65 protein-coding genes and 2 tRNA genes (1 of these 67 running past the window's edge) are annotated in these 57,275 nt (G+C 29.3%); 29 read left to right on the forward strand and 38 right to left on the reverse strand.

What is annotated here, in order from left to right; translation table 11 throughout:
* Positions 1-59 precede the first annotated feature (59 nt).
* From PKV21_00005 to xerC, 18 genes are all read left to right on the forward strand, one after another.
* Positions 60-824, forward strand: a complete 765-nt coding sequence (locus PKV21_00005) for a DUF4198 domain-containing protein (protein ID HOM25877.1) — start codon at positions 60-62, stop codon at positions 822-824.
* Position 825: 1 nt separating this feature from the next.
* On the forward strand, positions 826-1,413 hold the full coding sequence (cbiM, locus tag PKV21_00010; protein ID HOM25878.1) for a cobalt transporter CbiM: 588 nt from the start codon (positions 826-828) through the stop codon (positions 1,411-1,413).
* Positions 1,414-1,971 carry a hypothetical protein gene (locus PKV21_00015; GenBank protein HOM25879.1) on the forward strand — a complete coding sequence of 186 codons (558 nt, stop codon included), beginning with the start codon at positions 1,414-1,416 and terminating at the stop codon, positions 1,969-1,971.
* Positions 1,959-2,669, forward strand: a complete 711-nt coding sequence (cbiQ, locus tag PKV21_00020; GenBank protein HOM25880.1) for a cobalt ECF transporter T component CbiQ — start codon at positions 1,959-1,961, stop codon at positions 2,667-2,669. The genes PKV21_00015 and cbiQ overlap by 13 nt, the downstream gene beginning before the upstream one ends.
* A complete protein-coding gene (locus tag PKV21_00025; GenBank protein HOM25881.1) occupies positions 2,642-3,313 on the forward strand; it encodes an ABC transporter ATP-binding protein in 672 nt (223 codons plus the stop codon). The genes cbiQ and PKV21_00025 overlap by 28 nt, the downstream gene beginning before the upstream one ends.
* A gap of 21 nt (positions 3,314-3,334) precedes the next feature.
* Positions 3,335-3,985, forward strand: coding sequence for a ribulose-phosphate 3-epimerase (gene rpe / locus PKV21_00030; GenBank protein HOM25882.1), 651 nt, complete (start codon positions 3,335-3,337; stop codon positions 3,983-3,985).
* Positions 3,973-5,163 (forward strand): histidinol dehydrogenase, encoded by a 1,191-nt coding sequence (gene hisD, locus PKV21_00035; protein HOM25883.1) that lies wholly within the window; start codon positions 3,973-3,975, stop codon positions 5,161-5,163. The genes rpe (PKV21_00030) and hisD overlap by 13 nt, the downstream gene beginning before the upstream one ends.
* Before the next feature lie 83 nt (positions 5,164-5,246).
* Positions 5,247-5,924, forward strand: a complete 678-nt coding sequence (gene rpe, locus PKV21_00040; protein HOM25884.1) for a ribulose-phosphate 3-epimerase — start codon at positions 5,247-5,249, stop codon at positions 5,922-5,924.
* Positions 5,921-6,844, forward strand: a complete 924-nt coding sequence (gene rbsK, locus PKV21_00045; GenBank protein HOM25885.1) for a ribokinase — start codon at positions 5,921-5,923, stop codon at positions 6,842-6,844. Before rpe (PKV21_00040) ends, rbsK begins: the two co-directional genes overlap by 4 nt.
* Before the next feature lie 67 nt (positions 6,845-6,911).
* A complete protein-coding gene (locus tag PKV21_00050) occupies positions 6,912-7,574 on the forward strand; it encodes a prepilin-type N-terminal cleavage/methylation domain-containing protein (GenBank protein HOM25886.1) in 663 nt (220 codons plus the stop codon).
* A 20-nt stretch (positions 7,575-7,594) separates the two neighbouring features.
* A complete protein-coding gene (gene hisB / locus PKV21_00055) occupies positions 7,595-8,179 on the forward strand; it encodes an imidazoleglycerol-phosphate dehydratase HisB (GenBank protein HOM25887.1) in 585 nt (194 codons plus the stop codon).
* A 259-nt stretch (positions 8,180-8,438) separates the two neighbouring features.
* A complete protein-coding gene (locus PKV21_00060; protein HOM25888.1) occupies positions 8,439-8,879 on the forward strand; it encodes a BsaWI family type II restriction enzyme in 441 nt (146 codons plus the stop codon).
* Positions 8,866-9,645, forward strand: coding sequence for a DNA methyltransferase (locus tag PKV21_00065; protein ID HOM25889.1), 780 nt, complete (start codon positions 8,866-8,868; stop codon positions 9,643-9,645). The genes PKV21_00060 and PKV21_00065 overlap by 14 nt, the downstream gene beginning before the upstream one ends.
* A 16-nt stretch (positions 9,646-9,661) precedes the next feature.
* Positions 9,662-10,318 (forward strand): DUF2157 domain-containing protein, encoded by a 657-nt coding sequence (locus tag PKV21_00070; GenBank protein ID HOM25890.1) that lies wholly within the window; start codon positions 9,662-9,664, stop codon positions 10,316-10,318.
* A gap of 2 nt (positions 10,319-10,320) precedes the next feature.
* Positions 10,321-11,274, forward strand: a complete 954-nt coding sequence (locus tag PKV21_00075; protein HOM25891.1) for a hypothetical protein — start codon at positions 10,321-10,323, stop codon at positions 11,272-11,274.
* A 120-nt stretch (positions 11,275-11,394) separates the two neighbouring features.
* The gene (locus PKV21_00080; protein ID HOM25892.1) at positions 11,395-11,904 is read left to right on the forward strand and encodes a GDYXXLXY domain-containing protein; all 510 of its coding nucleotides are present in this window, start codon (positions 11,395-11,397) and stop codon (positions 11,902-11,904) included.
* Between the two features lie 17 nt (positions 11,905-11,921).
* Positions 11,922-12,248 carry a hypothetical protein gene (locus PKV21_00085; GenBank protein HOM25893.1) on the forward strand — a complete coding sequence of 109 codons (327 nt, stop codon included), beginning with the start codon at positions 11,922-11,924 and terminating at the stop codon, positions 12,246-12,248.
* Positions 12,229-13,107 carry a tyrosine recombinase XerC gene (xerC, locus tag PKV21_00090; GenBank protein HOM25894.1) on the forward strand — a complete coding sequence of 293 codons (879 nt, stop codon included), beginning with the start codon at positions 12,229-12,231 and terminating at the stop codon, positions 13,105-13,107. Before PKV21_00085 ends, xerC begins: the two co-directional genes overlap by 20 nt.
* Here xerC and PKV21_00095 read toward each other — a convergent pair.
* The 23 genes from PKV21_00095 to pyrR all read right to left on the reverse strand — a co-directional run bounded on the left by PKV21_00095 (position 13,089) and on the right by pyrR (position 34,489).
* Positions 13,089-13,961 carry a hypothetical protein gene (locus tag PKV21_00095; GenBank protein ID HOM25895.1) on the reverse strand — a complete coding sequence of 291 codons (873 nt, stop codon included), beginning with the start codon at positions 13,959-13,961 and terminating at the stop codon, positions 13,089-13,091. The two genes, xerC and PKV21_00095, sit on opposite strands and share 19 nt — an antisense overlap.
* 13 nt (positions 13,962-13,974) lie before the next feature.
* On the reverse strand, positions 13,975-14,856 hold the full coding sequence (locus tag PKV21_00100; protein HOM25896.1) for an amidohydrolase family protein: 882 nt from the start codon (positions 14,854-14,856) through the stop codon (positions 13,975-13,977).
* Between the two features lies 1 nt (position 14,857).
* Positions 14,858-15,376, reverse strand: a complete 519-nt coding sequence (locus tag PKV21_00105) for an acyloxyacyl hydrolase (GenBank protein ID HOM25897.1) — start codon at positions 15,374-15,376, stop codon at positions 14,858-14,860.
* 94 nt (positions 15,377-15,470) lie between these two features.
* On the reverse strand, positions 15,471-15,683 hold the full coding sequence (locus PKV21_00110) for a hypothetical protein (GenBank protein HOM25898.1): 213 nt from the start codon (positions 15,681-15,683) through the stop codon (positions 15,471-15,473).
* A complete protein-coding gene (locus PKV21_00115) occupies positions 15,680-18,757 on the reverse strand; it encodes an efflux RND transporter permease subunit (protein ID HOM25899.1) in 3,078 nt (1,025 codons plus the stop codon). Before PKV21_00115 ends, PKV21_00110 begins: the two co-directional genes overlap by 4 nt.
* A complete protein-coding gene (locus PKV21_00120; GenBank protein HOM25900.1) occupies positions 18,754-19,866 on the reverse strand; it encodes an efflux RND transporter periplasmic adaptor subunit in 1,113 nt (370 codons plus the stop codon). The genes PKV21_00115 and PKV21_00120 overlap by 4 nt, the downstream gene beginning before the upstream one ends.
* Positions 19,867-19,874: 8 nt before the next feature.
* The gene (locus tag PKV21_00125; protein HOM25901.1) at positions 19,875-21,152 is read right to left on the reverse strand and encodes a TolC family protein; all 1,278 of its coding nucleotides are present in this window, start codon (positions 21,150-21,152) and stop codon (positions 19,875-19,877) included.
* A 2-nt stretch (positions 21,153-21,154) separates the two neighbouring features.
* A complete protein-coding gene (locus tag PKV21_00130; protein ID HOM25902.1) occupies positions 21,155-21,727 on the reverse strand; it encodes a TetR/AcrR family transcriptional regulator in 573 nt (190 codons plus the stop codon).
* A gap of 335 nt (positions 21,728-22,062) precedes the next feature.
* Positions 22,063-22,992, reverse strand: coding sequence for a ribose-phosphate pyrophosphokinase (locus PKV21_00135; protein ID HOM25903.1), 930 nt, complete (start codon positions 22,990-22,992; stop codon positions 22,063-22,065).
* 1 nt (position 22,993) lies between these two features.
* The gene (locus PKV21_00140) at positions 22,994-23,743 is read right to left on the reverse strand and encodes a sugar phosphate nucleotidyltransferase (GenBank protein ID HOM25904.1); all 750 of its coding nucleotides are present in this window, start codon (positions 23,741-23,743) and stop codon (positions 22,994-22,996) included.
* An 11-nt stretch (positions 23,744-23,754) separates the two neighbouring features.
* A tRNA-Gln gene (locus PKV21_00145) sits at positions 23,755-23,825 on the reverse strand.
* Positions 23,826-23,871: 46 nt separating this feature from the next.
* A complete protein-coding gene (locus PKV21_00150; protein ID HOM25905.1) occupies positions 23,872-24,261 on the reverse strand; it encodes a SpoVG family protein in 390 nt (129 codons plus the stop codon).
* Positions 24,248-25,123, reverse strand: coding sequence for a 4-(cytidine 5'-diphospho)-2-C-methyl-D-erythritol kinase (ispE, locus tag PKV21_00155; GenBank protein ID HOM25906.1), 876 nt, complete (start codon positions 25,121-25,123; stop codon positions 24,248-24,250). Before ispE ends, PKV21_00150 begins: the two co-directional genes overlap by 14 nt.
* Positions 25,092-25,664: a nucleotide exchange factor GrpE gene (locus tag PKV21_00160; GenBank protein HOM25907.1), complete on the reverse strand. Its 573-nt coding sequence runs from the start codon at positions 25,662-25,664 to the stop codon at positions 25,092-25,094. Before PKV21_00160 ends, ispE begins: the two co-directional genes overlap by 32 nt.
* Positions 25,661-26,203 (reverse strand): signal peptidase I, encoded by a 543-nt coding sequence (lepB, locus tag PKV21_00165; GenBank protein ID HOM25908.1) that lies wholly within the window; start codon positions 26,201-26,203, stop codon positions 25,661-25,663. Before lepB ends, PKV21_00160 begins: the two co-directional genes overlap by 4 nt.
* Positions 26,204-26,250: 47 nt before the next feature.
* Complete coding sequence (locus PKV21_00170) at positions 26,251-27,324, reverse strand: glycosyltransferase (GenBank protein ID HOM25909.1); 1,074 nt, start codon at positions 27,322-27,324, stop codon at positions 26,251-26,253.
* Positions 27,314-27,925, reverse strand: coding sequence for a tRNA (adenosine(37)-N6)-threonylcarbamoyltransferase complex dimerization subunit type 1 TsaB (tsaB, locus tag PKV21_00175; protein ID HOM25910.1), 612 nt, complete (start codon positions 27,923-27,925; stop codon positions 27,314-27,316). The genes PKV21_00170 and tsaB overlap by 11 nt, the downstream gene beginning before the upstream one ends.
* Before the next feature lie 9 nt (positions 27,926-27,934).
* The gene (locus tag PKV21_00180; protein HOM25911.1) at positions 27,935-28,993 is read right to left on the reverse strand and encodes a uroporphyrinogen decarboxylase family protein; all 1,059 of its coding nucleotides are present in this window, start codon (positions 28,991-28,993) and stop codon (positions 27,935-27,937) included.
* Positions 28,980-29,828, reverse strand: a complete 849-nt coding sequence (locus PKV21_00185; protein ID HOM25912.1) for a sugar phosphate isomerase/epimerase family protein — start codon at positions 29,826-29,828, stop codon at positions 28,980-28,982. The genes PKV21_00180 and PKV21_00185 overlap by 14 nt, the downstream gene beginning before the upstream one ends.
* 41 nt (positions 29,829-29,869) lie before the next feature.
* Positions 29,870-31,150: an SLC13 family permease gene (locus PKV21_00190; GenBank protein ID HOM25913.1), complete on the reverse strand. Its 1,281-nt coding sequence runs from the start codon at positions 31,148-31,150 to the stop codon at positions 29,870-29,872.
* A complete protein-coding gene (locus PKV21_00195) occupies positions 31,150-33,057 on the reverse strand; it encodes an ATP-dependent helicase (GenBank protein ID HOM25914.1) in 1,908 nt (635 codons plus the stop codon). The genes PKV21_00190 and PKV21_00195 overlap by 1 nt, the downstream gene beginning before the upstream one ends.
* On the reverse strand, positions 33,054-33,977 hold the full coding sequence (locus PKV21_00200; GenBank protein HOM25915.1) for an aspartate carbamoyltransferase catalytic subunit: 924 nt from the start codon (positions 33,975-33,977) through the stop codon (positions 33,054-33,056). Before PKV21_00200 ends, PKV21_00195 begins: the two co-directional genes overlap by 4 nt.
* Positions 33,950-34,489 carry a bifunctional pyr operon transcriptional regulator/uracil phosphoribosyltransferase PyrR gene (pyrR, locus tag PKV21_00205; GenBank protein HOM25916.1) on the reverse strand — a complete coding sequence of 180 codons (540 nt, stop codon included), beginning with the start codon at positions 34,487-34,489 and terminating at the stop codon, positions 33,950-33,952. Before pyrR ends, PKV21_00200 begins: the two co-directional genes overlap by 28 nt.
* Before the next feature lie 92 nt (positions 34,490-34,581).
* Between pyrR and PKV21_00210 the strand changes: the two genes are divergently transcribed.
* Positions 34,582-36,681, forward strand: a complete 2,100-nt coding sequence (locus PKV21_00210; protein ID HOM25917.1) for a beta-galactosidase — start codon at positions 34,582-34,584, stop codon at positions 36,679-36,681.
* Between the two features lie 7 nt (positions 36,682-36,688).
* On the opposite strand, the gene cysS is transcribed toward PKV21_00210, so the two are convergent.
* The gene (cysS, locus tag PKV21_00215) at positions 36,689-38,086 is read right to left on the reverse strand and encodes a cysteine--tRNA ligase (GenBank protein ID HOM25918.1); all 1,398 of its coding nucleotides are present in this window, start codon (positions 38,084-38,086) and stop codon (positions 36,689-36,691) included.
* A gap of 102 nt (positions 38,087-38,188) precedes the next feature.
* Here cysS and serA point away from each other — a divergent pair, with 102 nt between their 5' ends.
* The 3 genes from serA to PKV21_00230 all read left to right on the forward strand — a co-directional run bounded on the left by serA (position 38,189) and on the right by PKV21_00230 (position 42,138).
* Entirely contained in the window at positions 38,189-39,763 is a 1,575-nt protein-coding gene (gene serA, locus PKV21_00220; protein HOM25919.1) for a phosphoglycerate dehydrogenase, read from the forward strand.
* A gap of 135 nt (positions 39,764-39,898) precedes the next feature.
* Entirely contained in the window at positions 39,899-41,476 is a 1,578-nt protein-coding gene (gene rny, locus PKV21_00225; protein HOM25920.1) for a ribonuclease Y, read from the forward strand.
* Positions 41,476-42,138 (forward strand): endonuclease V, encoded by a 663-nt coding sequence (locus tag PKV21_00230; GenBank protein HOM25921.1) that lies wholly within the window; start codon positions 41,476-41,478, stop codon positions 42,136-42,138. The genes rny and PKV21_00230 overlap by 1 nt, the downstream gene beginning before the upstream one ends.
* On the opposite strand, the gene PKV21_00235 is transcribed toward PKV21_00230, so the two are convergent.
* A complete protein-coding gene (locus PKV21_00235) occupies positions 42,093-43,649 on the reverse strand; it encodes a radical SAM protein (GenBank protein ID HOM25922.1) in 1,557 nt (518 codons plus the stop codon). The two genes, PKV21_00230 and PKV21_00235, sit on opposite strands and share 46 nt — an antisense overlap.
* A 12-nt stretch (positions 43,650-43,661) precedes the next feature.
* On the reverse strand, positions 43,662-44,126 hold the full coding sequence (locus PKV21_00240) for a helix-turn-helix domain-containing protein (protein ID HOM25923.1): 465 nt from the start codon (positions 44,124-44,126) through the stop codon (positions 43,662-43,664).
* A gap of 77 nt (positions 44,127-44,203) precedes the next feature.
* On the opposite strand from PKV21_00240, the gene PKV21_00245 reads away from it, so the two are divergent.
* From PKV21_00245 to trxB, 4 genes are all read left to right on the forward strand, one after another.
* The gene (locus PKV21_00245; GenBank protein ID HOM25924.1) at positions 44,204-44,779 is read left to right on the forward strand and encodes a sigma-70 family RNA polymerase sigma factor; all 576 of its coding nucleotides are present in this window, start codon (positions 44,204-44,206) and stop codon (positions 44,777-44,779) included.
* A 1-nt stretch (position 44,780) separates the two neighbouring features.
* Positions 44,781-45,014, forward strand: coding sequence for a zf-HC2 domain-containing protein (locus PKV21_00250; protein HOM25925.1), 234 nt, complete (start codon positions 44,781-44,783; stop codon positions 45,012-45,014).
* A 60-nt stretch (positions 45,015-45,074) separates the two neighbouring features.
* Complete coding sequence (locus PKV21_00255; GenBank protein HOM25926.1) at positions 45,075-45,515, forward strand: Hsp20/alpha crystallin family protein; 441 nt, start codon at positions 45,075-45,077, stop codon at positions 45,513-45,515.
* A gap of 110 nt (positions 45,516-45,625) precedes the next feature.
* Positions 45,626-46,540 (forward strand): thioredoxin-disulfide reductase, encoded by a 915-nt coding sequence (gene trxB, locus PKV21_00260; protein HOM25927.1) that lies wholly within the window; start codon positions 45,626-45,628, stop codon positions 46,538-46,540.
* Here trxB and PKV21_00265 read toward each other — a convergent pair.
* The 10 genes from PKV21_00265 to PKV21_00310 form a co-directional block, all read right to left on the reverse strand.
* Positions 46,535-47,500, reverse strand: coding sequence for a radical SAM protein (locus PKV21_00265; protein HOM25928.1), 966 nt, complete (start codon positions 47,498-47,500; stop codon positions 46,535-46,537). The two genes, trxB and PKV21_00265, sit on opposite strands and share 6 nt — an antisense overlap.
* Positions 47,497-48,060, reverse strand: coding sequence for an aminodeoxychorismate/anthranilate synthase component II (locus tag PKV21_00270; protein HOM25929.1), 564 nt, complete (start codon positions 48,058-48,060; stop codon positions 47,497-47,499). Before PKV21_00270 ends, PKV21_00265 begins: the two co-directional genes overlap by 4 nt.
* Positions 48,061-48,062: 2 nt before the next feature.
* On the reverse strand, positions 48,063-49,541 hold the full coding sequence (gene trpE, locus PKV21_00275) for an anthranilate synthase component I (GenBank protein ID HOM25930.1): 1,479 nt from the start codon (positions 49,539-49,541) through the stop codon (positions 48,063-48,065).
* 3 nt (positions 49,542-49,544) lie between these two features.
* Positions 49,545-51,107, reverse strand: a complete 1,563-nt coding sequence (locus PKV21_00280; protein HOM25931.1) for a L,D-transpeptidase family protein — start codon at positions 51,105-51,107, stop codon at positions 49,545-49,547.
* 11 nt (positions 51,108-51,118) lie between these two features.
* Complete coding sequence (locus PKV21_00285; protein ID HOM25932.1) at positions 51,119-51,304, reverse strand: ferredoxin; 186 nt, start codon at positions 51,302-51,304, stop codon at positions 51,119-51,121.
* Between the two features lie 63 nt (positions 51,305-51,367).
* Positions 51,368-51,439 (reverse strand) — tRNA-Gln (locus PKV21_00290).
* A 15-nt stretch (positions 51,440-51,454) separates the two neighbouring features.
* A complete protein-coding gene (locus PKV21_00295; GenBank protein HOM25933.1) occupies positions 51,455-51,661 on the reverse strand; it encodes a winged helix-turn-helix domain-containing protein in 207 nt (68 codons plus the stop codon).
* Between the two features lie 26 nt (positions 51,662-51,687).
* Positions 51,688-51,912, reverse strand: coding sequence for a hypothetical protein (locus tag PKV21_00300; protein HOM25934.1), 225 nt, complete (start codon positions 51,910-51,912; stop codon positions 51,688-51,690).
* Complete coding sequence (locus PKV21_00305) at positions 51,909-52,586, reverse strand: energy transducer TonB (GenBank protein HOM25935.1); 678 nt, start codon at positions 52,584-52,586, stop codon at positions 51,909-51,911. The genes PKV21_00300 and PKV21_00305 overlap by 4 nt, the downstream gene beginning before the upstream one ends.
* 1 nt (position 52,587) lies before the next feature.
* Complete coding sequence (locus PKV21_00310) at positions 52,588-52,995, reverse strand: biopolymer transporter ExbD (protein HOM25936.1); 408 nt, start codon at positions 52,993-52,995, stop codon at positions 52,588-52,590.
* Positions 52,996-53,067: 72 nt separating this feature from the next.
* Between PKV21_00310 and PKV21_00315 the strand changes: the two genes are divergently transcribed.
* Genes PKV21_00315 through PKV21_00325 form a run of 3 tightly spaced genes read left to right on the forward strand, consistent with a single transcriptional unit; the run spans position 53,068 to position 55,374 of the window.
* On the forward strand, positions 53,068-53,922 hold the full coding sequence (locus PKV21_00315; protein ID HOM25937.1) for a hypothetical protein: 855 nt from the start codon (positions 53,068-53,070) through the stop codon (positions 53,920-53,922).
* 46 nt (positions 53,923-53,968) lie between these two features.
* Positions 53,969-54,658 (forward strand): hypothetical protein, encoded by a 690-nt coding sequence (locus PKV21_00320; protein ID HOM25938.1) that lies wholly within the window; start codon positions 53,969-53,971, stop codon positions 54,656-54,658.
* Positions 54,655-55,374 (forward strand): type II secretion system protein, encoded by a 720-nt coding sequence (locus PKV21_00325; protein HOM25939.1) that lies wholly within the window; start codon positions 54,655-54,657, stop codon positions 55,372-55,374. Before PKV21_00320 ends, PKV21_00325 begins: the two co-directional genes overlap by 4 nt.
* Before the next feature lie 5 nt (positions 55,375-55,379).
* On the opposite strand, the gene PKV21_00330 is transcribed toward PKV21_00325, so the two are convergent.
* Together PKV21_00330 and PKV21_00335 are read right to left on the reverse strand one after the other, a co-directional pair.
* A complete protein-coding gene (locus PKV21_00330) occupies positions 55,380-56,306 on the reverse strand; it encodes an NAD-dependent epimerase/dehydratase family protein (GenBank protein ID HOM25940.1) in 927 nt (308 codons plus the stop codon).
* Positions 56,307-56,308: 2 nt separating this feature from the next.
* Positions 56,309-57,275, reverse strand: the 3' portion of a protein-coding gene (locus PKV21_00335) for a GDP-mannose 4,6-dehydratase (GenBank protein ID HOM25941.1). It continues 5 nt past the right edge of the window; the window shows 967 of its 972 coding nt (coding positions 6-972); its start codon lies off the right edge, out of view; the stop codon is at positions 56,309-56,311.

Raw genomic sequence — 57,275 nt, forward strand, 5'->3', positions numbered from 1 at the left:
TACACCTGACTGGAGAATAACAACAGGAATAACTTTAAACTGGTAAAAGGGAGGAAATTATGAATAAGAAATTAGTTTTATATCTTTTTCTTTCAATTTTTTTAAATTCTTTTGCTCACTTTGGAATGATTATACCTTCTCCTGACATTGTTGAGGAGAAAGAAAAAGCAAATATAAATTTAAAGATTTTATTTGCACATCCTTTTGAAGGAAAAACAATGGATATGGAAAAACCATCTGATTTTGGAGTATTTTTCAGAGGAGAAAAGATTTCATTGTTAAATGAGATTAAAGAAACAAGTTATAAATTTTACTCTGATGAAAAGATACACAGAGGTTGGAGTTTAAGTTATACTTTGAAAAGACCCGGAGATTATATTTTTTACTGTATTCCTTCGCCTTACTGGGAACCTGCTGAAGAAAAATATATAATTCACTATACAAAAGTTATTGTTAATGGATTTGGAATGGAAGATAGTTGGGATAAGGAAATAGGACTAAAAGTTGAAATAGTACCTCTTGTCAGACCTTATGGAATTTATGCTGGTAATACCTTTTATGGAATTGTTAAATTTAATGGAAAACCCGTTCCTTTCTGTGATGTAGAAATTGAGTATTTTAATGAAAAGGGAAATATAAAAGCACCATATTCACCATTTATAACTCAAGTTGTTAAAACAGACCAAAATGGCGTATTCTATTATTCTTTTCCTAAAAGTGGATGGTATGGATTTTCAGCAATTTGTACAGATGAAAAAAAGATAAATGATAAAGAAGTTGAAGTTGCAGGAGTACTGTGGATTAAAGTTTATGAAATGAAATAAAATGCATATATCAGAAGGGGTTTTGTCCGGACCTATTCTTGGAATAGGCGCTGTAATAACTTTGGCAGGGACATATAAAGGACTTAAAGATTTAGAATATAAGGATTATCCAAAGGTCTCTTTATTAACAAGTGCTTTTTTTGTTGCATCACTGGTACATGTTCCTGTGGGTCCTTCAAGTTCTCATCTTGTTTTAAATGGCCTTTGCGGAATAATTCTTGGCTGGAAAAGTTTTCCTTGTATCTTACTTGCTTTATTCTTACAGGCATTATTATTTCAATTTGGAGGTCTTACAACACTTGGAATAAATACGGCAAATATGGCGATTCCTGCGGTAATTTCTTATTATATTTTCAAACCATTTTTAAAGAAAAATTATTTTTTAACAGGTTTTCTTTCAGGCTTTTTTTCAATTATTCTATCATGTGTTTTTGTATTTTTCTCTCTTTATTTTACAGGTAGTTTTTTTGAAAATGTTGGAAAAACTATTTTTGTAGTTCATCTACCAATTGCAGTTATTGAAGGTTTTATAACCGGCTTTATTCTTTCTTTTTTAAGTAAAACAAAAAAGGAATTACTGGAGGTATAAATGAAAAAATTAATTTTTATATTTTTTATTTTTTCAGTCATTACTTTTGCTCACAAAATAAATATTTTTACTTATAAGGAAGGAAATAAAATTTTTGTTGAGGGATATTTTCAGGATGGTTCTCCATGTAAAAATTCACCTGTTGAGGTATATAACGAAAAAAGTGAAAAAATTCTTGATGGAAAAACTGATGAAAAAGGCATTTTCTCTTTTGATATTCCGGATGCAGAAAAAATTAAAATTGTTCTTACCGCTGATATGGGTCATAAAGTAGAAACAGAAATGGAATTGAAGAAAAAAACTGAAATTAAAAAAGAAGAAAAAAAGGTAGAGAAAAAGGAAGAAAAAACTGAAATACAAAAAGGAATTGATGAAGAAAAAATAAAAGAGATAGTAGAAGAAAGTGTTGAAAAAGCAATAAACCCCCTTATAAAAGAAATAGAAAAAGAAAAACAGAAAATAAAATTGACAGATATAATTGGAGGGATTGGTTATATTTTTGGCATATTAGGGATTTACCTTTATTTCCGAGGACGGTCCTCAGAATGGAAAAAATAGACCCTAGATTACGACTTTTAACTTCTTTTGTTTACTCTATATTTGTTGCTCTTGAAAGAAATTTTGAAATTTTTAAATTTTACCTTATTCTGCCAGTAATTTTATTTTTTTTTATCACAGATTTTAAAAAATTTTTTAAAGGGCTTATTTCTGTAAATCTTTTTATATTTCTATGCTGGCTTTTTCTACCTTTAAGTATTCCTGGAAAAGAAGTTTTCCGCTTTTTGAAATTTTCGGTGACCTATGAAGGAATAAGATATACTCTTTTAATTACAATTAAGGCAAATCTAATCTTTTTAACAAATTTTGTTTTAATTTTTTCAACCCATCCCATAAGAATTATTCATGCCTTGCATCATCTTCATTTACCCAAAAAACTTATTAATATCTTCTTTCTTTCAACGAGATATATTCCTGTGATAGAGAAAGAAAAAAATAGAATTCAAAAAGCAATGAAAATAAGATGTTTTGTCCCTAAAAATAATATCCACACATATAAAACAATAGGAAATTTTGTAGGAATTTTACTTTTAAGGTCATATGAAAGAAGTGAAAGAATTTATAAAGCAATGATTTTAAGGAACTTTTCCGGAATATTCTGGACATATCATCATTTTGTATGGTCAAAAAAGGATACATTCGTTAGTTTCTGTGTTATAATTTATTTTCTATGGATAATAATTTTAAAAATCCACTGATTGAACTTAAAAATATAACTGTTTCATATCCTGAAAGAGGAAAAGTCCTTGATAATCTTTCCCTTTCAATTTCAGAGAAGGATAGAATTGGAATAAAAGGAGCAAATGGTTCCGGAAAAACATCCTTACTTTATACAATTGTTGGTCTTGTAAAAATAGAAAAGGGAGAGATAAAAATATTCGGTAAAAAGATGGAAAAAGAGAGTGATTTTGTTGAGGTAAGAAAAAAAATCGGTTTTCTGTTTCAGGACTCTGATGACCAGTTATTTTCTCCTACTGTTGAAGAAGATATTGCTTTTGGACCATTAAATTTAAGATTACCAAAGGAAGAAGTAAAAGAAAGGGTTGAAAGGACTATAAAACTTCTTGGTATAGAGAATTTAAAACACAGATTTTCCCATACACTTTCTTATGGAGAAAAAAGAATTGTAGCAATTGCAACAATTCTATCAATGGAACCTGAAATATATCTCCTTGATGAGCCAACAACAGGTCTTGATGAAAAAACAAGCCAGATAATTGAAAAATTTTTAATTCAGAATAATCTTACCTATTTAATGGTAAGCCATGATATAAATTTTCTTGAAAGGGTCTGCAATAAAATATATCTTCTTGAAAATGGCTCTCTCCTTTCAATAAAATAATTTTTATGCTAAAATTTTTCTATGGTTAAAATTGCTCCTTCTTTACTTTCTGCTGATTTTTCTCGTTTAGGAGAAGAGGTGAAGAAAGTTACAGAGGCAGGTGCTGATTTGATTCATTTTGATGTTATGGATGGACATTTTGTTCCAAATTTAACTTTTGGTCCAATGGTTCTTGCTGCAATAAGAAGATATTCACATCTACCATTTGAGGCACACTTAATGATAACAAACCCTGAAAAATACTGGAAAAATTTTGCTGATAGTGGAGCGGATATAATAGGAATACATATAGAATGTGAAGTTGACCATAAATACATAATTACAGAAATACAGAAATATGGTAAAAGAGCATGTATTGTAATAAACCCACCCACTCCGGTTGAGAAAATTTATCCTGTTTTAGAAATGGTTGATATGGTTTTGATTATGACTGTTAATCCTGGATTTGGAGGACAGAAATTTATATATGAGGTAGTTGAAAAAATAAAAAAAGTGAATGAATACAGAAAGAATAAGAAATTAAATTTTGAAATTGAGGTAGATGGTGGTATAAATAAAGAGACAGGAAAAATTGTGGTAGAAAATGGAGTTGATATACTTGTTGCTGGTAATTACATTTTTTCAGGGAATGACTATAAAGAAAGGATTGAAAGTTTAAGATGGAAAAGATAAGTTTTGAAGAATTGAAAAAAATACTTGAAAGAAAAGAAGAAGATATAGAAAAAGGTGTAAAGGAAATTATAAAAAGAGTTAAAGAAGAAGGAGATAAAGCAATATTTTATTATACTGAAAAGTTTGATAGAGTAAAACTTGAAAATTTAAAGGTGAATGAGGATGAGATAAAAGAAAGCAGAAAATACTTAAAAGGAGAAATTTTTGAATACATTAAAAAAGCAAAAGAAAGAATAGAAAAATATCATAAAAAACAGTTGCCAAAAGGATTTAAAATAAAGGAAAAATATATTGAAATCGAATTCAGGTATCAGCCAATTGAAAAAGTTGGTATATATATTCCAGGAGGGCAATCCCCTTTAATTTCAACAATTTTAATGACAGTAATTCCAGCAAAAGTTGCAACTGTTAAGGAAATATATGTCTGCTCACCACCTTCTTATAATGGGAAAATTCATCCTTTAATAATCGCAACATGTGATTATCTTGGAATTAAAAATATTTTTTCTGCTGGTGGTGTGTGTGCAATAAGTGCTTTTGCTTTTGGGACAGAGACAATTCCTAAGGTTGATTTAATAGCGGGTCCTGGGAATAAATATGTAAATTGTGCTAAAAAGTTATTATTTGGAAAGGTCGGAATTGATTTACCAGCAGGACCGAGCGAAGTTGTTATTTTTTCAGATAGTTCTGGAATTCCTGATTTTATTGAATATGATTTAAAGGCACAGATTGAACATACTGATGGAACTGGGATTTTAATAACAACAGATGAAAAAATTGGCAAAAATATAGAAAAAAAAGTTGAAAAAGGATACTGGATTCTTGTTAAAAATGAAAAAGAAGCAATTGAAATAATAAACTATATAGCACCAGAACATTTAGAGGTAATTTCAAAAAAACCTTTTCTCTTTAAAAATTGTAAGGCAGGAGCGATATTTATAGGGAATTATACACCTGTAACAATAGGTGATTATTTTGCAGGTCCTTCTCATGTATTACCAACAGGAATGTCAGCAAACTTTTCTTCAGGTCTTTCTGTATTTACTTTTTTAAGGAGTTTTGCAGTTATAAAATGTAAAAAAGAATTTATAAAAGAGTACGGTAAATACATAGAAAAAATAGCAGAGGTAGAAAAACTTGAAAGCCATAAGAATTCAATAAAAATAAGAAAATCATAGTTAAACCAACCTTATCTGAAAAAGTATTTTACTTTGACAATTTGAGAAATTTGGGTTAATTCTTAAAAGGATAAAAAATAAAAATGAAAAAGAAAATTAAAATTTCACCGTCCTTAATGTGTGCGGATTTATCACAACTTGGTGAAGAAGTGAAAAAACTTGAAGAAGCAGGTGCAGATTCGTTTCATTTTGATATTATGGATAATAAATTTGTACCAAATATCACATTTGGTCCTGATATAGTAGAATCATTGAGAGAAAAAACATTTTTACCTTTTGAAATTCATATGATGGTTTATCAACCGGAAAATTTGATTGAAAAATTTATAAAAGCAGGTGGCAATATTATAATAGTCCATTATGAAGCAGTACTTTATCCTTATAGAATTTTAAATGAGTTAAAAAATAAAAATATAAAAACAGGCATTGCGATAAACCCTAAAACCCCTGTATGCTGTATTGAAGAACTTATTAAAGAAATTGATACAGTTCTTGTTATGTGTGTGGAACCTGGATTTGCAGGTGGAAATTTCATTCCTTCATCAATTAAAAAAATAAAGGAAATTAAAAATATTGCAGAAAAAGTTAATTCTGATTTATCCATTGAGGTAGATGGTGGAGTCAATGAAAAAACTATTCCCTTATTAATTAAAGAAGGAGCAGATATATTTGTTTTAGGTTCAACAAGTATATTTAGAGAAGAAAGAGATTATAAAAAAAGAATTAAAGATATCAGAAAGTTAATAGAAAAATACTTATGAAAAGGACTCCTGTAATTACTGTTATTGGTTCTTCAAATATTGATCTGGTGGTCAAAACTTCGCATTATCCATCTCCTGGAGAAACTGTTTTTGGAAAGCAATTTTTTATGTGTCCTGGTGGAAAAGGTGCAAATCAGGCAGTTGTGGCTTCAAGATTGGGTGCAAAGGTAAATTTTATATCCTGTATTGGAAATGACTTTTTTGGAGATGTAATTATAAAAAATTTAAAGAAAGAGAATATAAAAACGGAATCTATTATTCGTGACCCTGGAAGTCCATCAGGTATTGCATTAATTATTATTGATAAAAAAGGTGAAAATTCAATAGTAGTAAATCCTGGAGCAAATTACAAATTAGGGAAAAAGGATATTGAAAAACATAAAAAACTTATATTTTCTTCAGATATCCTTCTTCTTCAACTGGAAATACCAATTGATACTGTAGAATATGCTGTAAAACTTGCCAAAAAGAAAAATATCCCTGTTATTCTCAATCCAGCACCAGCGAAAAAAATCCCTGATAGTTTACTTAAAAATATTGATATTCTTACACCAAATAAAATTGAACTTGAAAAGTTAACAGGCGAAAATTTAAATTCAATCAATTCAATAAAAAAAGCATCTTATAAATTACTACACAAAGGGATAAAGACAGTTATAGTTACTCTTGGAGAAAGAGGAGTATTTTTAGTTACAAAAACTTTAAGTGAAATTGTACCTTCAAAAAAAGTAAAGGCAGTTGATACAACAGGTGCTGGAGATGCTTTCAATGGTGCACTCGCATTTGCTATTGCAGAAGGGAAAGATTTGACACAAGCAGTTTATTTTGCTAATATTGTTGCTGCTTTGACAGTCACAAAAATAGGTGCCCAATCATCTCCAGGAAAAGAAGAAGTTGAAAAATTTCTGAAGAACCCTTAAATAAATTTTGACTTAAAAATAAAAAAGATTTAAACTTTTTAACTATTAAATAAACAGGAAATTAAAAATGAAAAATAAAAAAATAGGCTTCACATTGATAGAACTTCTTGTGGTAATTGCAATTATAGCAATTCTTGCTGGTATGCTTTTACCTGCATTAAGTAAAGCAAGAGAAAAAGCAAGACAAGCCACCTGCATGAATAATTTAAAACAGTTATATGTTGCTCTTGAGATGTATGCTAATGATAATGAAGAGTTTTATCCTTTCTGTCAAGGGAGATGTTTCTGGGGAACAGGAAATATCAGTCCACCACCAAATCTTGGATATCCTGGCTGGACAGAACAACTCTATTCTTATGTAAAAAATAAAAATATTTACAGATGTCCTACCTATCCTGTTAAAAATGACCAATTTACTTATTTTTTAAGTGCAAGAGCAGCATATATTGATGCAGGAAATCAGAGAGCGGCAACAAACAGAAAAAAAATAAGATATCCGAGTGCTTTTGTTCTTGCAGGAGATAATGAGTATAAAAATTTTGAAGTGAATGACAATGATAAGGATGACTATTCTCAGAATTGTTTGAGTTGGGAAGAAACAGAAGACCACTGGGCACCATACCATCTTGGTGGATTAAATGTATTGTTTGCTGATGGACATGTCTCATGGATTAGGGAATATGACCCCCAAAAAATAACTTTCAGATATTATGATTTTTCAAATTGGTAAAAATGTTGTAAAATATTTCTATGCCCAGAAAGAAAAAATTTAAAAGGAAAACAAAAGAGACAGATATTGAAATTGAAATCAATCTTGATGGAAAGGGGGATTCTGAAATTGAAACACCGATAGGTTTTTTAAATCATATGCTTGAATTATTTTCAAAATTTTCAAATTTTGATTTAAAAATAAAAGCAAAAGGAGATATAGAGGTTGATAATCATCATCTTGTTGAAGATACAGGAATATGTCTTGGTTCAGCAATAAAAGAAGCACTCGGAGATAAAAAGGGAATTAAAAGATTTGGATTTTCTTCAACTCCAATGGATGAAGTTCTTGTTAATATTTCTCTTGACATTTCAGGAAGACCCTACCTTGTTTTTAATGTTCCAATTATAAAAGGAAGAGAAGGGAGTTTTGAAATTGAAGATTCAAAAGAATTTTTGAAGGGTTTTGTTAATCATCTTGGACTTACACTTCATATAAATCTTGTTTATGGAGATAACTTACATCATATTCTTGAGGGTATTTTCAAGGGGATTGGGCTGGCACTTAAAGAAGCGGTAAAAATAGAAGGGAAAAAATTACCATCCACTAAAGGGAAGATTGATTAAAAATGAATTTCAATAACCTAAAAAAACTTTATGAAGAGTATAAAAATAAATTTGGGAAAATGCATATAATAAAATTTCTGATTTACTAAAAGAAGCCAAAGAAATTCATAAAAAGGACTGGTTAAAAAATCCAACTCCAAACAAAGACCATGAACAATCATGGAGATCATTTAAAGGGAAAAATCTGGAAAAACTGATACATTATATCATAAAAGATGCTGTTGAGGAATTAGGATTAAAAATAATAGAAGGAAATACCTTGGAAAGAAAAAAAGCAGAAAATTTGACAGAGGAACTTTCAAAAGTTAAAAGAAATTTGTTGGTGGATTATGGAGAATATGGTTCACATTTACCCGATGTTGATTTGATAATATATGAACCTGAAAGTTGTAAAATTATTGCTGTTATTTCCAGTAAAGTTACTTTAAGAGAAAGGATTGCACAAACAGGTTATTGGAAAATCAAACTTTCTCAGGATAAAATAACAAAAGATATAAAAGTATTTTTTATTACACCCGATGAAGATAGAACATTGAGTAATAAAAAGCCATGTAAAAAAGGCAGGGCAATTGTTGAAATTGACACAAATGGAGGGTATATTTTAAATGAAGAAAGTATAGAGGAAAGTGAAAAAGTAAAAAAATTTGACAAATTTGTTCATGATTTAAAAAAACTATTAGGAAAAAATGAAAAGACATAAAAAAGAAGTTAGTTTATTTGAATCTTTTATAAAAGAAGAAGATTTAATAGAAGAAAAAGAAAGTACAGAAGAAGATGAAAAACCACCTTTTGAAACAACAACACTCTGGGATTACCCTAAACAAAGTTATGGAAAAAAAACAAAAGGAGATAATAAATTTCAAGGTGTAACTCCTGCTTTTATAATCTGGAATTTAATACAAAGATATACAAAACTAGGAGATTTAGTAGTTGATCCAATGGCAGGAAGTGGAACCACAATTGATGTTTGTGAAGAAGAAGGAAGGAGAGTTATTGGGTATGATATAAACCCAAAGCATCCCAAAGTAATAAAAAATGATTCCAGACATATTCCTTTACCTGATAATTCAGTTGATATGGTTTTTATAGATTCTCCTTATGGAGATAATGTAAATTATTCCGATGACCCAAAATTTTATGAAGAACTTGAAAAAGTCGCTATCGAGATTAAAAGAATTCTTAAGCCAGGAAAAGTATTAGGATGGTTAATAGGAAATCAATGGGTTAAAGGGAAATTTACTCCTGTTGGATTTAAAGTTTATCAAATGCTTGAAAAACATTTTGAACCTATAGATATAATATGCGTGGCAAGAAGGGGACAAAGTTCAAATACACCTTTGTGGCATTACAGAGCAAGAAAATTTAATTTCTTTTTAAGAGGGTTTAAGTATTTACTGTTATTTAGAAAAGAAGAAAAAAAGGAAGAAGAAAGAAATAGAAAGATAAAGTGGAAGAAATATAAGTAAAATTATCTTTACAAAAATGATAAATTTTGAAGAATTGAAGAAAGAAGGGGAAAGGTGGGTAAGTGAGGGGTTAATTACAGAACAGCAACTTGAAAAAATACTACAGATATATATTCCTGAACAAAAACCCTCTGAAGATGAATTAAGAAAAAATGTTACAAGATTGATTTTGATTTTTGCATCTGTTTTTATTGGAATTGCTTTTTTCTCATTTGTTGCTTCTAACTGGAAATATTTATCTTTCCTTACAAAATTTTTTATAATTGTTATATGTATGCTTTCTTCTTATATTTCTGGCTGGTATTTTATAGAATTCAAAAACTTAAAAAGAACTGGAGAAGCACTTATATACCTCGGACAGTTAATCTTTGGTTCGGGTATTTTTTTAATCGGACAACATCATCATACTCCTGCTTATAACTGGCCTTTAGGTTTTATTTTATGGACAATAGGAACAATTTTACTTGCTTTTTCAACAAATATTTTTTCTCTTTTTTATTTTGCAATAGTTTTATCAATAATTCCTGTTATTGGATTTCCTTTTATTATTTTTGATGAGAGAATAATAAGTCAGTTTTTCTTTACACCTTTATGGATAGTTCTTTTTATGAGTTTTTTTCTTTTCATTTCAGGATTTATAATTTATAAAAAAGGAAAAAAACAGGGGATTTGAAAATGGTGTTTGGATATCTTCTTTTGATTTTAATAGTTTTTCTTTTATTTCAAGGAGCAAGAAATTTTCTCTCTTTCCTCTTTAAAATTAAACAACATCCTGAAAAAGAAATATTTAATCTCACCATAAATAGAGAAAATACTGTCGGACAGATATTTATAATTTTAAGCATTATTTTTTTTGGTGAATCACTACTAATTCTTAACAGATATTTTTCAGGTAATCTTTCTTTTTACTGGGTCATTTTTATTGTAATATTGATTTCTTTAATTCTTGGTTATTTCCTTGAATCTCTTTATTCTATTATTTTTGGTATTATATTTCTACCCTGCTGGTGGATTTCCCATTCAGTAGTATGGATTGAAAAGCGAACAATAGCCACAAATATCATACTGAGTGGACTTTATTTTATAATTTTAATTTATTATCTTTCAGGAAGAATTCTTGAAAAAAATAAAAAATGGGAAAAAACAGGAATAATAATGCATTTCTTATCAATTCCAATGCTTTTTACATTTCTTTTTCTTCTTTCAACTCCTTATGGAATATCACTTATTGAAGGGAATCTTGGAAGCCCAAACATTCTTCTTTCAAAACCTTTAACATTTTTTATTCTTTTATTCTTTTTTTCTTCAACAATCTTACTTTTCTATGCTTCATTTAAAAATTTTATTTCTATTTCCCTTGAATTTATACCTTTATTTTTTATCCTGTGCTTTTTTTTGTCTTTTTTATTCTTTCAAATTCCTCAACTTACAAATATGGAATATACCTACAAAAGGTCATTTGTTGAAAGTTTTACTCCACAAGGTATTTTTTTTGTTATATTTTTAAATATAATCACTTTTTCATTTTCTCTTTTACTTTTTTTTCCTTGGATATCAAAGAAAAGAAGAGATACTTGTAAATTTTGGTGTTCTGTTTATGTCTATTTTTGCAATATTTCAGTATTTTAATTATTTCAAATTTTTAAATAAAAGTTTGTTTTTCCTTGGAGGTGGGATACTGCTTTTTGTATTGGGTTACTTTATGGAAAAGGGAAGAAGAAAATATATTGAAAAAATTAAAGGAGTACAATGAATAAGAAAACAATAAAGTTTTTTATTGTGATTTTTATCCATATTCTTATTTTAACTGGTGTTGCTCTATATTATAAATGGACAAAAAAAGGTATCACTGTTTTTTTAAAAATTGGACGATATGATCCGATGAGCCCATTGAGAGGTGATTATTTAACACTATTTTATCCTGAAATTTCACGTATACCATTTACTGAATTTGCATCTTCTGTTTCTATAGGAGACACTTTTTATGTTCCACTTGAAAAAAAAGATAAAATATGGATTAGAAAAAAGGATGTAAAAATAGACAAAAGGAAGGAATATGAGGGAATATTTATAAAAGGGATGGTTAAAAATGTGGGAAGTTATGTTATATTAGAATATGGAATTGAAACCTACTATATACCTGTTGGAACAGGAGAGGATATTAAATGGAGTGATAATGATTATGCTGAAATATTTATTGATGAAAATGGAAATGGTAAAATAAAAAAGATTTATTTAAATGGTAAACAATTTCCGTAATAATAGAATCTACAAAAATGGAAAAGAATAATTTACCGAATCCAAGAATATCAGCAATACTTTCTTTTATTTTCAATGGACTTGGGCAGATTTATAATGGAGAAATAAAAAAAGGACTTACACTTATTTTCCTTTCCGGTGTCTCTCTTTTAATTTTAATACTTGGAGCAATTTTTATCTTTTATTTCATTAAAACACTTCCTCCAATTAGTTTTTTAATATGGGGAGTTTGTCTTTTTTTCTTCGGTCTAACCTCAATTATTATAATAGGAATTTACAGTATTTCAGATGCTTATAATAAGGCAAAAAAAATTTTAGAGGAATATGAAGGAAGAACTAAATAAATTTATTGATTATCTTGAAAACCAGAAAAATTATTCAAAACATACAGTAAAAGGTTATAAAAAAGATATATCACAGTTTATTGAGTTTTTAAAAGAAAAAAAAATCTCTGATTTTGAAAAAGTTGAATATGAGGATTTTATAAGTTTTATAGGTAAATTAAAAAATTCAAAATTAAAAGAAAAAACAATAGGAAGAAAGGTTGCTTCATTAAAATCATTTTATAAATTTCTTGTTATGAGAAAATATATAAGGAAAAATCCTGCTATCTTAATTCAATCACCAAAAATACCCGAAAAATTGCCAAATTTTTTAACCTATAATGAAATTTCCAGAATTCTTGAAATACCTTTTGATAAAAAAAACTGGCAGACATTAAGAGATAAAGCAATTTTAGAGATTTTATATTCCACTGGAATAAGGGTTGGAGAACTTGTAAATTTAAAATTAGAAGATATCAATTTTGTGGATGAAGTTATAAAAGTAAAGGGTAAAGGGAAAAAAGAAAGAATAGTTCCAATAGGGAAACCTGCTTTAAATAGTTTGATTGAATATATTGAAAAGAGACCGAATAAAAAGGAAAAATTCTTATTTTTAAATAAATATGGTAAAAAATTAACAGAAAGAACTATTGAACGACTTGTAAAAAAATATTCATTAATATCTGGAATAAATAAAAATGTAACCCCTCATACAATCAGACATACTTTTGCAACACATCTTCTTGATAGAGGAGCAGATTTAAGAACTGTTCAGGAATTACTCGGACATGAAAGGATAACAACAACCCAGATTTATACACATCTAACTATAGAAAAATTAAAAGAATTATATGAAAAATTTCATCCAAGAGGTAAATAATCTTTTAAAATCCTCTTTATCTCTTTTTCATCGGGCTTAAGATTCTCTATTTCAATTAAATCCCATATTTCTTTGTGTTCAATATATCCTTCTGGTTCAACAGTTTTCAATGGACTTAATGTTTCAAGTTCAAGAAATTGAGAATTTGTATAGACCTCAACATTGCATCCAAAATCAGGGTATTCTCCTTCATAGAGAGCAATTTTTTTAACAAATAAAAGACCATCTACATAATAAGCAATCCAGTTTGAATTTACAAATGTTCCTATTTTAAATGGTCTTTCAATCTCTACATCCTGTTGAACAAAAATAAAATTTTCATTTAAAATCAATCTTTTGTCCGAAATATCTGTATACTGCCATAGAGAAATATGCCTGTCAGGTAAAAGTCCATGTCTATCAACCTTTTTTGACTTTATAGGAATTATTGCAAAACCACCTTTTTTCATAACAGATAAAGCCCAGCATGCAAATTTAATTGGCCATCTTCCAATATTCCTTATCCTGTGGTTTACTTCAATCCCTTCCTTTGTTTTTTTTATTTCAATTTCTTTTTTTACAGAATTCTGTATTTCTGCATTTCCAGAAATACTTATATTCTTACTCTTTTCTTCAATTTTTACAGGTTTATTATCAAGAGAATAGGAACGAGGTTTATCTTCTGGAGAAGTCCATAATCTGTGTCCTCCATAAATCTGCCACTTCCCTTCTTCTGTATCTATTGTAAGGTCTGGAATAACTTCAAAAACATTTCTATCAGGATATTTTTTAAGCGAAAAATGAATAATCCTTGGTCCAATATCTTCGGGTATACCAATAATAAATTCCCCCATTTCAAACTTTTTTATTTTCATTTTTTTCTCCTATTTATAGATTTAGAAGTTTAATAGCATTTTCTCTTACAATTTTTCTGAATATATTTTCACTTATTTTTCCCTTTTCAACAAGACCTTTTAAAAATTTGATAAGTGGAGTATCCTGGTCAGGTCTACATAAATCAGTTCCAAATAAAAGACGGTCAGAAAATTCACTTAAAAATTTAACCGCATATTCAGTGTCTCTTTTAAGTGCATTATATCCACTTCTTGCTGAAAGGTCTCCATAAAGATTTCTGTATTTTCTGAAAAGGACAGGGACAATTCCCTCTTCAATAACAGGATAATCAGGATATCCATATCTATCTTCCTCATCTTTTAGAACCGATATCTCTGACCAGAAAGAAGGACCGTGTCCGATAAATTTTAAATCAGGAAAAAGAGAAAGACATTTTTCAAGTTGAGGTAATCCCGGTTCATCATATAATCCATAAGTATTTCCAAGTTTACCATTTCCATCAAAAATAATCGGAAAACCAACTTTTTCAGCATGTCTAAATAAATTTAAAACTCTTTCGTCAAGAAATGGAAGGTTTGGCATAACTTCTCCAATTCCTTTACAACCGAGAGATTTATAATAATTTAAAATTTTTTCAAAATCTGCCTCTGGTGAATTTGTTATAGCACGAGGGTCAATATTACAGAATGGTATAAATCTTCCTGGATATTTTTCACAGATTTCTATTATTTCTTCATTTGATTGAGGAAGATAAACTTCTGGATTTACAATCGGTAATAAAACTCCTTTTTCTATACCAAGTTCATCATATCTTTTTATAACTTGTTCAGGAGAAGAAAAGAGGGATTTTCCATCAATCCATATGTAAGGTCTTTTAAAAACGTGACAGTGAACATCTATAAAAACTTTTTCCATTTTAAAAATCACTGCCTATACCGATGAGAAAAAGTTTAGAATTAATTCCTTCATTGGGCAATTTTATTCCGGCATTTGAAACATGCCTTAATCTTATCTCAGTATTTAAAAAAACTTTCTTCAAAAAAACCCTTACTCCAAAACTTACTGATGATGCAAAATTAAAATGAGTGGATTGTTCAACAAAATCTGATGAAAGATAAATTATTCCTGTACCAACTTTCAAATATGGCTGGAAATTACTATCAGAGAATTTATACAATAAAAAACCAGAAACTCCTATTTCAAAATTATCGGCTGGACTGAAGACATAAGAAACATATGGTTCTATCTGATAAAAAAAATTTTTACTGTTTTTAATCGGTCTTGTGAAGTCAACCATCAATGTATAAAATTCATAATTTTTTGGATTTTGAATTTTTGCAAAGCCATAACCAGTATAAAAATCAACCTTAAAATTTCTAATTTCACAGAAACCTGAAGAAAAAATTAAAAAAATCAAGAATAATATTTTTTTCATCTTATCCCCTTTTTTTAAATAACATCTTCAACCGGAAGAATAAAAACTTTTAAACCTTTCTTTTTATACTTCTCTTTTGCTTCTTTAAATTTTTCTAATAATAAACTTTCCTTTTCATCCTCAACAACTGTGCAAAAAATAAAGTATTCCAGGATGGCCACACATTTGTTCCAAGATGTGGACCTGCTGTTTTCCCAACTCCCTGAACCTTTTCTATCCTTGTATATTCTTCAACTTTACACTCTTTCAGAATATCAAGGATTTCTTCGTGAATTCCTATATTTGAAACAATTAAAAACATCTTCATTTTGACTCCTTATTCATAATTAAATAAATTATAGGAACAAGTAAAAGTGTTATAATCCATGAAACAAGGAAACCACCTATTGCAGGAACTCCAAAGGATTGCCATATCTCTCCACCAGTCCCTCTTCCAAGTGCCATAGGTATCATTCCAAAAATTGTTGTTAAAGAAGTCATCATAATTGGTCTTATTCTATTTCTTGCTCCTTTTGTTATTGCATCAAACAACTGATATCCCCTTGCTCTTAAAATATTTATATAATCAACAAGAACAATTGCGTTATTAACAACAACTCCCATAAGCATTATTATAGCCATAAATGAAGCAATAGAGAAATTTACTCCGGTTATGAGTAAAAATAATATGCTTCCGATAAATGTAAATGGGATTGAGAAGAAAATTATAAAGGGTGTTTTAAATGATTCAAACTGACCCACCATAACCATATAAACAAGAATAACTCCAAGGATAAGTAATAATCTTAAATCAGCAAAACTTTCCCTCTGCTGTTTAACCATACCCCCATAACTAACTGTGATATCTTCTGGTATATTTAATTTTTCTACTTCTTTCTCAATATCTTTCAATACCTCACTCATAGGTCTTTTGAATGTATCACATCTTACCTTTACAATTCTCTGTCTGTTTTTTCTATCTATCTGGACAGGTCCGAGTTCAAAATCTATTTCAGCAACATCCTTTAACTTAATAACTCTTCCAGATGGAGTAAACAAAGGCAATTCTTCTATTTTTTCAATATCATATCTCTGCTTTTCTTCAAGTTGAACAAATACATCAAAATCCTCCCCACCTTCTCTATATTTTGTCGCAGTGTATCCATATATATAACTTCTTACTATTTGAGAAATGGAAGATGTTGAAATACCAAAATTTTTTGCTTTTTCTTTGTCAATCTTTAAATGTATCTCAATTCTGTCTTTTTTGTAAGATGTATCAACATTGACTGCTCCTGGTATTTTTTCAATTCTTTCTTTCAACATTTCAGAATATTTTACAATTTTATTTAGGTCTGAACCTTTAAGTTCTACCTCTATCTGTTTTGCTCCACCCATAAACATTAACTGTAATGGACTTGCAATTGAAACAGAAAATTTTTCTATTCCAGGTATTTCTTTTATTCTTTTTCTTATAATTTCTGCTATTTCCTTATCAGACCTTTTTCTTTCCTCTCTCCATGTAAGTCGTGCAGAAATACTCCCTGCATAAGGTCCTTCATCTCTACCCATTGCTGCTCCTATACCAGAACCAGATTCTCCGCAACTTCCATACCATGCTTTTCTTTCAGGTATTTCCTCTTCATATATCTTCCCTATTTCTCTTACAATCTTATCTGTTTCTTCAATCCTTGTTGACGGATTCATTAAAATTGTTGTTTCTATTCTTGCATTATCTGCTTCAGGAAAAAATTCAACTCCAATAAATTTAAAAAGAAGAAGAGAAGCAAAAAACACAATTATAATTAAAGAAAGAAATAGATTTTTATGTTTCAGACACCATGTAAGTAAATTTGTGTATACATCATCTATTTTTGTTAAGAATTTCTCTCCTATTTTATAAAATTTTGTCTCCTTAGGATGACCTTTAATAATTTTTGAAGAAAGCATAGGAACAAGTAAAAGAGCAACTACAAGGGACATAAAGATTGTTGTAGATATAATATATGCAAGTTGTTTAAATATTATACCTATAAAACCCTTTGTAAAAATTAAAGGAACGAAAACAACTATTGTCGTAATAGTTGAAGCGATAATCGCAGTTCCAACTTCACTTGCTCCAAAAATACTTGCTTCATCTATTTTTTCTCCCTCTTCATAATGTCTTACAATATTTTCAAGAATAACAATTGAATTATCAACAACCATACCTATTACAAGTGCAAGAGACATAAGGGATATAAGGTTTATTGTAAATCCACCGATATAAAGAAACAAAAATGCACATATCAAGGAAAAAGGGATTGAAATTGAAACAATAAAACTTAATTTCAGCCGTCTTAAAAGAAAAACAGTAACAAGAATAACAAGAATTCCTGCAGTTATAACAGTATTTATAAGGTTTTTAATTGACTTTAATATCATTTCAGAGGTGTCAAAAACAGTATTAATTTTAATATCCTTTGGAAGAAACTTTTTTATCTCCTCTATTTTCCTTTTTACATTATTAGAAACAATAACAGTATTTTTTCCTGACTGTTTCTGAACCATCAAGATAACTGTTTCCTCTCCATCTGTATATGCTTTTGATTTTACCTCCTCGTAATAATCATCCACTTTTGCAATATCTCTTAAATATACAGGTCTTCCTTCAATAGTTGTAATTAAAATGTCCTTAATCTCTTCTGGATTAACATATCTTCCTTCAGTTCTCAAGAAATAATTTCTTTTACCCCTTTTTATCTCACCAAGAGGAAAATCAATATTTTCTTCTGCAAGTCGCTGAACTATTAAATTTGGAGGTATTCTATAACCATTTATTTTTTCCCAGTCAAGATAAATATTAATCTGTCTTCTTATTCCACCAAAAACCATAACTGTTCCTACCCCTTCTGCTCTTTTTAACTGGTCTGCTATCTGTTTATCAGCAATATAATATAGATCGCCCCAGAGTGTTTTTGAAGATATAGAAAAAATTAAAACAGGTGTCATTGATGTTGAAAATTTAAATATCATCGGTTCTTCTGCATCAGGTGCATGCTGATAAATATCTTTCTTTGCAAAATCAACTTTATCCCTAACATCATTAACTGCTGTGTCAAGATTTTTACCCCATTTAAATTTACATGTTACAATTCCTACGTTATCTTTTGAAACGGAAATTAATTCATCAAGGTCTTCAACTCCTGTAAGATAATCCTCAAGATATTTAACAACATCATTTTCAACATCTGAAGAACTTGCGCCCGGATAAGGAACAATAACAGAGACCGCAGGAACTTCAATTTCAGGCATAAGGTCAACAGGTATTTTAGGTATTGTTACAAAAGAAACAATTAAAATCGCAAGGAAAATCATTAAAGTTGTATAAGGCCTTTTAACTGAAAACTCTGGTAAGTTCATTTTTTCTCTCCTATTATTTTTATCTTTTTCCCTGTATCAAGAATTCCCTGAGAAGTTGTAATAATAATATCATCTCTGTTCAGCCCTTCTTTAACTTCTATAAGATTTTCTTTTATTTTCCCAACTTTTATATACACTTTTTCAGCAGTATTATCCTTAACCTTAAAACAGTAATAATTACCACTTGCAGGCAATTTCATAACCGCATCAAGAGGAATAGCAAGAACTTTCCTCTCTCCTGTTATAATAATTCCCTTACAGTACATCCCAGGTTTTATAAGATAGTTTTTATTTTCAACAATAACTTCAACATCAACTGTCCTTGTTTTTTCATCTGCAACAGGATATATTTTGGAAACCTTACCATAAAAATCCTTTGTTGGATATGCATCAAGTTTAATTAAAACACTCTGCCCTGTTTTTACCTTTCCAATTTCTTCAGAAGAAACAGGCAATTTAACTTTTACTTTGCTTATATCTACAATGGCAACAATAGGAACAGACCTCATCATAGAACTTTCTGTAATTAACTCTCCTTCATCTATAAATTTTTCAGCAATAAATCCAGTTATTGGAGAATAAATAAATGCTTCATTAAGACGAATTTTTACAAGTTCAAACTGTGTTTTTAATGATTCCAGTTGATGGGAAACAACTTCATAATTTGTTTTTATATCATCAAGTTTTTTTTCTGAAATTACACCCTCTTTATATAATTTTGTAAATCTTTCATAGTCCTTTTTTATATTTTCAAGATTTGCCTCCATTGCTTTTATCTGATTTTCCATATTCTCATAATCAATTTTTCTTTTTTTATAATCAATCTGTACTATAAAATCACCCTTTTTAACAAAATCTCCTTCTTTTACACTCAATTTCTCAATCTGTCCTGAAATTTCAGAATATACAACAACTTTCTGATAAGGTTCAATCTCTCCTATACATTCAACCTCATCTTTTAAAACAATTTCACTGACCTTTTCAACTTCAACCGGTATTTCTGTTTCACTCACAATTTCCACTTTTTTTTCTTTTTTCTTTTTATTAAACTGATTAAAAACTACAAGAATTATAATCAAAACTATTAAAACCCATATAATCTTTTTCATTTTCCCTCCTACTTTAAAATACCACTTGCTTTAAGAAGTTGACTGTAAGATATCTTATACTCATACAGTGAATTATAGTAATTATTTTTTGCATCTGTTAATGCAGTAATCGCGTCAATCACATCAGTATTAGTTGCAAGTCCCTCATTATAAAGAAGATTTGCCACCCTAAAATTTTCTTCTGCAAGTTCTATCTGTTTTTTACTTTCTTCAATTTTATTTTCTGCTAATAGAAAGTTTAAATAAGCATTTTTAACCTCTATTTCTATTGAATTTTTAATTAATTCAAACTGCTTTTTAATTTCCTCTTTCTCAATCTCTGCTTTTCTTATCTTATCCTTTGTCTGACCCCAGTTCCAAATATCATAAGATAGCAAAAAACCTGTATTCCAGTTAGTATCCCATTTTCCAACAGATGTTTGAGAACCCCTTTCAATATTGTAATTAAAGAAAAAATAAATCTGTGGATATAAATTACTTTTCTCAATGTCTATATTTTTTTCATAAATTGAAATTAACTTTTCCATACTCTTTATTTCACTTCTTTCTTTCAAAGACATTTCTTTCCACCACTGATAATCTTTTTTTTCCTCCTTTACTTCAAGAATATCTTCTATTTCAAATTCATGGTCAGGAGATTTTCCCAGAAGAAAATTTAAATTTGCTTTTGCAGTTTTTAAATAATTTTCTATCTCAATTATCCTTGTTTCTGCATTTTTTAAAGCGACTTCTGTCTTTAAAATATCAAGTTTCGTTACAATTCCTTCCTGAAATAATTTTTTTGCATCAGAAAGATGTTTTTCAAGATTTTCTTTATATTTTAACCCTGTTTCAAGATTTTTTTTAATCTTCAGAATATTATAATATGCTTTTTCAACATCAAATATTAAATTGGATAATTCATTTTCAAAATCAATTTTTGTTTTTTCATAATTTTCTTTTGATATTTCATATGTTTTTTCAATTTTCCAGCCAGTAAAAATAGGTTGACTTAATGTAAATTTAAGTGAAAAAATATTGTCTTCTGTAAACTTCATAGGAATTCCATTAAAAACAAAACCTTCATTATCTCCAAGGTGTGTATAATTAAAGGATGTTGAAAATGTTGGGAGTTTATATTTTCCGGCTATTTCTTTTTGATAATATGCACTATCTATTTTATCCTGTGAAATTTTTAACTTTAAATTGTTTTCAATAGCAATTTTTATACATTCATCAAGATTAAACACTTCTTCAGAAAAAGAAATTAAAACAAAAACGAAAAAGAAAATTAAAAATTTTTTCATTTTTATCTCCTGATTCCTTCTATAAATATTTTAAAAATAACCTCTTTCTTTTTTACAAGTGAGTATTTTCTTTCATTTAGTATCCATCTGTGAATATTTCCATGCAATATCCCAATCAATGAGTAAATTATATCTTCTAAATCAAATTTTTTTATTTTATTCTTTTTTATCTGTTCTTCAAATCCCTTCTTCATAAAATTATCCCATCTTTCAAAAAAATCCTTCCAGAATTTTTCAAAACTCTTTTTTCTTATAAATGGTTTTTCCTGAAGTAATATTTTAAAAAAAGCATAATTTTTTTCGTGATAGTCAAGATACATTTCAATCTCTTTTTTTAATCTTTCAAAAAAATCATCAATACCTTCCACCTCTTTTTTAATTTTTAGCATAAGATTTTCAAACTCTTCTTTAATTATTGAAAAAAATAAATCATTTTTATTTTTAAAATAAAGATAAAATGTTCCCTTACCTATTCCTGCCTTCCTTGTTATCTCTTCTATTGTGGTTTTTGAATATCCCTTTTGACTTATCAATTTTTCCGCGACTTTTATAATTAATTTTCTTTTATTTTCCATATGACTGACCAGTCAGTCATAATTCTATATTAAAATTTCTATTCTGTCAAGTAATTTTCAAAAACATTGATATTTCTACAATTATCAAATTTTAAAAAATTAACAGAAAAAGAAAAATCATGTAAAATTTGACAAATATAAAAAGGAATGTAAAATTTTAAAAAAAATTAAAGGGAGGTGAGGAAATTGGCAAAAGCAAAAAAAACAGTAAAGAAAGCAGCAAAAAAAACAGCAAAGAAAAAATGCGCGAGTAAGAAAAAATGAGAAGAAAAAAAAGAAAATTAAGATGGAGAAGTAAAAAAGCACTCCATAGAAAAAAACCTACAATGGGTTAATCAGATAAAAAGTTTACTTACAGTTGTCTCAAGGTGGATGCTTTTAATCGCTTCTCCAAGTAATTCAGAAACAGTAAGAACAGTAAATTTAGAAGGTAAAGAGAGGTGAGGGATTGTATCAGTAATAATAATTTCTTCAAAAATTGAGTTTTTGAATTTTTCAACAGCATCGCCTGCAAGAACTGCATGAGTACAGCATCCATATATAACTTTTGCTCCATTTTTCAACAAAGCAGATGCTGCTTCTATCATTGTGTTTCCTGTGGAAATTAAATCATCTACAATAATTACCTCGCATCCATTAACGTTTCCTATAACATGCATCATTTCAACTTTATCAGGAGATTCTCTTCTTTTATCAACTATTGCGAGATCTCCCGGTAATCTTTTTGCAAATGCTCTTGCCATTTTGACACTTCCAACATCAGGTGAAACTATAACAGGTTTTTTAAATTTTTTTTCTCTGAGATATTTTATAATTACAGGCGCTGCAAAAAGATGGTCTACCGGTATATCAAAAAAACCCTGTATCTGTGGTGCATGAAGGTCCATTGTAAGAATCCTGTTTGCTCCTGCTGTAACAAGAAGATTTGCTACAAGTTTTGCTGTTATTGGAACTCTTGGTTGGTCTTTTCTATCCTGTCTTGCATATCCATAATAAGGGATTACTGCTGTTACCCTTCTTGGAGATGCCCTTCTTAAAGCGTCAAGAGTTATAAGTAATTCCATCAAATTTTCATTAACTGGTGGACAGGTTGATTGAATGATAAAAACATCCTTTCCCCTTATATTTTCTTCAATTTTTACACATATTTCACCATCTTTAAATCTATAAATATTAATAGGGCTAAGTTCTTTATTTAAGTATTTAGCAATTTTTTTTGATAATTCTATATTGGAATTGCCTGAAAATAGCAAACAACTGTCCATTTTATTTCCTCCTTTTTTTCAAATATTCCTCTGCCTTTTTTAAATCAGATAAGGTATTAATTCCAATTGTCTCATCTGGATCTGGTGTTGTATAAGTTGAGATTTTTTTATTTTCCAATCTATAAATTTTTATTATGTCGGTAAGATAATATTCTTTTTTCAAAGAATTCATTTCTATCTTTTTCAAACTTGAAAATAAACTATCTGATTTAAAAACATATACACCTGCATTTATTTCTTTAATCCTTTTTTCTTCATCACTTGCATTTACTTCCTCAACTATCCCTATAACTTCTCTTCTTTCATTTCTTAAAATCCTTCCGTAACCAGTGGGATTATCTACAATAGAAGTTAAAAAGGTACAATAACTATTTTCTTCTCTGTGTATTTTAATAAGAGTATTTATTGTTTTTTCAGAAATAAAAGGTACATCTCCATTAAGAACAATTATATCTCCTTTAAAATTATTCAGTATTTTTTCTGCCTGTAAAACAGCATCACCTGTTCCTTTCAATTCTTTTTGTTCCACATATTCAACATTTTCACCTTCAAGTTCCTTAAAAACTTCTTCTTTTTTAAAACCAATAACTATTATTATTTTTGATGGATTGATTTTTTTTATTGTTTCAAGAAGATACTTAAGCATTGGTTTTCCAAGAAGTTTTGTAACTGTTTTCTGATTTTCTCCACCAAGTCGTTTTCCCATCCCGGCTGCAAGAACTACAAAACATAAATTACCTTTATTTTCCATTTTTTTCTTTCCTGCCCGGCAAGGACTCGAACCTTGATCCTCGGCTCCAAAGGCCGGTGTGTTACCATTACACTACCGGGCAAACCTTCTGAGAAGTTTAAAAATAAATAGTTAATTAATAGAAAAATTTATTGTTCAGGGTAATTCTTTCCTGTCCCTTTTTTAACTTTTTCATACTCTTCAAGAACCTTTTTTTGAATATATTCTCTAAAATCTGTTTTTATTGGATGAGCAAGGTCCCTGTGCTGTTGAGAAGGAGAAAGTCGTTGTTGATTTACTGGATTTAAAGATGCTCCACATGAACCACAAAATTTGTGGCTTATGGGATTTTTAAATCCACATCTTGAACAGGGTCTCTGCATCTTTTTGCTGGGCATAGCAACAAAAAGTCCTCTTTTACCCTCTATAATCCTTATATCTCTTACCACAAAAGAATCATCAAAAGTTATTGAAGCATAAGCTCTTAAACGACTGTTTGGTCTTTCCACAAGAGAAATTCTGGTTTCAGTAATTTCCATCTTTACCTCCTTTTACAAGCATAACACTTTCAACTTCTATTTTTTCCCAATTTTTCAAAAAAATTAAATTTTTAACCTTTCTGACCTCCTCCTTCTCTTTAAATATACTGAATAAAACCCCACCACTTCCACTCAAAAAAAATCTTTTTCCTGTTTTTTTCTCTACCTCATCTCTCACCTCCTTTATCTCATTATTCAATTCAAAACATGGCTTTTCAAGACGATTAAACATATATTTTTCCATTTCACAAATATCGCCTTCTTCTATCTTTTCAATAAGAATTCTAACTTTTTCGCCTGCATATGTCAAATTACCAAATTCTCCAAGTTCATCAAGTTTATTATAAACATCAGATGTTTCTACAGAAAATTCAGGGATTAAAAGTAAATAATAAAATTTGAAATCATTACAAATTTTAAATCTTTCTCCATAATTTTCTATCAAACATCTCTTACCGGAGAGAAACAAAGGAACATCAGAACCAATTTTTTTTGCAATTTCAACCATATTATCTATATTAAATCCGAAATTAAACATTTTGTTTAAATAAATCAACACGTAGGCAGCATCGGAACTCCCACCACCAAGACCTGTTCCAGGAGGAATTTTTTTTTCAATTTTTATGTCTACTTCAAAATTGAATCTTTTTTTCAAGATAGAAATCAATTTTGTAACTGTATTGTCAGGTGGTATTTCCCATTTTGAAACAAAACTTATATTTGTTTTTCCCGATGGATTTAAATATATAAAGTCGTATAAGGAAACTATGTCTATAAGGGAAACTAAAGGATGAAGAGAACCATTCTTCTGCCCAACCTCAAGAAAAAGATTAATTTTTGCCGGTGCCTTTATCTTCAACATTATTCTTACTCTTCCTTTTTGCAACCTTAACCATTGATGGCTTTATAACTCTATCATTATAAAGATATCCACTCTTTTCCTCTTCTACTATTATACCATCTTCAAAATCATCTGTCTCTATAACTCCTGTTGCTTCATGAAAATGGGGATTAAATTTTTCTCCTTTTGCTTGTATTTTCTTCACACCAAGATTTTCAAGAAACTTCTCAAACTCCTTTTTAAGCAGTTCAAGTCCTTTTTTAATAACTTCAACTGAAGGAGTCCTGTCTATCTGTTTTAAAACACTTTCAAAAATTTCATCAAATGGTATGAGTTGTAAAATAAGATTTTCATTTCCATATTTAAGTATATCCCTTTTTTCTCTTTCAATTCTTTTTCTATAATTATCAAATTCTGCCAGAGTACGCAAATACTTATCGTTCAATTCTTCTATTTTTTTATCTGATTTTTCTTTTTCTTTCAAAAGTTCTTTAAATTTTTTAGCGATTTCTCTTAAATTATTTAAATCATCTTCCTTCACATAATATATCTTTTTGTTCATTTTATAAACCCCATTCTCCAAGGTGGCCAGTAAATAAAAAGTGCTTTACCTATAAGATTTTTTCTGGGGACAAAACCCCAATCTCTACTGTCAGAACTATTTATACTGTTATCTCCAAGAACATAATATGAATTTTCAGAAACTTCTATTTCTTTTTCAACTCCATATTCTCCAATACTATAATAATACCTGCAACTTATTTTTGGGTCTTCAATTACTTTGCCATTTATATATATTTTACCCTCTTTTATCATAACTTTTTCTCCTGGAAGTCCAATCAATCTTTTAACAAAATCTCTTTTCGGGTCATGTGGTGGCTTAAAAATAATGACTTCCCCTCTCTTTGGCTCTCTGATTTTAAAAATTATATTATTAGAAAGAAGACGGTCTCCAACTTTCAATGTTGGAACCATAGAAGTAGTTGGGATTTTAAAATTGCCCACAAAGAATGTTCTTATAAATAAAGCAATTATAAATGCCCAAAACAGCGATTTAAACCAGTTAAATGTTTCCTTTTTTAAATCTTTTTTCTTTTTCATTTTTATGTTTTTTGAAGTTTAAATTTTAACATCTTATTTTTTATTTATCAATTTTTCCCTTCTAAATATATAGATGAATATGCTTTAACCATTTCTTCAAAAGAATAATTCTTTTTTATTTTTTCTCTTGCTCTCTGTCCCATTTTTTCTCTTAAATTTTTATCTTCTATCAATTTTATAATGTTTTCAGCCATTTTTTTATAATCACCACTTTTTACAATATATCCATCTTCTCCATTTTCAATAATATAGGGAACATCTCCGACATCAGTAGCAACAGGGGCTATCCCGTATCCCATACTTTCAAGTAAACTGACAGGACATCCCTCCCACAGAGAAGGAAGAACAAAAATATCAAAGATTTTTAGATATTCATAAATGTTTTCAGCATATCCAGTTAAAACAAAATATTCAGAAAGCCCATTCTTCTCTATCTCCCTTATAATTTCATCTTTTAATTCGCCTTCTCCTACAATATAAAACTTAACATTTTTAAATTTCTCTATAACTATCTTACCCGCTTTGATTAAATTAAAATATCCTTTTGCCTTTCTCAAGTTACCAATTGCACCTATAACTATATAATCTTTATTAATCCTTTCTATTCTTACGGGTATTTCAATTCCATTTGGTATAACTTTTATTTTTCTTCTCGGTATTTTCCCTTTTTTTATCAGAACTTCTCTTGCTGAATAAGAATTTGATATGATTAAATCAACATATCTTTCTGTTATTCTTTCTAAAAACCAGTGATACCACTTCCGCCAGGGGTCTGTACTTCTCTGGGAAGAAATTATAAACTTAATACCCGCAATTTTTCCATAAATTCTACCAATGATATTTCCAACAAAAAGAAAAGATTGAAGGACATCCAATTTTTCTTTTTTTAAATAAATTAAAAGAGTTAGAAAGGAAATTGGATTTCTTTTTAAGTCAAAAACATAAACTTTAAAATTTTCATCCCTTAACTTTTTAGTAAATTTCCCCTCTCCCTTTATACAGAAAAAAACAATTTCAAAAATATTTTTATCAAGATATTTTGCAATCGTTAATATCATTTTTTCTGTTCCACCAATTTCAGAACTACCAATTAAATAACCAATTTTGACTTTATTTCCCATATATCGGTTCCGGTAAAAGAGATGGAATATTCCTTTTTATTTTTTGATAGGCAACCATACCATTCAATGACGCTCTTGGATACCACAAATAATCAATTGTTTTTATTTTTTCAATATTTTTAAATTCTTTTAAGTTTATAACTCCCGGACCGATTAAAAAACAATCTTCCCTTTCAATCTTTAAAAGTAGATTTTTTAAGGTAATTTTTTTTATTTTGAATGAGTTTTTATAATTAAATCTTCCATTAAATTCTGAGTAAAAAAACATATCCCTTGAAGAATAAACTATACCTATAAATTTCTCCTTTATATCTTTAACTGAATAAAAAATTGAGTCAAACACATTTACAACATATATTTTACTTTTATCTGCAAGAACAAGTCCCTTTGCAAAACTGATACCAATACGAATACCTGTCCATGAACCAGGTCCTGCAGAGACAACAACATAATCAAAATCTTCATAAATAATATTAAGTTTTTCAATAATCTCACCAGCAATATCTGAACTTTCAAACAAAATTTCTTTTTTTAAATTATTATATTCAAGAAGTGCTATACTGCCAAAATTTGTAGTTGTTTCAATGGAAAGAATTTTCATTTTAAATTTTTAATAGCCTTTCCTACATTCCTCTACAAATGCTTCAATGTTTTCAATAGGAACATCCGGTTCAAGAACATGAGTTGGAGATAAAATTAAAGCACCATCATAACCAATTTTTTCTTTTCTATCTCTTACAACTCTTTTAACCTCATCAGGTGTTCCAAAAGGCATTGTTGACTGAGTTCCAATGGTGCCATCAAAAACAATATATTTACCAAATTCTCTTTTAATTTTATAAATATCCATACATTCCGGTTGCAGCGGATTTAAAATTGTTACGCCTATATCAATCAATTCTCCTATTATCTCTTCAATATTTCCATCACTATGATACCAGATTTGAATATCTGGTTTTATACTTTTTGCCTTTTCATAAACCTTTTTCCACCTTGATTTTATAAATTTCCTCCACATCTCTTTTGAAAACATAAGATTTTTTTGATTTGCAACATCATCTCCTGTGGTTATCATGTCAACTCCTGCCTCTGCTGCAAACTGGGCTATTTTAATATTTCTATCTGTAAACCTGTCAAGTATATATTCACACCATGATGGGTTTTCTATCATATCTACTAAAAATTCTTCATATCCCCGAATTTGCCATGAATTTTCATACATATGACCAACCCAGCATACTGTAACTTTCCCTTCCTTATGTGCTTTTTCAACTTTTTCTATCATACCTATTGGATTTAATTTTTCACTTTCTGGAAAAGGGAATTCTTCAATATCCTTTAATGACTTTGCATTTCTTAATGGACTTATATAGCCGGTAAAGTGATAATATTTTGCAGGAATTTCAAGGACACCAAGTGAATTTATAAAGGAACCTTCGGGTTTATCAATATCCACATAATATTTTGAAAAATCAACTTCTCTTTTCTCTTCCTCTGGCTGGATACTTATAGGACTGAAAAAACCAAAAAAATCAGAAATTTTTCCCTCATCTATATTAAATTTTTCAATTATCCTTTTTTTTAAATCAGGTGTAAAACCTGCATGATATAGAAATGTATTATGGGGTCTGTGATTTACTGTCATTTTAAATATTTCAAATTGAGTCATTTTTTTCTCCTTTAAGTTTTTCAATTATCCTTTTTATATATCTAATATCCATCTTTGTCTGGTCAATCAAATCATCAATTTTAAGTTCTGAATATTCACTATGTATTGAAATAGGACCTGAAAATTTAATTTCAAATAATATATTTAAAACTTTTTCCCAGTCAACATATCCCTCACCCAGAGGAACAATTCTTATTTGCCAATTTTTCTTACCATCCACAAAAACTCTTTCCCTTTTTAAATCCTTGATAGCAACAGCACTTATATATTCTTTAACTATATCCACAGCCATATCTATTGGTTCTCCAACAATAGATAAATGCCCCGGGTCTAAAAAAACACCAACAAATTCCTCTGGAAATCCTTTTATTAAATTCATAACACTTGAACTATTCAAACTCATTGTTGAACCAGAATGATTATGTAAAAGAAACTTCACATCATATTTTTCCGCAATCTTTATAAATTTTTCTATTTTTTTCCTTATTTTTTCTACTGTTTTCCAGTAACCATCTTTCTCCATAAACCAGTATCCTATTTTTATAAGTTTTATTCCTGAAAACCCACAGGCAGAAAAAACTTTCTCCACAACCGGATTTTCAGGGTCATTAAAATTTGTTGGAGTTGTTATCATAGAAATTGTAAGTCCTTCTTCTTCAAATTTCTTTACAGTAAGCGGCAGTTGGTTTTCTATATTTTCAGGATTAACTGGATACTCTGGTCTGACACATAAATCTGCTCCATAAACACCCATTTCTTTTATTTTTTCAATAAGTTTATCAATATCCAGTTCCTTAAAGTGTTTTGTAAAAACAATTAAATTTTTATCTTCCATGTTCTTTATTTTATAATTCATGTATTTACTGGTCAATTATCTTATTTATAAATCAGCCATAAAAGTAAACTCACTCCTAAAACTGAAACTATACTGAAAGGAAGTCCAATTTTGACAAAATCACTAAATTTAACCTTATATCCATTTTTTCTTAAAATCCCGACACTCACAATATTACAACTTGCTCCAATTGGTGTTATATTTCCACCAACACATGTTCCTATTAGAAGACCGAAAAGAAAAACATAAGGATTGGCATTCAATCTTTCACATAAAATTTTTATTCCTGAAATCATAGCCATTGTGTAAGGAATATTATCAACAAAAGCAGAAATAAAAACACTTATCCAGACAATCATTAAATAAATAATAAATTCATTTTTGCCTGTTTTTAAAAGAAAATTCGCAATATCTTCAACAATTCCAACTTTCTTTAAAGAACCAACAAGTATAAATATTCCAATAAGTAAAAAGAAACTCTCCCAGTCAATTTCTTTTAAGTCAACCTTTTCTGCTTTTTTTATAAATAACCATAAAAAACCTATAAAACCGTAGGCAAGGCAGATAATAGCAGGGAAATAGGAAAAATGTTCTTGAAAAAAAGAAGTTATTGCAAGAGAAAAAATAAGTAAAATCAGTAAAAATGTTGGAAAAAAAGAATTTATTTTATGTTTTTCTTCAAAGTCCTTATGTATTTCCTTTTCTTTTTTGAAAAAAAGATAAAGAATAAATAAACCCAAAATCGCTCCGAATTCAACAAAGAAAAATATTCCGGGCTTTCCGGAAATTGCTCCGATTTTATGAGATGGCATATAGAAAAAATCATTAAAGTTTAAACCAGATTCCATTGCAAGGATTATACTGGGACTATCTCCAACCATAGTAGCACAACCCTGTAAATTTGAACTTACTGCCATTCCTACAAAAAGAGGCACTGGATTTATTTTATATTTCTTTGTAAATTCAAGAGCAATTGGAGCCATAATCATAACGGTAGCAATATTTTCAACAAAAGCAGAAATTAAACCGGTAATTAAACATATCAGCAAAAAAATAATACCTGTTGGATACTGTTTTTCAACAATGCTATCAACTATATGAGAGGGAACTCCTGAATATGCAAAAAGATATGAAAGAATACTTGTACCAAGAAAAATACCAAGAACATTATAATTTATGAACTTAAAAATTTCAGAAAATACAATTATCCTTAATATCAAAAGCAGGAGAACAGCACCAAAAACAAAATAAAATCCTTTTTCTCTTTTCAAAACAATTCCTGTATAGGCAATCAAAAAAATCAAAAGTGTTGTAAGTTTCATCAAGATAAATCCCATTCTTCGTATAAATCAGGGGAAACTTCTTCAATAAATATGGATTTTTTTACTGGCATATATCTATAAAAATCATAAGAATAATAAGTTATATACAGGTCTTCTTTTGCTCTTGTTATTCCCACATAAAAAATCCTCCTTTCTTCTTCAAGAGCCACCGGGTCTTTTTTAGAATAAGGATGTGGGAAATGATTATCACAAACACCAATTATAAAAACAATTTTCCATTCAAGTCCTTTTGCCTGATGTATAGTTGAAAGAACAACCGCATTTTTTATATTTGGACTTTCTCCTTTTGAATATTCCTGTAAAGACGCTTCTGATAAAAAATCAGAAATGTTTGAGTAAAAAGATGCAATCTCTTTCAAACTTTTTATATCTTCCAACCTTTCTACATCATCTTTATATTTTTTGATTAAATATCTTGTATATCCTGAATTCAAAATAAGTTCAATCCCTTCTGCAATTGATTGTTTTTTTAAATCTTCAATAATTTTAATCTGCTTTTCTAAACTATTTTTACCCTTTTTTATCAATTTTACTTCATCTATTTTATTTTTAAAATCTTCCAGATTTTCTGATTTAAGAATCAAATTTATTATTCTTTCTACTCCTTTTTCTCCTATTCCTTCACTTATGTTCAATATTCTCCTCCATGAAAGAATATCTTTAAAATTTTCTTCAACTCTAAAATAAGCAACAATATCCTTAATATGCGCCTGCTCAAAGAACCTTAAACCACCTCTTATTATATATGGAATTTTTAATTTTGTAAGTTCAATTTCAAGTTCTGCTGCCTGATACCTTGAACGGAATAAAACTCCTATTTCATTTGGTTCTATCCTAAGTTCTATTAACTTATTTATTCTCTGAGATATAAAAATTGCTTCTTCTTTCATATTTCTACATTTAACAACAACAGGTTTTACTCCATTCTTTCTTATACTTACAAGATTTTTGGGAAACTGAATTTTATTATGGGATATTACATTATTTGCAAAATTCAAGATTTCTGGAATACTTCTGTAGTTTATGTCAAGATAAAAGATTTTTGTTCCTGGATATATTTTTGGAAATTCTATTATATTTTCAATTGTAGCACCTCTGAATGAATATATACTTTGTGCATCATCGCCAACAACCATAATATTTTTATGTTTCATTGAAAGCAAATAAAGAATTTTTGCTTGAAGTTTATTAGTATCATGATATTCATCAACAAGTATATACTCAAAACGTGAAGAAATTTTCTCTCCAGTAATCTCATTCCTCATAAGTTTCAACCAGTAAACAAGTAAATCATCATAATCAAGTTGATTTAAATTTTTTTTGGCTTTCTGATACTCTTTATAAACCTTTTCTACCTCTGAAATTAAGAAAGCATATTCAGGAAAAAAATTTATTATTGTTTCTTTTAAACTTTCACATGTATTGATTGACAAACTTATAAATTCTTTTATTTTTGAAGGATGAGGGAATTGGTCTTTTTTACCTGTTTTTTCTATTATTTCTTTAATAATTGAAACTGAGTCCTCTTCATCAAGTATTGTAAAATTTGGATTTATATTTATTTCTTTCCCGTATATTTTCAAAAGTAAATTTGCAACATGATGAAAAGTCCCTCCTAAAAGACCCTTTGGATAAATCGTCAAAATTTTTTCAACTCTTTCAAGCATTTCTTTCGCTACTTTATTTGTAAAAGTTAAAAGTAGAATTTTTGATGGAGGAACCCCTTTTTCTATAAGATAACACACTCTGTAAACCAGAACTCTTGTTTTTCCACTTCCTGCTCCAGCAAGAACAAGACATGGACCTTCTGCATTTTTCACTATCTCAAATTGTTTCTCATTCAGTTTTTCTTCATATGAAATTTTGGGATAAACATTAATACTCATACTTTTCTTCCAATTGTAAGATATAAAACAGCCATTCTAACAGCAATTCCATTTGTCACCTGTTCAAGAATTAGAGATTTTTCTTTTTCTGCAATCTCTGATTTTATTTCTATACCCCTGTTCATTGGACCTGGATGCATTATAAATGTCCTTTTCTTCATTTTTTCATATTTTTCAATATCCAGTCCATAAAGAAAACTGTATTCTTTTAAAGATGGAAGGAAATTTTCTTTCTGTCTTTCTCTTTGAAGTCGTAAAAGATAAACAATATCTGCATCTTCTATTGCCTTTTCAAGATGATAGGTAACTTTTATACCTATGTTTTCAATATCTTTTGGTATTAAAGGAGGTGGTCCACAAACACAAACTTCTGCTCCAAGTTTTTTAAATCCCCAAATATTCGACCTTGCAACTCTACTATGTAAAATATCTCCAATAATAGAAATTTTAATGCCTTTGATTTTACCGAATTTTTCTTTAACAGTAAATAAGTCAAGAAGTGCTTGAGTTGGATGTTCATGACACCCATCTCCTGCGTTTATTACAGAAGCAGAAACATTTTTACTTATAATCTCAGGTGCACCTGAAACAGAATGCCTTACAATAAAGCAATCAACTTTCATTGCTTCTATATTTTTTGCAGTATCAACAATTGTCTCACCTTTTGAAACAGAAGATGAACTTACATCAAAACTTAAAACATCAGCACTTAATCTTTTTGCAGCAAGTTCAAAAGAAGTTCTTGTCCTTGTACTTGGCTCAAAGAAAAGATTAACAACAGTTTTACCTCTTAAAGCAGGAACTTTTTTAACAGAACGGGTACTTACATCTTTAAATGAGTCAGCAACTTCAAGAATAATTTCTATTTCTTCTTTACTTAAATTTTCAAGCCCTATAAGGTCTTTCCTTTTCCATTCCATTTTTTTACTATGACAACCTCATCTTTTTTATCTATTTCTTTTAATCTTACCTCAACCATTTCATCTTCTCCAATATCAACTTTCTTACCGAAATAATCAGGACATACAGGTAATTCTCTATGCCCTCTATCAACAAGAACAAAAAGTTTAACAAATTTAGGTCTTCCAAGGTCAATTAAAGCATCAAGTGCTGCCCTTACAGTCCTTCCTGTGTACAAAACATCATCAACCAAAATAACTTTTTTATCGTCTATATCAAATAGAATTTCAGTTGTACCAACTACTGGATGAGCACCTATTTTACTGAAATCATCTCTATAAAATGTTATATCAAGGTATCCAACAGGTATTTCTTTTTTTAAAATTTCTTTAATTCTGTCTGCAATTATTGCACCCCTTCTCTTTATTCCTATAATTACAAGGTTATCTAAACCAATCTCTTTTTCAATTATCTCTGCCATTTGTTTCAAAATTTCCAATATTTCCTCTCTGTCCATAATTTTCTTTTCCATACTTTTATATTACCACAAAAAATTTAAGAGGAAAACTTGAAAATGTGTTATAATAAAAGCAAAATTTTGAAAATTTAAAAGGAGAAGAAAAAATGTTCATAGGAGTTCAGTATTATAGACCGCCTTTTCCTGAAAAAAAGTTCTGGGATGAGGACCTTAAAAAAATAAAAGAAACAGGGATAGATGTGATTCAATTATGGGCATGCTGGGGATGGATTGAAAATTCTCCCGGAAATTTTAATTTTGAAGATTATGATTACTTGATTGAAAGGGCAATAAAGTTAAATCTAAAAGTTGTTATAAGCACAATTGCGGAAATTCAACCTTTCTGGATTGAAAGAGAAGTTCCTGATGGAATTATGGTAGACCATCTTGGAAGAAAAGTAAAATCTATAACAAGAAAAGAGTGTATTGTAGGATTAACTCCAGGTGGATGTACAGACCACCCGAAAATAAGAGATTATATGATAGGTTTTTTAAAAGAAATAGGTAAAAGATACGGGAAAATTGATGAAGTTATTGGATGGGATTGCTGGAATGAAACAAGATGGAATGTTCATTCTACAGGATATGTTTGCTATTGTCCAGAAACAATTAAAAAATTTAGAGATTATTTAAAGATTAAGTATAAAAGTATTGAAGGACTGAATGAAGCATGGAAACGAAGATATATTTTATGGGACGATGTTTTACCTGGAACTACTTACGGCAAGGGATGTACAGAATTAATTGAATTTTTAAACTTTCTTTCCTATCGTGCATCTGAAATAATGAAATTTCGTGCTCAAAGTTTAAGAGAAGTTGGTGTTAAAGGTATTATAACTGCTCACTGTGCCGCTCCTTCAATTCTTTCAACTGGCTGGGAATGGGAACAACCTTTATGTAGAGGGAATGACTGGGATTTTTTACAATATCTGGATGGCTATGGATGTTCTCATTTTCCTTTCTGGGGTAAATTTGATGATAGAATTTTTGGTATAAGGGTTGAATCTGTAAGAAGTGCCAATCAGGGTAAAATTTTATGGGTTAGTGAACTTCAGGGAGGTTCTGCAAGAGATGGACTTTCTGCAAATTTACCTGTTGAGGCAAAAGCACAACAGAGATGGGTATGGAATGCTTTTGGAAGAGGTGCTAAAGGATTGATTTTCTGGTGCTGGAAAGATGAGGTATTTGGTCATGAATCAGGTGGGTTTGGTATAAGTGGAAATGATGGTATGGCAGAAAATAGATTGAAAGAACTTAAAGAAACTTCTATTTTTCTTAAAAAATATGATTTGCTACTAGAAAATTATAAACCAGTTACTCCTTCGGTTGGAATTTTATTTGAACCTTTAAATTACTTCCTTGAATGGTCTTTTGAGGGTAAAGTTGAAAAGTCAGTTGAAAGTTTAACCGGCTATTTAAAAGTTCTTGAAGATTTAAACATTCCTTATGAAGTTGTTGAAAGCAGTCATACAGATATTCTGAAAAATTTAAAATTTTTGATATTACCATTCCCTCTTGTAATTACAGATAAAATCTCAAAAATTATAGAAACTTTTATTGAAAAGGGAGGGATTATTTTAACAGAAGGAGACATGGGTGCTTTTAATGAACTTGCTTTTTACCGATATCCCGGACAGGACAGGGAACTTCCCTATAAACTTGGAATATCCCCTGTTATGGATAGACAGTTAATTGAAAAAGAATATTTTAATTTAAAAATAGACAATAAAATTTTTAAACTTAAATCTTCATTATGGATAAGCCCTTTAAACGAAAAAAACAATAAAGTTCTTGCAAAAGATGAGAAAGGTAGAGTAGTTGCAGTTTTAAGTAATTTTGGCAAAGGAACAATTTATGCTTTCGGAACATTTTTAGGGATTAACTATGGAAAGGATAAGGAATTTGATAAAAACTTTAAAGATTTTATTTTTTATCTTTTTAAAAAACATAATTGCTTACCCCAGATAAAACTTGAAAAACAGAAAGAAGTTATTTATAGATTTGGTAAAAGCGGTGAAAATACACTCCTTTTTGTAATAAATCCAGCAAAAACAAAAAGAATAACTTTCAAAATCCCTGAAGATTTATTAAAAAATACTATTATAGATGTAAGGAAAAATAGAGAAATAAAATTAAGAAAAAAAGAAAATGATGAAATTAATTTAGAACTTCATCATTATTCATGGGACCTTTTTATTTTTAAATGATTATAATTTAAGGTTTTTCAGAAACTTTCCATCTTGTTCCATAAGGTGTATCTTCAAGTATTATTCCTTTCTCTTTCAAAATTCCCCTTATTCTATCTGCTTTTTCAAACTCCTTATTTTTTCTTGCTTTTTCCCTTTCCTTAATTAAATTTAAAATCTCTTCAGGTAATGTCTCCTGTCTTTTTTCAATTATACATAATACCTTATCAATTCCTTCAATAAAATCCTTAACTTCTTTCACATTCTCTTTCCCGAATTCTCCCTTTGAGAAAAAGACATTTACTTTTTTTATAAAGTTGAAGATACTTGATAAACCAGATGAAATATTTAAATCATCAGAAAGTCCTTCAATAAACCCTTTTTTTGCTTTTTCTATTTCTTCCTTTATTTCTGGATTATACTTCTCAGAACCACATATATTTAAACCCTGATAAAACTCATTATAATTTCTGACAGTATTTTCTGCCTGCTTTAATGAACTTTCTGTAAAGTTTAAAGGGTCTCTGTAATGAGTTGAAAGTAAAAGATATCTAATAGCAACTGGATTATAACCTTTATTAAGCAAGTCCCTCAAAGTATAAAAATTCCCTTTTGATTTTGACATCTTTTCACCATTTACAAGTAAATGAGCACAGTGAAGCCAGAAATTTACAAATTTTTTGCCTGTCGCACCTTCACTTTGAGCAATTTCATTTTCGTGATGTGGAAATATGTTATCAACTCCTCCTGTATGAATATCAAATGTCTCTCCAAGATACTTCATGCTCATTGCTGAACATTCTATATGCCAGCCGGGTCTTCCTTTTCCAATTTCTGTTTCCCACCAGACTCCTTCATCTTCCTTTGCTTTTTTCCACAAAACAAAATCCCTCACATCCTCTTTTTCATATTCATCTGTATCTACCCTTGCTCCAATTTTTATTTTAGATAAATCTATTCCTGAAAGTTTTCCATAAGAAGGGAATTTTGAAATGCTGAAATAAACTGAACCATCTTTATAATAAGCATATCCTTTCTCAAGTAATTTCTTTATAAGTTCAACCATTTCTTTAATATGTTCTGTTGCTCTTGGTAGAAAATCTGGTTTTTTTAATCTCAATGTCTCCATATCTTCAAGAAAAATCTTTATGTATCTATCCGTGTATTCTTTTAAACTTATACCTTCTTTTTTTGCTCCTTTAATTGTCTTATCATCAACATCTGTAATATTCATAACTCTTACAACTTTATAATCCATAAATTCAAGATATCTGTGAAGCAGGTCCTCAAAAACATAAGCACGGAAATTACCAATATGGGCAAGGTCATAAACAGTAGGTCCACAGGTATACATTTTCACAAATCTATCACTAATCGGATAAAAATCCTCTTTTTTCTTTGTAAGTGTATTATAGAATTTAATCATTTTTTCTCCTTATTAAGTATTTTATCACATTAATGAGGATATACATAAATTTTGACAAAAACAAAAAATGGGAATAAAATTTAAATTTAAAGGAGTAAATTAATGGAAAAAGTAAAAGTTTTGATAACAGAGCCATTTGAAAAAGAAGGAAAAGATATTCTTGTGAATGAAGGATTTGAGGTTAAAGAAGCAGGGAAAGTATCCTCTGAAGAATTAATAGATATGATAACTCCTTATGATGTATTAATAGTAAGGAGTGGAACAAAAGTAACAAAGGAGGTAATAGAAAAAGGAGAAAAACTTAAAATAATTGGAAGAGCCGGTGTTGGTCTTGATAATATTGATATAGAGGCGGCTACTTTAAATGGTGTAATTGTGATGAATGCTCCTGAAGGAAATACAATTTCAGCCGCTGAACATACAATAGGTCTTATTTTTTCACTTGCAAGAAATATACCGGCTGCAAACCAGACATTAAAAAACGGAAAATGGGAAAAAAAGAAATTTTTAGGAACTGAACTATATGGAAAAACATTGGGGATAATCGGTCTTGGAAGAATAGGTAAAAGAGTTGCAAGTATGGCAAAAGGAATTGGTATGAAAGTTGTCGGATATGACCCGTATGTTAAAGAGGAAGTGATAAGAGATCTTGGTGTTACTATGTTAAATTTTGAAGGGGTACTTAAACAAAGTGATATAATTACATTTCATCTTCCACTTAAAGATGAGACATATCATTTAATAAGTGATAAAGAATTTGAAATTATGAAAGATGGAGTTATGATAGTAAACTGTGCAAGAGGTGGAATTATAGACGAAGAAGCACTTGTAAGGTATCTAAAAAAGGGCAAGATTAAAGGCGCGGCTTTAGATGTATTTGAAAAAGAACCCATTGAAAGTTCTCCTCTTTTTGAATTTGAAAATGTTATAGTAACACCGCACCTCGGAGCCTCTACAAAGGAAGCTCAGGTAAATGTTGCATGCCAACTTGCAACTCAAATAGTTGATGCAATAAAAAAGAAAATTGTTAAAAATGCTGTTAATTTCCCTGTCCTTGACGAAAAAACATATGAAAAATTAAGGGGGTATCTTTCACTTGGAGAAAAAATGGGATTGTTTTTAAGACAGATGATTGATGGAGATTTAAAAAGTGTTGAAATCAAATATTCAGGAGAAATAGCGGATTATGACCTGACTTTACTGAGGGCTAATATACTTGTCGGTCTTTTGAAAGAAGAGAAAAAAGTAAATCCTATAAATGTTTTATTGATAATGAAAGAAAAAGGCATTAAACTTATTGAAAAAAGAGAAAAAACTCCATCTGAATTCACAAATTTAATTACAGTTGAAGTAAAAAATTCAAAAAAAGTTTCTTTATCAGGGACTCTGGTAAGGGATGAAGGAAGAATTGTTAAAATTGATGATTTTTCTGTTGAAGCTGTACCTGAAGGTTTTTTACTTATTTGCTATAACGAGGACAAACCGGGAATTATGGGTCATATAGGTACAATTCTTGGACAAAAAGGTATAAACATTGCTTCAATGACTCTTGGAAGGAAGAAAAAAGGTGGACCTGCAATAACTGTTTTAAATCTTGACCAAGAAGTTGATAGAGAGGTATTATTAAAAATAAAGGAGTTTCCAGCAATAAAATCGGTCAGACTGGTAAGGATATAAAAAAAATGGAACTAAAAATTAAAATAGATAAAAAACATAGTAACAAATTTTTAAAGATTATTTTTCTAGAGTTCCTTCCTGTCTGTCGTGCTGGATAACTCCTTTACTTAATTTTTAAAAGTAAAGGAGGGCAAAATGCCAAATTCAATAAATACTCTCAAACTTGTTATGCCCTGGTTTATTCTCTGGGGTGCAATATCAATACTTGTGGGATATTTATGGAGAAAATATGTTGGAGAAAGGACAATTAAATCAGCAGAAAAGAAGGCAAAAGAAATCATACAAGAAGCAGAAGATATAGCATTAAAGAAAAAGAGGGAAATAGATATAGAAGCAAAAGAATTGTTTTACAGATTAAGAAGCGATTTTGAGAAAGAAACAAAAAACAAAAGAAAAGAATTACAGTTTCAGGAAAAAAGATTACAGCAAAAAGAACTTGCAATTGAAAGAAAAGCAGAAATTATTGAGATTAAAGAAGAGGAATTATCAAAAAGGGAAAAAGAAATACAGAGAAGAGAAGAAGAGATTAAAAATAAGGAGATGGAATATTTACAACTCATAGAAGAAGAAAAGAAAAAACTTGAAGCAATTTCCGGTATTTCAAGAGAGGAAGCAAAAAATCAACTTTTGAAAATAATGGAAGAGGAAGCAAAAAAAGAAGCGATAAAATTACAGCAAAAAATTGAAAATGAAGTAAGAGAGAATGCTGAAAAAAAAGCAAGAGAAATTTTATTGACCACAATGCAACGATTAGCACCTGAAGAAGCGACTGAAAGTGTTGTTTCTGTTGTCAGTTTACCATCCGATGAAATTAAAGGAAGGATTATAGGAAGAGAAGGAAGAAACATTAAAGTTTTTGAAGCACTTACAGGAGTAGACCTGATAGTTGACGATACTCCTGAAGCGGTTACAATTTCCTGCTTTAATCTTTATAGAAGAGAACTTGCAAGACAGGCACTTGAAAAACTTATTGCAGATGGAAGAATACATCCAGCAAGAATTGAAGAGATTGTTGAAAAGACAAAAAAAGAACTTGAAGAACAACTTGTAGAAGATGGAAACAGGACATTACTTGAAATAGGAATAGAAAATGTACATCCAGAACTTGTAAAATTACTTGGTAAATTAAAATACAGAACAAGTTATGGACAAAATCTTCTTATTCACAGTAAAGAATGTGCATTTATGGCAGGAATTATTGCTTCTGAACTCGGATATGACCCAAAAATTGCAAAAAGAGCAGCACTTTTTCATGATATAGGAAAAGCAGTTGACCAGGAAGTTGAAGGTGCACATCCTGAAATTGGTGGAGAAATTTTGAAAAAATATGGAGAATCTGAAGAAATTATAAATGCTGCTCTTAATCATCACAATGACATGCCAATTAATGAACCATATACAGTTATATCTCAGATTGTAGATGCACTTTCTGCTACAAGAACAGGAGCAAGAAGAGATACTCTTGAAAAATATTTAAGAAGGATAGAAGAACTTGAAAAAATTGCTTCTTCTTTTAAAGGGGTAGATTCTGCTTATGCTATATCTGCTGGAAGGGAAGTCAGGGTAATAGTTAAACCTGAAGAAATCACAGATGATGAAGCAAGAACCCTCGCAAAAGAAATTGCAAAAAAGATTGAAGAAAACATGGAATACATAGGACAGGTGAAAGTAACTGTCATAAGAGAAAGAAGAGAAGTGGAATTTGCTAAATAATGGAAGTTAAAAAGTTACACAGGTGGGATATAGATAAAGAAGAAGCAGAGAAAATACAGGAAAGGTTAAAAGATAAAGTTGTGATAAAACCCTTATCAAAAAAAATAAATATTATATGCGGGATTGATAGTAGTTATAATGAAGAAACAATACAAACATGCGGTGTTTTATGTAAATTCCCTGAACTTGAAATAATAGAAATTGTAAAAATTAAGGGAAAGGTGAAATTCCCCTATATTCCGGGACTTCTTGCATTCAGGGAAGGTGAAAATACAGTCAATCTTATAGAAAAAATAGAAAAGGAAGTGGATTGTTTTATTTTTGATGGACACGGAATTGCTCATCCTAAAAAATTTGGTTTTGCTTCTCACATAGGAGTACTGATTGAAAAACCAACTATTGGATGTGCAAAGTCCTTACTTTATGGTAATTATTTTGAACCACCCTCTTTCCCGCTTTCATCAACATTTATAAAAGACACTGAAGGAGAAATAATTGGCCATGCTTTAAGAAATTACAATGATGGAATAATTTTTATTTCTCCCGGACATTTAATTGATTTTAAGGATTCTTTAAGTACTGTAATCAAATGTATGAAAGAGAAATACTCTATCCCTTATCCTTTATATCTTGCACATGAAAACTCAAAGTTAACTGACTGATACTTTTTGTTTTTTCTACTTTCAATTATCTCTTTATTCAGAATACATCCAGGGTCAGGAGAAACAAAATCACCAAAATAAGCATAACTTCTTGCAACACATCCTCCACAAACAGAAAAATATTTACCCTTACAACCATATCTTTCAGGATGATTTCTCCTATCCCTTATTATATTCAAAACTTCTGAATTATCCCACACATTCAAAAGATTTTCCTTTTTAATCTCTCCATTTTCTTTTATACTTCCTATATAAACATCAGGCATAAAAACACATGGAGTTATACTTCCATCAGGTTGAATTGCTATATATGCTCTTCCTGCTCCACAGCCACCAATAAGTTCAACAATGTTTTTTAGTTTTTTTACATTACCAGATGTAAAATGGCCGATGATAGTAAAATCCCCTTCTCCAAGTTCATACATCTGTTTACAGTATCTACCAAATTGAGGCGCAGTTGAAAGTAAAGTTTCTTTTCCAGTTTTCAAATCTTCATAAAACAATTCAAACAATTTTTCTCTTTCCTCACACGTTAAATCATTTCCAAAATCAGCCCTTCCACATGGTATATAATTATATAAAACAACTTTTCTTATTCCAAGTTGGTCTCTCAATTTAATCATTTCAGGTACTTGATTTTTAACAATTGCATTTTCTCTTGCAACAGTAAAGGAGATACAAACCTTGTCTGCCTCCCCAACTTCTACTAAATTTTTAATTCCATTCAACGTTTTCTCAAATGAACCATTAACACCTCTAAAACTATCATGTATTTCAGGACTGGCACCATCTAAACTTACTCCATAATATGCAAAACCGATCTCCTTTAATCTTTCTGCCACTTTTTTTGTTATCATGGTTCCATTTGTATTTATTGACATATATAAACCGCCCTCTTTACCAATCTTTGCAAGTTCCCAGAAAACAGGATCCATCAATGGTTCTCCTCCTGCGAATGCAAGAGTTGGAATGTTTGTTTTTACTATTTCCTCCATAACTTTTATTTTTTCCTCATTAGTCAGTTCATCAGGAAGTCCTTTTGATAAAACACCTGCATCTTCATAACAGTGTTTACATCTCAAATTACATCTACCTGTAATATTCCATACAACCATTAGTGGTTCAGCAAAGATAAGTGGTTCTCTTACTCCATATTTTATAACTGTCTCAGCAATATTAAAAACAGACCTTTTTATAACCGGATTTTTCATTGCTTCTTTCAATTCTTTTCTCTCAATAGAAAAAATTTTACATATATGGTCAAAAATCATATAAGGAACAATGGTTTCCTTCTCCTTAAAAATTCTTTCTAAAATCCCCCGTGTATCTATACTGAACTTTTCAATAAATTCTTCAAGTTTAGTTTTTCCATTTTCATCTTCTTTAAGGTATTTTAACAGAACCCTTTTTGTCATATAACTATTAAGAATTTTATAAAGTGTCCCTTTTTTTAAACCATCAGAAAGGGTTTCAGGATTAAAAGGAAATCTATTTAAATTCCAGAGTCCCATTTTCCACCTCCTTTAATTTTCTTCATATTTCATTTTTTTCAAATCTATATTTGTTTCTTTAAGGATTCTCCTTATTGTTTCATGACTTATTCCTTCAACAATCCCTTTATCTTCAAGATAATTTTTCAACTTATAAAGAGTCCACATTGAAAATAAAAGTCCGAGTTTTCTCGGAGGTGTTTTAACAATCTCTATTATTCTGTTTTTTATATTTTCTTTAAATTTCTTCTTTTTACCTGTTTCAGGAGATTCAACAATTGATTCCAGACCATGTTTATTATATCTGTGAATCCATTTTCTTAAATGATTTGGATGAATTTTTATAATTTTTGTTATTTCAGAAACTTTATATCTATGAATACCCGAAAGAATTATAAGATGCGCTCTTTTTTTAATATATTCTTTTTCATCTTTTAAAAATTCAAATAATTTTTTAACATCTTCCTTTTTAATTTCAGCAAATAAATGTTTTGCCATTTAACCCCCTTTTTTGAAATTATTATACCCTGTTTTTTGAAATTGTCAAGAGAATTAATATATGTTAGTATTTTTTTATGAATGAAATTGAACTTGTTGAAAGGGCTAAGGCAGGAGACAATAAAGCATTTGAAGAACTTGTAAAAAGAACACAGGATAAAATTTATAATCTTGGACTCAAAATTCTTGGGAATAGAGAAGATGCTGCGGATCTTCTTCAGGAAACCTATATAAAAGCATATGAAAGTTTGCAAAACTTTGAAGGAAGGTCTTCTTTTTCAACATGGCTTTACAGAATTGCTACAAATTTTGCCCTTATGAAATTAAGAAAGGAAAAATATAAAAAAATATCAATAGATGAAATAAAAGAAGCATCTGATGGAAGTTATAAATTAGAAATCTCTGACTGGTCAAATAACCCTCATCTCCAATACAAAAATGAAGAATTGAGAGAGATTTTAAACGAAGCAATAAATTCCTTACCTCCGAAATATAAAACTATTTTTATATTACACGATATAGAAGGACTTTCATTATCAGAAATATCAGAAATTCTTTCACTATCAATACCAACTATAAAAACAAGAATTCACAGAAGCAGATTGTATTTAAGGGAAAAACTATCAGAATATTTTAAAAGGAAAGGAAATTAAAATGGATTGCAGAGAGATTATAAAACTTATATCTGACTACATTGATAAAGAAATAGAACAGACAAAAAAAGAAATACTTGAAGAACATATTAAAATCTGCAAAAAATGTGAATCTATTTTAAATACTACTGAAAAAACCTTATTCCTTTCAAGAAAGATTTATAAAAATAAAAAAATCCCAAAAAAAATAGAAAAGACACTTTATTATCAAATAAGAATAAGATATAAAAAGTGAAACCAACCTCCTTTTCTGCTCATCTAAAAAATGAAAAAACAGGAAAGGAGGTGATGAAAAATGGCAAAACTCGCAAGATGGAATCCAATAAAAGAAGTTCTTGATTTAAGAGATGATTTTGACAGATTAATTGATAGATTCTTCTCAAAAGATTTTGATATTTGGGAAGGACCGAGACCTTTTGATGTAGACATATATGAGGAGGCAGATAATGTTGTTGTAAAAGCAGAAATCCCGGGTATGAATAAGGAAGACATCACTGTTTCACTGACCGAGGATACAGTTACCATATCCGGGAAAAAAGCAGAGGAAAAGAAGATAGAAAAAGAAAATTATTTCAGAAAAGAAATCCGCACAGGAAGTTTCTCCAGAAGTTTTACTCTTCCATGTGCAGTGGATAAGGAAAAAGTAAAAGCCACTTACAAAAATGGCATCCTTGAGATAGTCCTTCCCAAATCAGAAAAAGCAAAGGAAAAAGAAATAAAGGTAGAAGTTGAATAATAACTATTCTGAAAAAGGGGGGCTTTTCCCCCTTTTTTATTTTATTAGAAATATTACCCACTTAAATAATTTTTGAAAAACAGAAAATATTTGGTGTAAAATAAACGGAAATGAAAAAAGTAATAACAATTGGTGCTGGACCTGCCGGGCTTTCTGCGGGTATTTTTTTGTGCAGGGATAAAATCCCGACATTAATTATTGAGAAACTTTCTCCTGGTGGAAATATGCTTCTTACAGAAATTATAGAAAACTATCCCGGTTTTCCTGATGGAATAAGTGGTTTTGCGCTGGCAGAAAATATGAGAAAACAATTTTTAAAATTTGGTGGAGAAATAAAAACAGGAGAAGTTGAAAAAATTGAATTAAAAGATAATGAAAAAATAGTTATAATGAGAAATGGAGAAATATTAAAATGTGATGTTCTTATAATCGCCTCAGGTTCTTCAAGAAAAAAATTAAATGTGAAGGGAGAAGAAGAACTCATGGGAAAAGGAGTATCTTACTGTGCAATATGTGATGGTGCTTTCTTCAGGAATAAAGATGTTGCTGTTGTTGGTGGAGGAGATTCTGCACTTGAAGAAAGTATATATTTAACAAGATTCGCAAATACAGTTTATCTTATACACAGAAGAGAAAATTTAAGAGGAAAAAGATACTTACAGGAAGAAGTAAAAAACAATAAAAAGATAAAACTTATATTACCTTACATTGTTAGAGAAATAAAAGGAAAAGAGAAAGTGGAGAAATTGATTTTGCAGAATACTAAAAATGAGGAAATTATTGATTTAAAAGTTGACGGTATTTTTATTTCAGCAGGACAAAAACCAAATACAGAATTCTTAAATGGAATTGTAAAAACGGATGATAATGGATTTATAATAGTTAATGAAAAAATGGAAACAAATGTACCTGGAATTTATGCATGTGGAGATGTAATTAAAAAATCATTATATCAGATAATAACAGCAGCAAGTGAAGGAATGATTGCTGCTTTCTTTGCAGAAAAATATCTTGAAAAACTATAGGTAATTATAAAATTCTTCTGGTTTGAGCGAATCAAATTTAAATTTATTTTCAATTAAAAATTTCCTTATATCAAGACATAGATGACACTTATTAATATAACCATCCTTTCTTTTATAACCATAACTTTCAGCCCATAAAAGTAAATCATAAATATCAGTCATAAGAAAGTTTAAAATTTTATCACCTGTATTTATTCCATTTTTCAAAACTTCTTCAAATTTTCCAGGAGTTATTCCAGAACAAAAACTTGTTATATAATTTCCATAAAGGTCTATATGAATATGATAAGGATTAAGAAATTCACCAATACAGTTTGCTCCTTTAAACTTTTCTGCCTTAAATTTAACAAACCAGTTTTCCAGTGTATACAAAAATTTTCCTTTTGGTACAATATAATTTTTAAGAAAATTGATAAATTTTTCCTGTCCAATAATTTTTAAACAATCTTCAAAATTCATGGTTCCCCTTATACCCTTTTCTTTAATAATCCTGTATGCATCAATAGTGTAAAAACTCACATTTTCCATTCCAAAAATTTCAAAACTTTTTTTCATGGCAATTTCAAAATTTTCAACAGGTACTTTATTGAGGTAGAATACTGAATAACTTAACATAATAGAATTAAGTCCTCCTTCTTTTATTTTTTTTAATTTTTCTTCAGCAACTTCTTCATTCTTTGCCCAGTAACAATTTGTCTCAACAAAAAACGGGATTTCATATTTTTTTGTCAACTTTACTGCTTCAAGCAAAAGGGGAAAATTGATAAATGGTTCTCCTCCTGTTAAATGCAAGGAGACAAAAGAAGATATGTTTTTCAATATTTTTAAACATTTTTCAAATTTATCTATATCTATCCATTCCATCCAGTTTTTCCTACAATTATATAAGCAGTGTATACAAGATAGATTACATTGATATGAAAGTATAATACCTCCTGAATAAGGAAGAGGTATTTTCATTTTATTTCCAAAAAATTTTTTAGAATTTTTTTCCCTTCTTCTGTTAAAATTGATTCAGGATGAAACTGTACACCAAAAATTTTGTACTCTTTATGTCTTACCCCCATGATTTCATCATCTTCTGTCCATGCTGTTATTTCAAGAGAATTGGGTAAACTTTCTTTTTCTATTACAAGTGAATGATATCTTGTAGCAACAAAAGGATTTTCAATTCCCTCAAAAATATCTTTTCCATTATGATAAATTAAAGATGTTTTCCCGTGCATAAGTTTTTTAGCATAGGTAATCTTGCCCCCAAAAACATATCCAATACACTGATGTCCAAGACATACCCCGAGTATAGGAAATTTATCCTTAAATTTTTCTATTATTTCACATGAAATTCCCGCATTTTCAGGTCTTTTAGGTCCCGGAGAAATAACAATTCTATCAAATTTTATCCTTTCAATTTTTTTAATACTCACATCATTTCTATAAACTATAATTTTTTCTCCAAGTTCTCCGAAATACTGAACAAGGTTATAAACAAAAGAATCGTAATTATCTATCATGAGTACCATTTTTATATCCTTTTTGAAAAATTATAACTTTCAATAAGTGCTTTTGCTTTATTTTCCGTTTCTTCATATTCTTTCTCAGGAACAGAATCAGCAACAATTCCTGCACCCGCCTGTATATATATTTTTTTACCCTTAATTATAAATGTCCTTATAGTTATACAGAAATCCATACTCTTCTGTAAACTGAAATAACCAACAGCACCTCCATAAGGCCCCCTTCTAACTCCCTCTAACTCTTCTATAATCTCCATTGCTCTTATTTTTGGCGCTCCTGTTAATGTACCTGCTGGAAAAGTTGAATTGAATAAATCAACAGAACTTTTGTTTTTCATCAATTTACCTTCTACATTTGAAACAAGATGCATAACATGAGAATATTTTTCTATTTTCATCAACTCTGTAACCCTAACAGTTCCTGGATAGCAAACCTTACCGAGGTCATTTCTTCCAAGGTCAACAAGCATAATATGTTCTGCTTTCTCTTTTTCATCATTCACCAATTCTTCTTCAAGTTTTTTTTCTTCTTTTTCATCTTTTCCTCTCGGTCTTGTCCCTGCAATTGGTCTGACATTTGCAATTCCATTTTCAAGTTTTACAAGTATTTCAGGAGAAGAACCAATCAATTTTAAATCTCCAAGTTCAAGATAAAACATATATGGAGATGGATTCAAACTTCTCAATGCCCTGTATATTTTAAAAACCTCTGTATCAATTTCTCTTTCCCATCTCTGAGAAATAACCGCCTGAATTATATCTCCTTCAAAAATATATTTTTTCACCTTCTCAACATTTTTCAAAAATTCTTCCTTTTTAAAATTGCTTTTAAAATCATCATTTTTCTCTTCAACTTTCCTTTCAATTACTTTAAATGATTTAAAAAATTCACCTGTAAATTTTAAAAGATTCTCTTTTCCTTCATCATAAATCTGTTTTAAAGTTTTATTCTTTTCAACAAATACATTTGTTATTAAAAAAATTTTCCTTTTAAAATGGTCAAAAATTATCAATTTCTTTGGGAAAAAGAAAATAAAATCAGGAATTGAAAGGTCATCCTTACATATCTGTGGAATTTTCTCTATATTTCTCACATAGTCATAAGAAACAAATCCAACAAAACCACCTGTAAAAGAAGGAAGGGGTTTGATTTTAACTGTAGAATATTTTTTTAAAAAGTCATCTATTATCTTTAAAGAATTTTTTTCCTCAAACTTTTCAATTATCCCTTTTGTATAATCTGTAATTTCTACTCTATTTTCCTTTCCCTTGATTATTATTTCAGGATATGAGCCAATAAAAGAATATCTACCTGTTTTTTCTTCTTGCTCAGCGCTTTCAAGAAGAAAATTATAACTTCCTTTTGCAATTTTTAAAAAAGAAGTAACAGGCGTTTCAAAATCAGCAAGAAACCATGTATGAAAAGGAATTACATTTACTTTTTTACTCAAACTTTTAAATTCTTCAAAATCAGGAAATATCTCCATTTTTTAAAGTGTCTGTTCACAGATTATCTTCCAATTTCCATTTCTTTTAACAAGATAAAGAATTTTTCTTGTTTTTGAAGAAAAATTATCTGATGTATAATTCTGTTTGAAAAAAGAGATTGCCATCAGTCCAAATTTCTTTTCCCCATAGGGTAAAATCTGTAAATCAGAAAGTTCAATACTTATATATTTTTTTCCTTTATTAATTCTTTCCTTGTATAATCTCCATTCCTTTTTATTCTTTCCTCCTGTTAAAAATTCATCATCATAAAATTTTATATATTCCTCTATATTTTTACTTTCCCATGCATTTTTCCATCTTTCCACTGTTTCTTTTATCTCCTTAATATACTCAAATTTATTAAACAATTTATCCTGTGAAATACAGATAAAAGTTTCTCCTGTTTTAATGTATGGCATTATCTGTTTCATATCACCATCATTAACAACAATACAACCTTCACTATTGTAAGGCGGTCTCTCTATTGGTGTAGCATGAAACCATATACCATTTCCGTCTTTATTCAATCTTAAATCTATTGGATTTGGATAATTAAGAGGAAAGGCGGCAATCCCGTATTTTGAAGGTAGATTTGGCGGTTCTATTTTTGATGTTAAAAGGTAAGTACCCTCAGGTGTCCTTTTATCTCCTTTTTTCTCCTTATCCCCTTTTTCTGTTCCGGTAGTACATTTAAATTCTTTTATTTCTTTAAAAGTATATCCATCAAATGAAACAATATATAATTTCTGCTCATTTTTTGACACATTTATAAAGCTATATGGATTTAAACCTTCAATCTTTTCCTTTTTCGTTATTTTTTCTTCTTTTTTCTCCTCTATTTTCTTTTCTTCTCTAACAGCAAGTAAATTTTTAATTTTTTCCCTTTCTGATATCGCCATTCCTTTATTATTTTGAGCAAGATATATTTTCAGAAGTATTTTATGAAGATTAATATCATCAGAAATTGCAAGTCCTTCTTCAATATATTCTTTTGCTTTTTTATAATCTCCCTTATTAAGATAATAAAGGGAAAGGTAATAAAAAAGGGATACATCTTTTAAATTGTAATTATATGCCTTTTCAAGTGCTGAAATTCCCTCTTCTTCTCTATTAATCCCCAGAAGTAATTTACCGAGATTATACCAGTAAATTGGATTTTGAGGAGAAAGTTCTGTTGCAATATAATAAAGATTAATTTTTTCCCTTATATCCTGACTTTTTTCTATTCTCTTTTCTATATAAGATAGCGCATTTTTCCTGTCAAAAAGCGAGATTTCAAGTAAAATTTCAGAAACCCTTGGTTGTAAATTTATTTCTTTAAAAATTAAAGCCAGTTCTATTTTTGCTTCTGTCTTTCCAACAGTACTTTCCAGAATCTTTATATATTCTTCTATTATTTCATTATTATTTGGATTCTGTTTTATCGCTTTTCTGTATTCTTCAAGAGAAAGTTTAAAATATCTTCTCGCTTTTTCTTCTGGCTTTTTTATTAAAAATGGTTCACTCTCTTTAATAAGAAAAAAGAAAAAAAATAGAAAAATAACAAGTACCTGTTTTCGTTTCATTCAACTCTTTTTCATTCTATTATTATTGCCTCTACAGGACAACTTTCTGCGGCTTCCTTTACTTTTTCCTCAAGTTCAGAAGGAACATTTGTCAATTTTACAGTTGAAACTGTTTCACCCATTTCAAAAACTTCCGGACAGATATCAACACATAACCCGCAACCAGTACAGAGTTCTTTATCAATTCGTACTTTCATTCTTTCCTCCTTCCTTTTTTAAGATAGTAAATTTTATATTTTTCTTAAAATTTGTCAATATTGCTGGGGGAATAGGACTCGAACCTATACGCCGGGATCCAGAGTCCCGTGTCCTACCAGTTAGACGATCCCCCAGTTTAATTCTTCAATTCAATCCTTTTTCCTTAAAACTATTCTGTAGTCAGTATCTTTTTTAGTAAGAATAATATGTCCTTCTCTTGCAAGCCACCCCAATCCCATTATCAGTAAATCCCTATCCCTTCCTGTTATCTCAATTAATTTAGTCAGAGTGGTTTCATTATATTTTTCAAGATACTGCCATATTTCTCCTGCCACTATTCCTATTTCAGTTATCATTTTACCCCCTTGCTTTTTTTATTTTATCATCTTTCTCCCTTTTTGTGAAGAGTTTTACATCTTGGACATCTGCTTATGTCATTACTTTTACTATCAACATATTCATAAAAACATATAGGACAACACCACAAAGTATTTTCTTCTGTTTTCTCATATTTTCTTCTTTTTTCTAAAAAAATCCACATAAAAAGAATGCATACACTTATTAAAAGATAGATACTTGCTATAAGGTCAATTGATACCTTTATCATTTGAGTTTAAAAACTAATGTTATAATTCCCCAGACATCTTTTTCACTTTCCACAGATTCAAATAACCATTTTTTAAATTTTCTTTCAGCATAGAAATCAATTTCCGGATTACCCGAAGATAAAGAAATTTCTGTATTAAATATTTTTCCTTCCGGATTCACCCAGAATTTTATCTTTACTTTCCCCTCTATTCCTTTTTGTTGAGCCCACAGTGGATAATCAATTTTTTCCCTGTATATAATTTTTCTTGAACCTGCCGGTCCTTCTATCAAATCTTCAGAAGGATTATTCTGTGGAAGATTTAAAACTGGTACTGGTAATGATAATGAACTTATTTTATATTCTGCTTTTTCAACATCAAGGTCAAGTTTCACAGGAGTTATATATTCTTTTTCGCCAACAATATCCTTTGATGTAATATTTTTAATATTCATTGAAGGGACTTCCTCTTCTGTTTTAATTTTTTGACTACCTATGTTCTCCTCTATCTTTTTTGAAACAAAATTAATATTTTCCCTGATTTGTCTTGTTTCCAGAGAAGGATAAATAACAACTTCTATTGGTTTTATTTTTTTTAGAGGGCCTGGCAGTACAATAGAAAAAAGAGATAGCCCAAGAATATGAATAGAAAAACTTATAAAAATTGCTTTAAGAAAAATGGAATTTGTTCTCATTTTAAAATTCTGGCATTGTTGCAACTGCGATTTTTTCAATGCCACAACTTCTTGCCTTATCCATAACACTAACAACTATTCCGTGTTTTGTATCCTTATCTGCTTTAACAATAAGTATTATATTTTCTTTTCTATTCTTTAATTCCTCTTTTAATTCTTTTTCAAATTCTGAAAGATTAACAACCTTCCCTTTAAAATAAATTTTCCCTTCTTCTGTAATATTAACAAAAATCTCTCTCTGTTTTATTATGTCTGTAGTTTCTGCTTTTGGTAACTTTATTTTTATTCCGGGCTGCATAATAAAACTTGAACTTAACATAAAAAATATAATCAACTGGAAAACAACATCTACCATAGGAGTAAGATTTATCTCCCCTTTTACTATCTCACAGTGCCTTTTGAACCTCATAATTTAATTTTACTTTTTATTATCTTTACCATCAAGTTTTGAATTGTTTTTTAAAATGATAAAATGAAAATAATGGAAAAATATATATGTGGAATAGATGAAAATGGTTTTGGTCCTGTTTTAGGTCCGCTTGTAATTACCGGTATCTTAACTTCTGAAGATATAAAAATTCCTGATTATATAAAGGATAGCAAAATTTTTTATAAGAATAAAAAGGACTTAAAAAAAATTGAAGAAATTGCGGTTATTTCTTTTTATATGGTTGAAAATAGGACACCTTCCTCTCCATACGAAATATTTAAAAGATTCAGTTATAAAAAATGTGCCTTTGAAGAAAACCTGTGTGAAAAAAATATCCCCCTTTTTTTTGAAAGTGAAAACATAAAAGAAATTATAAAAAGATACAGTGATCTTCTGAAAGAAAAAGATAAAATTAAAAGAATAGAGGTAAAAACTGTATGCCCGTATTTTTTTAACGATTTTGTAAAGAAAAAAAAATCAAAATTTCTTTTAAATTTATTCAATTTCTGTGAAATAATAAAAGAGATGGAAAACTACAAAAATATAAAATTCTTCTGTGGAAAAATTGGGGGTACCATCTATTACAGAAATTTTCTAAAATATTTTTTACCTGATTATGAAATTTATGCTTTAAAGGAAACTGACGACTTTTCTGAATATAAAATTTCAAAAAAAAATCTTTCTTTTGAACTTGGATTTTATAAGAATGTTGAAAACATATCACCAGTTGCTTCCTTTTCTTCAATAATAGGTAAATATATGAGAGAAATAATTATGAAGAGTATAATAAAAAGTTTGAATATGGATGAGGATATTTCAGGATACAGGGATAGGAAAACAAAAAAATTTATAGAAAAAATTAATTTTTCAAAATTCAGAAAGGAATGCATAATAAGAATTTCCTGAAAGAAAATATTGACAAAAATAAAAAAGGGGGGTATTATTTACTAAAATGAAAAAAGTTATTGAGTTTTATAAAGGATTGAATAAACAGAATAGAATAATATTTTGGGTTTGTGTAGGTGTTATTTTTCTTACAATTTTAAGAGTGTCTATCTGGAGTGCAAAAAAAGACAAAACTCCTACCGCAAAAATATTTATAAAACAGATAAAAAGTCCGAACAAAAATGAAAAAATATATGCAATTTATAATGCTGGAAATCTGAAGATAAAAGAGGCATTACCTGATGTTGAGGATGTATTTCAAAAAGAAAACGATGAGGAAATTAAAAGAGTTTGTGCATGGAGTATAGGACAGATTGATTTTAATAAACTTCTTACATATCTTGATAGTTCAGATAAAAAAATAAAGGAAATAACATTTGAAACGATATTGAAAATTGATAAGAAAAATATTGATTATCTTATAGAGAGATTTGATAAGGAAGATACGGATACAAAATTTAAAATACTTGATTATATGAATTCTCCGGAATATCAGGAAAAATTATTAAAAATTGTTGAAAATGAAAAAGAAGAAATACCTGTCAGAAAGAAAGCACTTGAAATATTAAAAGAAAAAGGGAAACCAGAAGAAATAGAAACACCTTTATGGGCTCTTTATTATAATGAGCAGAATGATGAAATGAAAAATTATGTTTATCAGATAATTAAAGAAATTCAAAAGAGAGGCAAAAAATGAAAACAAAAAGAATAAAAAAAGGAGGTTTCACATTAATTGAACTTCTTGTTGTAATTTCAATAATCTCAATGCTTGCGGGCCAGATTTTACCATCACTTTCAACTGCAAGAGAAAAAGGAAGACAGGCAAACTGTATTAATAATCTCCATCAGATTGGACTTGCAATTGAAATGTATTATCAGGATTATGATGAATATCCAACATGGCTTTCTTTACTCTGTAAAAGCGATACCCCTGGAATTGGTTCAAATTATCTCGGAACAGGTAAAATTTTTCTCTGTTTAACCGATATGAATAAAGGAAATAAAGGACATGGAAATCCATCCTTTCCTGAAATATGTGATATCCCATTATCAAAAGTTCAGAATAGTTATCCTTCATATACGCCTGATACCTTTGACCAGAATGCTTATGCCCATAGAAATCCATCTGTTGAGGCCTGTTCATATTCATACGAATTTGCTCCAACGCATTGCAAATGGTTTGAAAGTACTCATAACCAAACAGATATTGCCCAGGCAGATGTAAACAACGATGGTGTAGTTTCATGGAAAGAAGCAAAGGTCTGGCAATCAAATCATGGTTATGGTGGACAAGTACCAATTGTAAGATGTTTCTGGCATTACTACAATCATAAACAGAAAATATTAAATCTTGCTTTCAGGGACTATAATGTTTTTATAAGCCAACCCGAATGGGAATCCTCATCTTACTGAAAAATTTATCTTTTTGAGAGAAACCATTCAATTGTTTTTTTAATTCCCTCTTCTATTTTATATTTAGGAGCCCAGTTGGTCTGACTTTTAATCTTTTCAATTGATAGGCAACTCCTTTTTAATTCTCCCTTTCTTTCTTCTCCATAAACTTTTTTACAATTTTTTCCAATATTCTCTTTTATAATCTCAAATATTCTGTTTACACTTGTTTCAATCCCTGTTCCCACATTAAAAACTCCTGTTGTTTCATTCTTCATAAATAAAACATTTGCCTCAACAACATCATCAATAAAAATAAAATCCCTCGTCTGGTTTCCATCTCCAAAAATTATACATTCTTTCCCATCAAGTATTCTTGATATAAAAATTGCAATAACACCTGCTTCTGACAGATAATTCTGCCTCGGACCATAAACATTTCCATACCTTAAAGCAACATAATTTATTCCATACTTTTTCCAGTAAGCATATAATAGTTTTTCACCTGTTAATTTTGAAATACCATAAACACATATAGGAAATGGCTCAATAGTTTCAGGACTTGGAAAAATATCAGTCAATCCATACATAACTCCACCTGTTGAAGAAAAAATAATTTTTTTGGGTGGTTTTTCCTTTGCACATTCAAGAATATTTATAATCCCTCCTATATTTACATCAACATCAAAGATAGGGTCTTCCTCTCCCTTTCTAACATTTATCTGTGCAGCAAAATGAAAAATATAATCAAAATAATAATTATCAAAAATCTCTTTTAACTTTTCTTTTTCCCTTATATCAAAATTATAAAAAATAACTTCTTCATTCAGATTTTCCAGTGAACCTGTTGAAAGATTATCAATTACTATAACTTCATTCCTTTCTTTAACCAATCTATCAACTGTATGACTTCCTATAAAACCTGCTCCACCTGTAACAAGAATTTTTGACATTTTTAATCCTTCAAAATGACATCCTTGAGCCAATCCCTGTTTTCAATATACCAGTTTACTGTTCTTTCAATACCTTCATTTATATCAATTTTAGGAGTCCAGTTCAATAAATTTTTTGCCTTTGTTATATCAGCATAAGTTGCCTTTATATCCGCTTTATGAAATGGAGCATAAATAATCTTTGCTTTTTTATTCAATTTTTCCTCAATTAATTTTATAATTTCATTCAATTGATGTGGATTGCTGTTCCCAAGATTTATTACATGGAAACCAGAAAGATTGAGCCCTGAAATAGTCCCTTCTGCAATATCATCAATATAGGTAAAATCCCTGCTCTGTGTCCCATCTCCATAAACAGTTATCTCTTTTTCCTCATCAATCAATTTTATAAACTTAAAAATACTCATATCAGGTCTTCCACATGGTCCATAAACAGTAAAATATCTGAAAATAACAACATCAATCCCGAAAAGATAATGGTAAGTATAACAGGTAAGTTCTGCTGCTTTCTTACTTGTAGCATAAGGAGAAATTGGATTATTTACAGGCAAGTCCTCTTTAAAAGGTGTATTACAACCAGCATAAAGAGAAGATGTTGAGGCAAGAATAAATTTTTTTATTTTAAAGTCCTTCGCACATTCAAGAAGATTTAAATTCCCTATTACATTTGTCTGGTAATAAATTTCAGGATTTTCAATACTTGCTCTCACTCCAGCACGAGCAGCAAGATTTATTATTGCATCCGGCTTTGCTTCCTTTACAATATATTTAATATTTTCCCTTGAAATATCAAGTTTTACAAATGAGAAATTTTTATTTTTCTGTAATTTATCCAGTCGCCACTTTTTCAATTTTACATCATAATAATCATTCAAATCATCAATACCAAGAACTTCTTCTCCTTTTTCCAATAACTTTTCCGAAACCTTCCATCCAATAAAACCACATGCACCTGTAACTAAAATTTTT

The sequence above is a fragment of the bacterium genome (genome assembly GCA_035371905.1).
Taxonomy (GTDB): Bacteria; Ratteibacteria; UBA8468; order B48-G9; family JAFGKM01; genus JAMWDI01.

Excerpts from the sequence above, each read along its gene's own strand:
- PKV21_00005 (HOM25877.1), top strand. The coding sequence starts at position 60 with ATGAATAAGAAATTAGTTTTATATCTTTTTCTTTCAATTTTTTTAAAT.
- cbiM (HOM25878.1), top strand. The coding sequence starts at position 826 with ATGCATATATCAGAAGGGGTTTTGTCCGGACCTATTCTTGGAATAGGC.
- PKV21_00015 (HOM25879.1), top strand. The coding sequence starts at position 1,414 with ATGAAAAAATTAATTTTTATATTTTTTATTTTTTCAGTCATTACTTTT.
- cbiQ (HOM25880.1), top strand. The coding sequence starts at position 1,959 with ATGGAAAAAATAGACCCTAGATTACGACTTTTAACTTCTTTTGTTTAC.
- PKV21_00025 (HOM25881.1), top strand. The coding sequence starts at position 2,642 with ATGGATAATAATTTTAAAAATCCACTGATTGAACTTAAAAATATAACT.
- rpe (HOM25882.1), top strand. The coding sequence starts at position 3,335 with ATGGTTAAAATTGCTCCTTCTTTACTTTCTGCTGATTTTTCTCGTTTA.
- hisD (HOM25883.1), top strand. The coding sequence starts at position 3,973 with ATGGAAAAGATAAGTTTTGAAGAATTGAAAAAAATACTTGAAAGAAAA.
- rpe (HOM25884.1), top strand. The coding sequence starts at position 5,247 with ATGAAAAAGAAAATTAAAATTTCACCGTCCTTAATGTGTGCGGATTTA.
- rbsK (HOM25885.1), top strand. The coding sequence starts at position 5,921 with ATGAAAAGGACTCCTGTAATTACTGTTATTGGTTCTTCAAATATTGAT.
- PKV21_00050 (HOM25886.1), top strand. The coding sequence starts at position 6,912 with ATGAAAAATAAAAAAATAGGCTTCACATTGATAGAACTTCTTGTGGTA.
- hisB (HOM25887.1), top strand. The coding sequence starts at position 7,595 with ATGCCCAGAAAGAAAAAATTTAAAAGGAAAACAAAAGAGACAGATATT.
- PKV21_00065 (HOM25889.1), top strand. The coding sequence starts at position 8,866 with ATGAAAAGACATAAAAAAGAAGTTAGTTTATTTGAATCTTTTATAAAA.
- PKV21_00070 (HOM25890.1), top strand. The coding sequence starts at position 9,662 with ATGATAAATTTTGAAGAATTGAAGAAAGAAGGGGAAAGGTGGGTAAGT.
- PKV21_00075 (HOM25891.1), top strand. The coding sequence starts at position 10,321 with ATGGTGTTTGGATATCTTCTTTTGATTTTAATAGTTTTTCTTTTATTT.
- PKV21_00080 (HOM25892.1), top strand. The coding sequence starts at position 11,395 with ATGAATAAGAAAACAATAAAGTTTTTTATTGTGATTTTTATCCATATT.
- PKV21_00085 (HOM25893.1), top strand. The coding sequence starts at position 11,922 with ATGGAAAAGAATAATTTACCGAATCCAAGAATATCAGCAATACTTTCT.
- xerC (HOM25894.1), top strand. The coding sequence starts at position 12,229 with ATGAAGGAAGAACTAAATAAATTTATTGATTATCTTGAAAACCAGAAA.
- PKV21_00095 (HOM25895.1), bottom strand. The coding sequence starts at position 13,961 with ATGAAAATAAAAAAGTTTGAAATGGGGGAATTTATTATTGGTATACCC.
- PKV21_00100 (HOM25896.1), bottom strand. The coding sequence starts at position 14,856 with ATGGAAAAAGTTTTTATAGATGTTCACTGTCACGTTTTTAAAAGACCT.
- PKV21_00105 (HOM25897.1), bottom strand. The coding sequence starts at position 15,376 with ATGAAAAAAATATTATTCTTGATTTTTTTAATTTTTTCTTCAGGTTTC.
- PKV21_00110 (HOM25898.1), bottom strand. The coding sequence starts at position 15,683 with ATGAAGATGTTTTTAATTGTTTCAAATATAGGAATTCACGAAGAAATC.
- PKV21_00115 (HOM25899.1), bottom strand. The coding sequence starts at position 18,757 with ATGAACTTACCAGAGTTTTCAGTTAAAAGGCCTTATACAACTTTAATG.
- PKV21_00120 (HOM25900.1), bottom strand. The coding sequence starts at position 19,866 with ATGAAAAAGATTATATGGGTTTTAATAGTTTTGATTATAATTCTTGTA.
- PKV21_00125 (HOM25901.1), bottom strand. The coding sequence starts at position 21,152 with ATGAAAAAATTTTTAATTTTCTTTTTCGTTTTTGTTTTAATTTCTTTT.
- PKV21_00130 (HOM25902.1), bottom strand. The coding sequence starts at position 21,727 with ATGGAAAATAAAAGAAAATTAATTATAAAAGTCGCGGAAAAATTGATA.
- PKV21_00135 (HOM25903.1), bottom strand. The coding sequence starts at position 22,992 with ATGGACAGTTGTTTGCTATTTTCAGGCAATTCCAATATAGAATTATCA.
- PKV21_00140 (HOM25904.1), bottom strand. The coding sequence starts at position 23,743 with ATGGAAAATAAAGGTAATTTATGTTTTGTAGTTCTTGCAGCCGGGATG.
- PKV21_00150 (HOM25905.1), bottom strand. The coding sequence starts at position 24,261 with ATGGAAATTACTGAAACCAGAATTTCTCTTGTGGAAAGACCAAACAGT.
- ispE (HOM25906.1), bottom strand. The coding sequence starts at position 25,123 with ATGTTGAAGATAAAGGCACCGGCAAAAATTAATCTTTTTCTTGAGGTT.
- PKV21_00160 (HOM25907.1), bottom strand. The coding sequence starts at position 25,664 with ATGAACAAAAAGATATATTATGTGAAGGAAGATGATTTAAATAATTTA.
- lepB (HOM25908.1), bottom strand. The coding sequence starts at position 26,203 with ATGAAAAAGAAAAAAGATTTAAAAAAGGAAACATTTAACTGGTTTAAA.
- PKV21_00170 (HOM25909.1), bottom strand. The coding sequence starts at position 27,324 with ATGGGAAATAAAGTCAAAATTGGTTATTTAATTGGTAGTTCTGAAATT.
- tsaB (HOM25910.1), bottom strand. The coding sequence starts at position 27,925 with ATGAAAATTCTTTCCATTGAAACAACTACAAATTTTGGCAGTATAGCA.
- PKV21_00180 (HOM25911.1), bottom strand. The coding sequence starts at position 28,993 with ATGACTCAATTTGAAATATTTAAAATGACAGTAAATCACAGACCCCAT.
- PKV21_00185 (HOM25912.1), bottom strand. The coding sequence starts at position 29,828 with ATGGAAGATAAAAATTTAATTGTTTTTACAAAACACTTTAAGGAACTG.
- PKV21_00190 (HOM25913.1), bottom strand. The coding sequence starts at position 31,150 with ATGAAACTTACAACACTTTTGATTTTTTTGATTGCCTATACAGGAATT.
- PKV21_00195 (HOM25914.1), bottom strand. The coding sequence starts at position 33,057 with ATGAGTATTAATGTTTATCCCAAAATTTCATATGAAGAAAAACTGAAT.
- PKV21_00200 (HOM25915.1), bottom strand. The coding sequence starts at position 33,977 with ATGGAATGGAAAAGGAAAGACCTTATAGGGCTTGAAAATTTAAGTAAA.
- pyrR (HOM25916.1), bottom strand. The coding sequence starts at position 34,489 with ATGGAAAAGAAAATTATGGACAGAGAGGAAATATTGGAAATTTTGAAA.
- PKV21_00210 (HOM25917.1), top strand. The coding sequence starts at position 34,582 with ATGTTCATAGGAGTTCAGTATTATAGACCGCCTTTTCCTGAAAAAAAG.
- cysS (HOM25918.1), bottom strand. The coding sequence starts at position 38,086 with ATGATTAAATTCTATAATACACTTACAAAGAAAAAAGAGGATTTTTAT.
- serA (HOM25919.1), top strand. The coding sequence starts at position 38,189 with ATGGAAAAAGTAAAAGTTTTGATAACAGAGCCATTTGAAAAAGAAGGA.
- rny (HOM25920.1), top strand. The coding sequence starts at position 39,899 with ATGCCAAATTCAATAAATACTCTCAAACTTGTTATGCCCTGGTTTATT.
- PKV21_00230 (HOM25921.1), top strand. The coding sequence starts at position 41,476 with ATGGAAGTTAAAAAGTTACACAGGTGGGATATAGATAAAGAAGAAGCA.
- PKV21_00235 (HOM25922.1), bottom strand. The coding sequence starts at position 43,649 with ATGGGACTCTGGAATTTAAATAGATTTCCTTTTAATCCTGAAACCCTT.
- PKV21_00240 (HOM25923.1), bottom strand. The coding sequence starts at position 44,126 with ATGGCAAAACATTTATTTGCTGAAATTAAAAAGGAAGATGTTAAAAAA.
- PKV21_00245 (HOM25924.1), top strand. The coding sequence starts at position 44,204 with ATGAATGAAATTGAACTTGTTGAAAGGGCTAAGGCAGGAGACAATAAA.
- PKV21_00250 (HOM25925.1), top strand. The coding sequence starts at position 44,781 with ATGGATTGCAGAGAGATTATAAAACTTATATCTGACTACATTGATAAA.
- PKV21_00255 (HOM25926.1), top strand. The coding sequence starts at position 45,075 with ATGGCAAAACTCGCAAGATGGAATCCAATAAAAGAAGTTCTTGATTTA.
- trxB (HOM25927.1), top strand. The coding sequence starts at position 45,626 with ATGAAAAAAGTAATAACAATTGGTGCTGGACCTGCCGGGCTTTCTGCG.
- PKV21_00265 (HOM25928.1), bottom strand. The coding sequence starts at position 47,500 with ATGAAAATACCTCTTCCTTATTCAGGAGGTATTATACTTTCATATCAA.
- PKV21_00270 (HOM25929.1), bottom strand. The coding sequence starts at position 48,060 with ATGGTACTCATGATAGATAATTACGATTCTTTTGTTTATAACCTTGTT.
- trpE (HOM25930.1), bottom strand. The coding sequence starts at position 49,541 with ATGGAGATATTTCCTGATTTTGAAGAATTTAAAAGTTTGAGTAAAAAA.
- PKV21_00280 (HOM25931.1), bottom strand. The coding sequence starts at position 51,107 with ATGAAACGAAAACAGGTACTTGTTATTTTTCTATTTTTTTTCTTTTTT.
- PKV21_00285 (HOM25932.1), bottom strand. The coding sequence starts at position 51,304 with ATGAAAGTACGAATTGATAAAGAACTCTGTACTGGTTGCGGGTTATGT.
- PKV21_00295 (HOM25933.1), bottom strand. The coding sequence starts at position 51,661 with ATGATAACTGAAATAGGAATAGTGGCAGGAGAAATATGGCAGTATCTT.
- PKV21_00300 (HOM25934.1), bottom strand. The coding sequence starts at position 51,912 with ATGATAAAGGTATCAATTGACCTTATAGCAAGTATCTATCTTTTAATA.
- PKV21_00305 (HOM25935.1), bottom strand. The coding sequence starts at position 52,586 with ATGAGAACAAATTCCATTTTTCTTAAAGCAATTTTTATAAGTTTTTCT.
- PKV21_00310 (HOM25936.1), bottom strand. The coding sequence starts at position 52,995 with ATGAGGTTCAAAAGGCACTGTGAGATAGTAAAAGGGGAGATAAATCTT.
- PKV21_00315 (HOM25937.1), top strand. The coding sequence starts at position 53,068 with ATGGAAAAATATATATGTGGAATAGATGAAAATGGTTTTGGTCCTGTT.
- PKV21_00320 (HOM25938.1), top strand. The coding sequence starts at position 53,969 with ATGAAAAAAGTTATTGAGTTTTATAAAGGATTGAATAAACAGAATAGA.
- PKV21_00325 (HOM25939.1), top strand. The coding sequence starts at position 54,655 with ATGAAAACAAAAAGAATAAAAAAAGGAGGTTTCACATTAATTGAACTT.
- PKV21_00330 (HOM25940.1), bottom strand. The coding sequence starts at position 56,306 with ATGTCAAAAATTCTTGTTACAGGTGGAGCAGGTTTTATAGGAAGTCAT.